Here is a 57,671-nt window from a genome sequence, read left to right on the forward strand (position 1 = left end):
TATTAACTAATTACCATGCTTAACTACCTTATTACTATACATTTCAAAAGAATCATCATCAACCTTAGTTTGTTGCTTATTGATTAATGATTGTGTTTCTAGCTCTACATTAGTTAATTCTTTAGATATCGATTGTAGTATCTGCTTGTTAGATGCTTCTACATTAATGGTAGGTGATGCATATGAATAAGTGGAATATGCTATTAGTAATGTATAGACTAACTTCTTTTGTTTCATATTCTACGCTCCTTATATACTCTTTTTCAAAAGTATCGGCTAAGTATGATTGTTAATTATATATTATTTAATTAGCAAAGGAATATTGTTGATAGAATGCTATGTTATTTCGAGGATTTTGCTAGAGTTTATTAAAATTATTTAGGGAACTTAATTTATGCAAGAATATATTTAGTTGGATTATCTGGACATTCATGTATACCACATTCAATAAATGTTGAAGCGATGTTAGTAAAAATAGCAATTATAAAAATAACAAATACAATATGACTTAATTTACGAATTTTATTATTTTTTGCATCAGCTATCTCATTAGCATCCTTATTGATTTTATATTGATTAGGATAAGACATAACTATAGAAATATATATTATTGCAATCATGCATATTACAAATACCCAAGTATACATATGTAGGCCAAAGACTGTAGAACCAAATCCAACAGGATCTGAAACATGAAGTGCAATTTGTCTTAGGGAAATAAAAGATGTCAACACAGCAGCTAATAACGATAGTGCATAATGACTAGGTCTAATGTGATAGTGCATATTTAATAGAAACCCAAATCCTATTGCTAATAGTCCTAATCTTTGTAAAAGACATAATGGACAAGGTATTTCTCCCATTACAAATTGAAAATAGAATGCTGAAATAATTGTGACTGTTATACCCGCAAGCTCTATAGCACTTAGAAGTTTTATTAAGTCTTCTCTAAAATATTTTTTCATTTACTACTCCTTATCTAACTATAGGTAAATTGATAAGTGATCACTTGCATGATGAAGAAATACTAGTGATGTTACGATTAGAAAAAGACAAAACGTTATAATTCCCCAGCGTCTACTTGACCAAGCGGACATAACCGAAATGAAAAGCAGTATAAAACTTATTAATATACCTGGCATACCGATACTCCTTTAAATTGATAGATCAGATTAATAATAACAGTAATTTAATATATTTTCATATCTTTTTAAATTCAGTTGAAATCATATTTCATACCGCTATCTAAAATCATAATCAAGATATTGTAGTTTTTATCTTTGGGCAATTTTTCAATTAGTTTTTTAGCTATAAAATAATTTGCACCGCTACTATGTCCAGCGTAAATACCTTGCTCAATTGCTAACTCATCACATCCTTGCATAGCTTGGTTATCTGTAAATTGAATTACTTCATCTATATATGATAAATCCATAGATTTACAAAATACTGGATTTCCAGGACCTTCAACTTTATAGCTATGGATATTTTGTTGTATTGGTTTACCATGATAAAAAATATCATAATAAACAGAGCCTTTAGGATCAGGCATAATAACTTTAGTTTCTGGGTATATCTCTTTTATTTTTTTAGCACAACCTGTGATAGTTCCACCAGAGCCACCAACTGTTATAAAATAGTCAACTTTTAGAGAATGAGTTAAAAAGTAATTAACTATCTCTTGACCAGTGGTTTTGTAATGACACTCTGTATTCAGTATGTTATCGTATTGATTAATTAATATGCCATTCAAACTTTTTGCTAATTCTTTAGCTTTATTGACATAAAAACCAGCATCTGTATGATCAGCTGTATTTTTGCAAACGGTTAGGTTTGCTCCAAAACTTTTGACCATATCTCTTTTGATTTTTCCAGTTTTTTCTGGGCATGTAATATATACAGGATGATTATACAATTTTCCAATTGCAGCTAGAGAAGTTCCCATATTGCCAGAACTTGCTTCAACAATAGCTTGTTTAGGATTTATTTTTTTATTTTTGATTAAATTATCTAATATATATTTTGCAACTCGATCTTTTATACTTCCTGTAGGGTTAAGCCATTCGCATTTAGCGTATATGTTATGATTATTATTAGTTTTTAGTTTAATAATAGGAGTCTTACCTATTAGAGATATCATGATATTTTTGGGTATGTTTTAAATTAGACAATTTTAACAAAATGTTTGCTGTAGAACTGTTTTATTAGTTATGATGTGTGTAGTAGTGAGTTGCTTTTTGGACATTATCTGATTGAGTTAACAGTGTGTGATAGCGTTTAACCCCAATAGAATATGATCTTAATTTTGTTGGATTTGCATTAACAATAGATGTAGTACCAACTAAAATCAAAACTAATATGAGTATTTTTTTCATTATTTATTCCTCGTTTTTTACTATATATTCTATTTATTTCTAGTATATATCTGGTAGTAACAATAAGTCTTTACCAAAATTTACATACCAGCTATGCATAAACGAAATATAAAGGTAAATTAGATATTATTGTTAGATAAATTGATATTTAGATGAATTTTTATTTACTTTTGAGGTTCTAGTTTGCTAGTTACATCACCGGTTAAAGTTTTATCCATAACTGACACGCTTCTAATTGGTTGTCCTTCTTTTAAATTAGCTTCGTTTAAGTCTACATAAATTCTATTCCCTACAAGAGTATCCGATATGTAAAGTTTTTTATCTTTCATAGATATTACACTTTTCCATTGTGTCGGCCATTTGTCTTGAATATCAGAAGCTGTAAAATCAACTTCTTTATATCCTTTTACAAAAGGTACCGATACAGAATCAGCCGCGGCGAACATGTAATTAACAGCATCGTTAGCAGTATTTGCACTAGCTATATTTTCACTAATAAAGTTTGCTCTTATAAATCTATTTTCTGATTTGGCACCTCCCGGAATCATATCTATATTATATAAATCAGTTTTTTTGATATCTTTTAGTTTTTTTACCTGTTCATCATAACTTGGCTCATTTGTCATAGCTTTAGTATGTCTATGAATTTTTAACTTACCATCCACATATTCAATCATTGCACTATCTCCACTAGCATCTTCTATTGAGTAATGTATAGGTAAATTTCCTTTTTTGCCTTTAAGTTCAATCTGAGGAGTATAAATTTGATAGTTATTTAAGTTGTCAATAACTTCTTGTACGGATGCGTAATTGCCAAGTACATATCTTACCCATACTAGTCCGTTGACTCCCTTTATGCTAGTGTCTCTTTCTGGTTGTTGCATTGTTCCAAAATATAATAAGTGGACGGCTAATCCTTTTTCATTAATACCTTCAGCAGTCAAATTCTCTAGATTAGTTTCATCAACAGAAACATAGCCGTATTTGTCAGTCCAATCAAGAGAATTTTTTTCAAGAGCACCATTTTCTTTAGTACCTCTTGGGTATACTGTTAAATTTGGTTTTAGATCTATAAATACATCCATGGTTCTAGTAGAGTATTTACCTATATTTCCACCGAAATTATGATTAAGTTCAGAACACGCCATAGCAGGCACTGAAGTAGCTAATACTGTACTAGTTAGTAGAATGTTTGATAATATTTTTTTCATTTTTTACTCTCCTATTGATTATTTTAAAAAGCTAAAGTTAATTTGTTAACTTACACAGCTATTATATTTGTAGTAGTATTAATATGTCTGTAGCAAATAATGCATAAGAGCTATGCATAAATGAGGGTAATGATGAATTTTGATGATATTTTTATTTTTATAAAGCTTATTGATATAGGTACTTTTACAGAGTTAGCAAAGCATTTAAATGTTTCGCAAAGTACTGTTTCTCGTAGAATTCAAAACTTAGAAGAGTCTGTGAATATGAAACTAATAAAGCGGAACTCAAGAGGCCTAATAGAAATGACGGAGGATGGAGAGTCATTTTATATGAGCTTTAAAGATATTGAGAAACAGGCTAATACGACACTCCAGCAGATAGTGAATAAATCAAAAGAAATTAGTGGTACTTTAAAGGTAGGTATACCAAAACTTTTTCTAGATAATATACTTGCTGATAAGCTAGGTATTTTTTATGCGCGTTATCCTAATGTTAAATTAGTATTTAGTTATACGGCGGGAATTGTAGATTTGGTTAAAGATGATATTGATATAGCAATAACTATAAAAAAGCCTATAACTAGCAGTTGTACTATAAAAACTCTCGTAAGAGCAAAAAATAAACTATATGCTAGTCAAGATTATATTCAAACATATGGACAGCCAAGTTTACTAGAAGATCTTGAAAGTCATGATATAGTTGGATTTTTGCATAATGATAAATTTCAGACCACATTGATAGCTTTCTCTGAGAAAGATGATTCTAAAAATGAGGTTAGTATTAATCCGAATATGTTTCTTAATAACTCTATATGTGATATTAATATAGCGACTAAATGTAATAAGATTATTAACACCTTAGATATTTTTGCTAATAGTAAACTAAATGTATTACCAGTACTTGATGATTATTATTTTGGTAGAACTGATTTTTATTTGGTAAGAGCAACAGGAGTTAGAAATAATTTAGAACAAGAGTTTGTTAAATTTATTGATGTATGTTTACAGGAATATTAGATGAAGAAGATATTAATAACTTTTATTATGCTAGCTACTAGTATTAATCTATATGCGATTGTAGCTGGTAATTCGCTCAATGTAACGAGTAGTAGAGTTAAGACGGTCACAATTAATAAACATATTGATAAACCTATTACTAGTGATCAGTTTGAAGATGGTATTACTATGGCTAAGAATAAATAGTATGCGATAAAAAAGTTTATTTGCCAATACAGAAACTTGAGAAGATTTCTCCTAATAAATCATCAGAACTAAATTCTCCTGTAATAGAGTTAAGATGTTCTTGCACTATTAATAACTCTTCAGCTAAGAGTTCACCATTGCCAAGCTCTAATTGCTCCTTAGCAAGCTTGATATGATCAAATGCATTATCTATTGCGGTGACATGTCTTTCACGAGCTGTATAAATACTCTCATTCTGAGTAGTATATCCAACTTTAGCAAGTATGTGATCTTTTAGCTTATCGATACCAATATTACTTTCAGCTGATATGTAGATATGATTATTATGATTTAGAGGTACTTCTTTAAGAAGATCTATTTTATTATGGACATAAGTAATATCTATATCCTTAGGTATTTGATGGTAAAATTCAGGAATTATATCTTTTATATCACTAAATTTAACCTGACTATTTGTATAATCATCAGTTACAAATAATATTTGATCTGCCTCTTGAATTTTTTTGATAGCTCTTTTGATACCTTCGCTTTCGATAATATCATCACTACTACGTAATCCAGCAGTATCGATAATATGCATAGGAACACCATTTATTTGGATATGCTCTTTAACGATATCACGAGTTGTGCCTGCTATGGATGTTACAATTGCAGACTCTTTACCAGCTAGGGCATTTAAAAGACTGGATTTACCAGCATTGGGTTTACCCACTAGTATTAGTGTTATACCTTCAACAAGAATTGCTCCTTGTTTACAGCTATTTTTGACATCGAGAATTGTTTTATATATATCTTGTAAGCTATTGTGGATTTTTTGATCTTCTAAGAAGTTAATTTCTTCTTCTGGAAAATCAATAGATGCTTCTACGTACATTCGTAGATAGATAAGTTTTTCTAGAAGATTATTAATCTCTTTAGAAAAATCTCCCTGAAGAGATTTTGCTGCTGATTTTGCTGCTGTTTCTGAAGATGCATTAATAATATCTGCTACAGCTTCAGCTTGGGTTAAATCAAGCTTACTGTTAAGAAAGGCTCTTTCAGTAAATTCTCCTGCATTGGCCATTCTAGCTCCATATTCTAAGGTAGCTTTAATTATTAAATTAAGTATAAAAGGATTACCATGTGCCTGTATTTCAACGACATCTTCACCTGTATATGAGTTAGGGGAGTTAAAGAATATTACAATACCATGATCTATAATTTCATTAGTGTTATAAATATTGCAAAATGTTGCATACCTGGGTATGAGCCGTTTTTTTGTGAGCTTTTCTGCTATTGATAAAGCATCACTACCTGATATACGTACGATACCTATACCACCATTACCTTGAGGAGTTGCAACTGCAACTATAGTGTCTTTTGTGTACATATTTATTTTAATTTGTGATTTGAATTATTATCGTTATCTTCTTCTTGATCTATTACTCGACCCTTCTTGCTAGTATATTGTCTAAAGAAATCAGGGTTTTCTTTGATTATTTTTCTACGCACAAAAAATGAAAAAATCATCAAGAAAATAATCAGAAAAACAAATAAAGGTGCAAAAATAATAAACGATATAACCGTGATTGCAATAAGACTGAAAGAGGCTAAAATTTGTTTTACATTATTGTTCATTGCTTTGCTTTATAGTATTTAGCTTGTATAATATGAATATAAGTATATCACTTAGGTGGTTATTAAAATAGGGCTCTACAAAATTCTGTGGGCGTGGTATTCAAAATCCGGAGGTTTATATGAATATTCAAATTACTGGTAGACATGTTGAAGTTACTGATGCAATTAAAAATTATGTAAATGAGAAGATTGGTAAGGTAGGGCATTATTTTGACAATATTACTTCAACAAAAGTGATTTTAGATGTTGAAAAAGATCATCAAGTTGCAGAAGCTATAGTTACAGTTCCTGGTAGCGAATTCGTTGCAAAAGCTGAAGATAAAGATTTATATGCAGCTATTGACATGCTTGAAGATAAATTAGCTCGTCAAATTAAGAAGCATAAAAACAAATTAAGAGATAACCACGCTACTGGTCATTCTGAATAAATATTCTATTTAAAATCTTTCCATCTAGTTCATGAATTTAAAAGCTCTAATAAATAAAAAAGATATCGTTCTAAATCTCAATATTGAGTCAAAAAAACGCTTAATTGAGTTTTTTGCAAATAGGATATCTGATTACCCAGATATAGATGAGGATCTCGTATTAAAGAATATTTATAAAAGAGAAAGAATAGGTAATACATATATAGGTAAAAATATTTATATACCTCATTGTCGAGTTGAGAATCTTATAACTACTAGATTAATAATAGTTACGTTAAAAAATAGTTATTATGATGACTCGATAGATGATGATATAAAAATAGCAGTTGGTGTTTTTTTCCCTGATAAAATATCTGCTATTCATATGGAACTTTTAAAGCAATTAGCACTATATTTGAAAGAAGATCGTACGCAACAATATTTCCAACAAGCTGAAAGTTCTGAGGATTTATATAATTTAATTATTAATACTAACAATGAATAATTTATTTGATAATATACGCATAGTTCTAGTTGAGCCATCTCATAGTGGCAATGTAGGTTCTACTGCTAGAGCAATGCTGAATATGGGATTAACAAATTTGTGGCTAGTCAATCCTAAAAAAGGCATAGATGACGAAGCCATAGCGTTATCATGTCATGCTACAGAAGTTGTGAAAAATGCTAGGATTGTGCCTAATCTTCAAGAAGCGCTTGACGATATAGATTATGTAGTAGGGACTAGTGCAAGAGTGCGTAGAGTATCTCTGCCTATAGAGCCTATATCTAAAGTTGCTACAAACATACTTAATAAAATCCAAAAATCTGATGAAAAAATAGCAATATTATTTGGCAGAGAAAGAACGGGGCTATTAAATGAAGAGCTTTTGATGAGTAATGTGCATGCGTATATTCCGTCAAATGAAGGATATACATCTCTTAATCTAGCCCAAGCTGTACAACTAGTGGCTTATGAGATTTATAAGCAAACTGTAGAGATTAGTGACTTAAAAGAAGTTCCTGAATATACTCATTTGCATAAAAAAGCTTCTGTCAAAGAGCTACAGGGGTTATATCAACATTTTGAAGATAGTATGCTTCAATCTGGATTTTTGGATAAAGATAAACCTGGTCATGTAATGGATAAAATGCGTAGACTTTTTCAAAGATCTGAATTAGAGAGTCAAGAGGTTAATATATTGAGAGGCTTTTTGACATCATTAGATAATAAGGGTAAGTTAAAATGATTATCCTTGGTATAGATGAAGCAGGGCGTGGACCATTATCAGGACCTGTAGTTGCTGCTGGAGTAATACTAGATCCTGAAAAAACTATTGATGGTCTTTCAGACTCTAAAAAATTAACAGAAAAAAAACGTCAATCACTATATGAAGTAATAACTGCTCATGCAAAAGCATATACAATAGTTGAAGTTTCACCTCAGCAAATTGATCAATTAAATATCCTTCAAGCAACGCTCAAAGCGATGAATCAAGTTGCAGATAATTTAAAGGGACAATTTGATAAAGTGCTGGTTGATGGTAATAAATTACCAAACTGGGATTATAATTCAGAAGCTATTGTGAAAGGTGATTCAAAAGTTCAAGAAATATCTGCAGCTTCGATATTAGCAAAAGTACACAGAGATAATATTTGTCTTGAGCATGATAGATTATTTCCACAATATGGTTTTGCCAAGCATAAAGGTTATCCGACAAAAGAACATCTTGAAAATATAAGAAAATATGGTGTATTAAATATCCATAGAAAAAGCTATAAACCAATTCAACTATTGTTATAAATGAATAACTCTGAAAACTACTACACAGCAGGAAAGAGTTTAGGACTTTTTGCACTTACAGCTACTCTTGTAATGACAGAGCTAAATATATCAACTCTGATAGGTTTCTCGAGCTTAGGATATTTATATGGATTCTCAGCACTATCTCTAGGAATTGTGTTTTTAGTTGGATTATTATTTTATTCTTTTAGTGTCGCTAAAAAGTGGAAAAACTTTGATGCAATTAGTGTGTCTGAATTTTTTTCTCAACGTTATAATCCAGTATTTGGATTAGTAGTAGCATTATGTTTATTAACTGCGATGGCAGGGTTTGGAGCTAACTTTATATACTCTACTACAATTTATCTACAAGAGATTTTTCCTTCTTATAATCATTGGTTAATAAGTGGGGTGGCATGTAGTTTAATGTTATTATTTACCATAAGAGACGGACTACTAGTGATAGTGAAAATAGATAAGTTGAGCTTTTTATTATCTATAGTTCTATTTATATATTTAGGGTATTTAGCATATAATGCTGATGCTTCTGCACTTGGATATATTAATAATGCACAAATACCAACCTTACCAGTTTCTTTTTCTATATCTCTAGCAATTCTTACAGCATTTACTTACATACTTTCACCATGGTATGGACAAAAAATATTTGCTGCCAAATCTAAGAAAGTGGCTTTTTATGCTGTCCTGATTACATCATTTATTGTGAGTTTGATTTATCTGATAGCTGTCTATACTACGGCTAAATATGCAGGAGTGATTAGCTCCATCAATCCTGATGAAGCATTTGTGTATACTGTGCGAAATCTCTTCAGTAGACCTATGTTAGTTATATTTTATCTTATGATGTTTATGATAGCTTTGACAACTATAGCAGCATTATGGAATACTATGGCCTCGATGTGTTCTGTACATTTTCAAGATAATAAAAGCGAGCAGAAAAATATCATTACAGTAATGATTATTGCAATTTTTAGCTACATACTTGCTAATACTTTTATAGACCAAGTTCTTGATAAAATGTTACTCTTTAATATTCCTATTGCTGCCTTAGCATTTAGTTTGCTATATGGGTTTTATGGTAGTAAGACTAATTTATTAGGAGCTATTCTAAGTACTGTAATGGGTGTGATAAGTGCTTTATGTTGCTATTTGATTTTTAATCAAGATGATTTTGTTTTCTATTGGGCAAGTGTGTGTATACCTTTAAGTTTTATGATTGGGTATTTGCCTGTAGTGTTAGGATATTTTAAAAAATTATAGTCTATTGTTTCTAGGTTTCTTAAGTAATATGAATTCAGCAAATATTCCAAGACCTATGCCAATTAGCGTGTCGAAAATTCGTGCTATAGTAAACCTGATTACCGTCATATCTGATTTGAGAAAATAAAATACTGCAATTAACCAAATCGTTGCAAAAACAATACCAAGTCCATAATTATGATTAATCATAAAATATGTAAGAAAAATGAAGATAAAACAGGAGTATATTGCTAATGGATATTTATCAAAAATAAAGTGTGATAATACAATACTTATAACGGCACCAATAAGAGTGCCAATTAATCGATGCAGAGATGTTTTTATAGATATTACATAATTTCCTGTAGATACTATAACTATAGAATAGCAAATCCAAGCTGGATTAGTTATATGTATAAATCTAGCAGTTATATAAACAGAGACTATAAGGATGGTAATGATAATAGCTTGTTTAAAAACAAATGAGTCATTATTAATAGTCGGAGTTTTGATATCAACACTTGGCATAATTATTGTAAATAATGAAGTTGATATGTAGCCCATTAATAATCCAGTTAGACAGTAATTAAGAGAAGGTAATAGAGTATTCTCAGATAGAATTGGATCAAGATAGAAAAAAAGTAGTACATATACTATCAAGAATATAATTAAAATACGCCCGCCATTGAAATATCGTTGTGAACATAGACAATAAAAAACTAAAATTCCACGAGCTAGTTCTTGCAATATTGGCGAACTTATCAAACTGACAAAAGATGCTAGAAGCATCATTATTAGAACTAGACTTGTATTTGTGGTTAGGCTTTTGATTTGTTCAAGCTTAGTATTTCCAAAGCGATAAAAAGGTAGAAATATCCCAAAAACAAAAGCCCAAATCATAGGTAGCATTTGATGATTGTAAAAGTAGGATGCGCTTAAGCTAGAAAAAAATACAGAAGCTGTAATCGTCGAAGCAAAAATATAATTATTTTTATCTGTGAAAATATTTTTTGTCATATAAATTAAATTTTGATGGCTGCAATTTTTTCTATGAAGTTAGTTATATCAGCTCTAATTCCAGATACTCCGATAATTTTATCCTTATCATAGATAGGTTGTCTTAATATAAAATATGCTCTTGTAACGCCTTTTTTATCAGTAAAAATATCAATAGGATTAATCTCTTTACCAGCAATTATATCTTGATCTTTTTTTCGATATATAGCCCCAATTTCAGCCCCAAAAATTTTTGAGTCATCGAATCCTATAAAATCTTCTGGAGTTAAATCTGCTAATGCTGCTGCTTGATGATTTATATAGATATATTTGCCATCAATATCTTTTATAAAAAAAGGTGATTTTTGTTGCATGATAGCTTTGTCAAGTAAGATTTGTTTTTGATTTAATGTGATCATATTTCAAGACTAGTTAGATAATTACGGATGAGATGTTATCATTAGTTGAAATATAACGCAATGCTTCATATAATTGTAAGTAAAAAATATATATTTTTTATGTTACTAGATAAATTTACAAATTTAAGTCAACAATGGAGAAGAATTAATGCCTTATGGTATAAAATATTCATGAACTATTTGGAGCAAAAAAATTTTACCTACACAGAGTCTATTGTTTTACTAGCTACTTTATCACTTAATAAACCTTCAAAGTCGGATATTTCTAACTATATGAGATGTGAGCCTCAGAGTATTACTAGAGCGATTAATAGCCTGCTATCTAAAAAGTTACTGAAGCGATATGTTGATACAAAAGATAAAAGAGTTGTGCGTTTTGAATTAACAGAACTAGGAAAAGAGTTTTCAGTTAAGACTCAAGATTTTATAAACATAAATTGGCAAAAGTCTTTGGGACATATCGATAATAAAGATTTAAATATCTTTACTAAGCAACTAGATGAGATGATTATTAATCTAGAAAGTTTAACAAATGTTCATAAAACCGAAAAAGAATCTAATTAATCAAAAAAAGGTAATATAAAATGGCTAAGATTATATTAAAAAATGCAAATGTTTTTAATGGTAAAGATAATCAAATTAATCACTATAATTATGTTTATGTAGAAGGTAGTAAGATTTTATCATTAACTGATAATGAAATTTCTAATTTTAGTGCTGAGATAATTATAGATTTAAAAGATAGGTTTTTGATGCCTGGGCTTATAGATGCTCATGTGCATTTATCTTCAGCAGCATCAGTGGATCTAGCAAATGATAATATATCAAGTGATTTCATGGCTATAGAGTCACTACAAGCAGCAGAAGAGTCATTGCTGAGAGGATTTACGACATTACGAGATGCTGGCGGAGCTGGTTATGGAATAGCTCAGGCTTTTGAAAAAAGAAAAGCAACAACACCAAGATTGTTTTATAGTGGTAAGGCTCTAAGTGCTACAGGTGGTCATGGAGATTTTAGAGGAACTACTGAATCAAAAATTTGTTCTTGTCAAGTCAGTGGTTCAAATATTTCTACAATATGTGATGGTGTGCCAGAGGTACTAAAAGCCACAAGAGAGCAGCTAAGAGAGGGTGCTACCCAGATTAAAATTATGGCAGCTGGAGGTATTGCATCCCCAGCAGATAAAATTACTAACTTACAATTTTCTGATGATGAAATACTAGCAATTGTTGATGAAGCTAAACGTAATGGAACTTATGTCATGGCACATGCTTATACTCCAGAAGCTTTAATACGCTGCGTTAAATTAGGTGTAAGATCTTTAGAGCATGCGAATCTCCTTGATGAAAAGGCAGCAAAAATAATTGCTGCAAATAATGCTTTCATTGTACCTACGTTAGCAATTTATGAAGCATTTTATCTTCATGGTAAAGAGTTTAATACCCCAGATCATATCTTAGAGAAGTTAGGTGGAGTTCGATCAAATAGTCTTGAGGCTATTAAAATTGCGCATGATTATAGTATTAATGTTGGTTTTGGTACAGATCTATTGGGAGGTCTAATGAGGTATCAAAATACTGAGTTTAAGATTAGATCTCAAGTTGAAACACCATTCCAAACTCTATACTCAGCTACCTGTAAAAATGCAGAGTTATTAAATATGGTAGATAAACTAGGCATAATAAAATCAGGTGCCTTTGCTGACATCATTGTATTTGAAGGAAACCCTCTAGAGGATATAGGTTTATTGGTAAATCCTGATGAGAGCATAAAACTAATAATTAAAGATGGCTATATTGTTTTAGATAAATTGACTACATAAAGTTTCTAGATAAGATAGGAAGAATTTCTAGAGAATTAATCTAATGAAAGAACATTATCTGAATTTGTTTCGCCTAATTTCTTAGGGTTAACAGCCTCATCATCTTCACCTTCATTAATATTAATTCCATAGCCGAATTCACGAGCATACATTCCTTGTTCAGTTTCTTTAGAGAAGACCTCTAAAACTGATTCTATAGGAATATTAATGGACATTGGTTCACCATCAAAAGTAGCATCGAAGCTAATATGGTTATCATCAATCTCTAAGTTTTGTATAGCTTGAGGAGATAGGTCTAGTAGTATTTTATTATCTTCATCAATATAGTTGTTAGGTACGACTACACCTTCATACTCCGTATCAACTAAAATATATGGTGTAAATCCGTGATCAACTAGCCAGTTGTATGTAGCTTTAACTACATATGCTCTAAGCATAGCCATATCAAGCTCCTTGTGCTTTAATCGTTTTTATAAAATTAGCTTCACTTAATAGCTCTTTAATTTCTTTGATAATATTTTTATCTTTTGTAGGAATTGAAATCTTAAGCTTAATAAAGTAATAAAAAACAAAAGTTATAATAAGAGTTAAAACATTAATGTTTTGTGCATCAGGATTGCTTTCAGCATTTATCTCTCTTTCACTAACGATTGTTTTATAAGTGCTAATAATATCTTTTTGCATTTTCACTTTTATCTCAGATGCTTCTTCTTCTGTCAAATTTGAGTCTTGCAATTTTATGATATTTTGTAGAAATGTTTTATTAACATATTCTAGTAATATTCTTGCATTAGCTCTTTGCTTGGGAAAAACAGGAAACATTGGAGGAAAAGGATACAAATCTTCTATAGCTTCTATAATAACACTTAGTCTGTATACAGCAAAATCATCAGTGCTAAGCGTAGGGATATTGCCATTAGGTGTTATTATATTTAGTTCTTCTAGGTGTTTTGAGTTTTCCTCTTTAGAAACATCTATAATCTTCGCATTAGCTCCTTTGATAAGAAGAATCATGCGAACTATGTCGCTATAGATATCATCCTTTTTTGTATATAATAACAAGATTTTATCCTCCTAGTGATAAAAAAATAAAAAGAATAATAGAAAGGTATATAACGTATATTAACGTTTAGAGAACTGTCTTCTTCTACGAGCTTTTCTAAGACCAAACTTCTTACGCTCAACTTTACGTGAATCACGAGTTACAAAACCTGCTTCACGAAGAGCTGGTTTTAAATCTTCATCAAACTCAATAAGAGCTCTAGTAACACCTAAACGGATAGCACCTGCTTGACCTGTAGTACCACCACCTTTTACTGTTACTTTGAAGTCAAAGTTTTCAGTGTTGTTAGTTAATTCTAAAGGCTGCTTAACAACCATGCAGTCTGTTTCACGACATAAATACTGCTCTAATGGAAGACCATTAACAATAAATTGACCAGTACCTTTTTTCATAAATACACGAGCTACAGAGCTTTTACGACGACCTGTACCATAATTATATTCTGACATTTTTACCATCCTTTATTAAATATTGTGAGCTTGAGGTTGTTGAGCTGTATGTGGGTGATTTTCACCAGCATAAACTTTTAACTTTTTGTACATTGCACGCCCTAGAGGAGATCTAGGAAGCATACCTTTAACAGCTTTTTCAATAGCTCTTTCTGGATGAGTTGCAATTAGCTTCTCAAAAGAGATTGATTTGATACCGCCAATATATCCAGTGTGGTGGTGGTAAATTTTGCCTTTTCTTTTGTTACCAGTTACAGCTACTTTTTCTGCATTGATGATAACAACATAATCACCAGTGTCCATAGAAGGAGTATATTCTGGTTTGTTTTTACCTCTTAGGATCATTGCTACTTCACTAGCTAGACGACCTAAAGTTTTATCTGTAGCATCAATCAAAAGCCATTGTCTTTTGATATCTGATGGTTTTGCAGTAAACGTTTTCATCTTTTTTCCTTTAAATTATTGTTGTCAATTACTCAGTTTTTGCAAAAAATTCTTAATCATGCAAACTGACGCAGTTCGCCGTACTTTAAAAATTTAAGCAGCTTATATGATACAATTTTCATTCTAAATAATCAAATTATTAGAGGTATTATTTTGAATAATTTTACTAGCCTCTTTATTTGATCTTCTAATACAATTCTCTATAGCTAATCTATCAAAAAAATTACCTGTGATATGCAAGTTAGATACTTGAGAAAGCTCTTTTTCTAAATCCTGTAGGAAAGTGCTGTGATTACGATGATAGCACGGTAATGTGTTTTGTTTTGTATATATATGAAGAATATCTTCGTCAGTGATATTCAGAAGTTTTATGATCTTAAGCGTTAACTCTTTTTGATGATCGTTAGTTTTACAATGAAATACCATAGCTCTATAGCTTGGATTATCAACAATATCACGAGACACAGCTGAGTAAAAGAACTGTTCTTTACCAATTAAGCCAGCAATATTTTTAATATGTTTCAAGGATTCTTTACTTGCAACAATTCCTATACTTGTCAGGTTTGACATGACAGGTCTATATTGATGTTTTGCTATATTTGGTAGTATATTTTCTAGCAAAGACTCCGTTACATTCCATGGCGTCGCAATGCATAAGTTATCACAGTGATAACTATTAGCACTGTCTGTTTTAACTATCCATGTATCTTGTTTTGAAATCTTGATAATTTTTTCTTTGATAATTTTTTGTTTTTGATTATTAAATAATTCAGATAAGCCATTTTTGAATGTAAAACTTCGAGGTAAAGAAGTATCTCTATCATATTTTTTAAATAGGTATTCCATTGGGAAGTTTTGGCTATTTTGAGATAATACAGCATCAAAACAAAACTTTAATGTTCGGTTGTAATTCTTTTTGCCAAATAGCTTTATTGCATATTCGCTAACAGTTTTATCTTCTTTTGAGATATTTCTATTCTTTAAGAAACTAACAGCAGCCGTAAAAGGATTTATATTAGTAAAAATACTTTGAATTTTGTTATTAGGTTGTACAAATAGGAATGGGACTTTTCTTCTTGATTGGATGTTTTGCTCGAGACAGTTGTTGCGGATATAGTCTATAGTTTCATTGTAAGAGTTATATATCGTATGTGCACCCATTTCAAACCAAAAATCTTTATATTTCTGGGAGTCTATACATCCTCCGATATTATTAGATTCAAATATACAGTGGTCTATATTCGCTTGAGATAGCTTTTGTGCTAGAGATATGCCAGAAATTCCAGCACCAATAATTATAGTATTAAAATGTTTAAAATTATTCATTTGGTAACAGAATCCATAGTTTACCTTGATTATTCATGTGGCCAGCGTTAAATTCAGCCTGTTGACCATGCCCCCAGAATACATCACCTCGTATAGGACCTCGAATGGCCCCTCCTGTATCTTGAGCTATCATTAATCTATCAAGTGGTTTAGTGTCATGATGATTATCTTCGTAGTAATCTGTTTCTAGCCAAAGAGGAACTCCATACAGATAGTATCTGTCATCAACTGCTAAAGAATAGCCAGGAGTTAGCTCAACATCTTGAGCGCCAACTGCATTTTTGCGATCTACATATCTAAAGAATACAAAAGAGGGATCATAATTTAGAACATCATCTATTTTGTCTTTATTTTTGTTTAACCAAGCTTTAATTGCTTGCATTGACATTTCATCTCTGGTCATATAGCCATTATCAAGTAGGTATCTTCCTATAGGTTTGTACTCATGTCCATTTTGACTATCATAACCAACTAAGATATCACCACTATCAGTTTCGATCCTTCCTGAGCCTTGTATTTGCAAGAATGTTCTATCAACTTTTGATTTAACCCATACCAATACATCTTTTTTTGTTAGTAGGTTACCATTTGATATTTCTGCACGCGTATAGTAAGGAACAAATTTACCATCATTGTATCTTCCAAAAGAAAAATTATCATCACCTCTTGGTTGTTTGATTAAGTCATTAGGAGTTCTATAAATAGGTACGGTATATTGTAGAGTTTTGACTAGACTACCCTTTATAGTGGGTTCGTAGTATCCCGTGAATATTCCAGTATCTTTATTCTTATATAGTATTTGGTAAGGAGTAAAGTTCTGCTCAAAAAAAGCCTTTGCTTGATCTTTTGTTTCTATTTTAGCAGCCATCACTTTATGGCAAATATTTATCCAATTTGTATATTCAGGTTTATTTTCATCAACTATTTTTGCACATGATTTTTTAAATGTATCAAAAGATATAAGTTGATCACTCGTATCCCAGTTATTAAGATCTTTGAAATCAGCTTTTTTGTAATCAACTTTATCTGAATATTTCTTTGATAAATAACGTTGAGCAGTTACATTTGTGCAGCTACTTATAAGAATTAAAAGTGCTATAAAGCTTATTTTTTTTAAATTCTTTTTTATTTTTCTAATATTCATATAAAAAAATGCCAATAATTTCTTGAAAATACAAAAATAATCACTATGTATAAAACATCTAACAAATTGTAGTACTAACAGGATCAAAATAAAAGGTTGTTTTATGGGTAAAGAAGAAAAAAATAATATAGAAGATAAGGCTTTAGACAATGAGCAAGAGATGGATCAAGAGTCTACCAGTAAAGCTGTAGAAGAATTATCTATAGAAGAGCAATTAGAAAGAGCAAGAGATACAATAAAAGAGTTAGAAGAAACATGTGACTCTTTTAAGGATGAAGCCCTAAGAGCTAGAGCTGAGATGGAAAATGTTCGTAAAAGAGCCGAAAGAGATGTCTCTAATGCACGCAAATTTGGTATAGAGAAGTTTGCTAAAGAGCTTTTGCCAGTAATTGATAGTATTGAGCAAGCATTAAAGCATGAAGTTAAGCTTGAAGAGGCTATAGCTATGAAAGAGGGTATAGAATTAACATCTAAGATGCTTGTTGATACGCTCAAAAAAAATGGTCTAGAAGAGCTAGATCCAAAGGGTGAGAAGTTTGACCCTAATCTACATGAGGCGATGGCTATGATACCTAATCCTGAATTTGAAGATAATACTATTTTTGATGTGTTTCAAAAAGGTTATATGCTAAATGGTCGTGTAGTTAGAGCAGCTAAGGTAGTTATAGTAAAAAATTAAAAAAAATACTTGAAAAGCTAATAGATATACCCATCTATAAGTCGAGATTGAAAAAAAGTTTAAAAAATAAAATTAAAATAATACAGGAGAATTTTCATGGGAAAAATTATAGGAATAGATTTAGGAACTACTAACTCTTGTCTTGCTATTATGGATGGTAAGACTGCTAAAGTTATTGAAAATGCTGAAGGACATAGAACAACTCCTTCAGTTGTGGCATATACTGATAATGGTGAAATATTAGTAGGTCAGGCAGCTAAAAGACAAGCTGTAACTAACCCTGATAATACATTCTTTGCTATCAAAAGATTGATTGGTCGTAAATACGATGATAAGGCTGTACAAGAAGATATTAAGAAGAAAGTACCTTATGCGGTAGTTAAAGCTGATAATGGTGACGCTTGGGTTGCTACTAAAGAAGGCAAAAAGATGGCTCCACCACAAGTTTCTGCAGAAGTTCTAAGAAAAATGAAGAAAACAGCAGAAGATTATCTAGGTGAACCAGTTACAGAAGCTGTAATTACAGTGCCAGCATACTTTAACGATAGTCAAAGACAAGCTACAAAAGATGCTGGTAAAATAGCAGGTCTTGAAGTAAAAAGAATTATTAACGAGCCTACAGCTGCTGCGCTAGCGTATGGTGTAGATTCTAAGAAAGGTGAGCAAACTGTAGCGGTATATGACCTAGGTGGTGGTACATTCGATATTTCAATTATTGAGATTGCTGATGTCGATGGTGATAACCAAATTGAAGTATTATCAACAAATGGTGATACTTTCTTGGGTGGTGAAGACTTTGACGTTGCCTTAATGAACTACTTAATTGATGAGTTTAAAAAAGAGCAAGGTATAGATCTTCACAATGATAAGCTTGCTTTACAAAGAGTAAGAGAAGCTGCTGAAAAAGCTAAGGTAGAATTATCTTCAGCTCAACAAACTGATGTTAACTTACCTTACATTACAGCAGATGCTACTGGACCTAAGCACTTAAATATTAAAGTAACTAGAGCTAAGTTTGAGTCTTTAGTTTCTGATCTTGTAATGAGATCTTTAGAGCCTTGTAAAAAAGCTCTTGAAGATGCTGGTTTAAGTAAATCTGATATAACAGAAGTACTACTGGTTGGTGGACAAACTCGTATGCCTCTAGTACAAGAGAAAGTAAAAGAGTTCTTTGGTAAAGAGCCACGTAAAGATGTAAACCCTGATGAGGCAGTTGCAGTTGGTGCTGCTATTCAAGGTGGTGTACTAGCTGGCGATGTAAAAGATGTACTTTTACTTGATGTAACTCCACTTTCTCTAGGTATTGAGACTATGGGTGGTGTTATGACTAAGCTTATTGAGAGAAATACGACTATTCCTACTAAGAAGTCGCAAGTATTCTCTACTGCTGAAGATAACCAACCTGCGGTAACTATACATGTACTTCAAGGTGAGCGTGAAATGGCTTCTGCAAACAAATCTTTAGGTAGATTTGACTTAGCAGATATTCCACCAGCACCACGTGGTATGCCACAGATTGAAGTAACTTTTGATATAGATGCAAATGGTATCTTAAATGTATCAGCTAAAGATAAAGCTACTGGTAAAGAGCAAAATATTGTGATTAAGTCTTCAAGTGGGTTATCTGAAGATGATATCGAAAAAATGGTACAAGATGCTGAAGCTAATGCTGAATCAGATAAAAAGTTCCATGAATTAGTATCTGCGAGAAATACAGCAGATAACCTAATCCATAGTTCTAGAAAGGCTATAGCTGAGTTAGGCGATAAAGTATCTGCAGAAGAGAAAGAGAAAGTAGAGGAAGCTTGTAAAGATTTAGAGTCAGTAGTAAAAGGTGATGATAAAGATGCTATTGATGCTAAGACTAAGGCTTTAGAAGAAGTTTTCTCACCAATCGCACAAAAAGCATATGCTGAACAAGCTCAAGCTGCTGGCGCTCAAGGTGGTGCACAAGCTGAAGAGCCAAAGAAAGATGATGATGTGGTAGATGCTGATTTTGAAGATGTTGAAGACAATAAAAAATAAATAAAATCTAAATAAGTCAACAAAGTGTGGTTTATCCACACTTTCCTTTTTGTTATAATAGTCTGTCCAAAATTTTTAGGTTAGGTAAAATGCAACAGAAATGCTATTATGAAATTTTAAATGTATCTAAAACAGCTTCGGGTGTTGAAATCAAAAGAGCTTACAGAAAGCTTGCTATGAAATACCATCCAGATCGCAATCCCGATGATAAAGAAGCAGAAATAAAATTCAAAGAGATCTCAGAAGCTTATGAAATACTAAGTGATGATGGTAAAAGATCTAGATATGATCAGTTTGGTCATGCTGGAGTTAATCAGCAAGGTGGCGCTGGGAGTGCTGGCGGCTTTGGAGGTTTTGAGGATATTTTTGACACATTCTTTGGCGGCGGGGCCTCACGTGGATCAAATAGATCTAGAGCATCTAGAGGTAGTGATCTAGAATATACTATCGATATTTCTTTAGAAGAGGCTTTTTTTGGCGTTGAAAAAGAGATAAATATACCAAGAATGGAATCTTGTGATAGTTGTGATGGTACAGGCTCTAAGTCAAAAACTAAAACTACATGTCATGCTTGTCATGGACAAGGAACAATTAGAAGACAGCAAGGTTTCTTTGCTTTTGAACAAACTTGCCCTGTATGTAATGGTACAGGTTCAAGTATTGCTGATCCTTGTGATGATTGCTATGGTAGTGGCAAAATTAAGAAACAAAAAACTATCAAAGTTAAGATACCAGAAGGTGTTGATAATGGTGATAGAATTAGGCTACAAGGCGAGGGTGATTCGGGCTCTAATGGAGCTATGAATGGTGACTTATATATCCAAATTCTGGTTAAAGAGCATAAAATCTTTGAAAGAAGAGATATGAACCTATATTGTGAAATGCCTATAAGTTTTACTAAGGCTTGCTTAGGTGGAGAGATAAAAGTTCCAACTCTTGATGGCGAGGTTGTGCTCAAAGTTGTACCAGAAACTCAGACTGGTAAAGTATTTCGCTTAAGAGAAAGAGGAATGAAGTCTCTTAGAGGGCAAAGAAGAGGGGATCTCCTTTGTAAAGTAGTCGTTGAAACTCCTATTAATCTAAACTCTGAACAGAAAGAACTATTAGAAAAGTTTGCAGATAGTTTAGGTGAAGATTATCAAAGTAAACATTCACCTAAGAGTAAAACTTGGTTTGATAATGTCAAAGATTATGCCAAGAAATTTTTTGAGTAAATATTTCTATTAGCTAAACAAATCTATTTCTACTATAGTGGCAGCCAATTATGAAAGTTAACTTGTTTTAGTCATCTACAGGTAATTAGCCAAAATCGATTGATTAAAAGATTTTAGAGAAAATTATTTGAAAATACTAAGCATGTACAATTTCTGTTGAAGCATAGTATGTAGTACCATCTGCAAGTACTTTAATTTCTAGGTTATATTTTTCGCCAGCTTTACCTTTACCATGATTTTTGCGACAATCAATTCTAACAATGTCCCAATCGCGTGCATCACCTATAAATATTTGATTTTTTCCTGGTTCATCGATTGTTTTGCTACCATAGTCAATGACACTACAGTTAGTTATTGCAGAACCTGAGATTATAACGTTGTAATAACTTTGATGTTCTATATTCGTTGGAAGGGTGCCTGATTTATTGAAGTTTATATCTTGGATATCTGGAGCTTTTTTGTCAATATAGAGCTCTGTCGTTTTATCATTACTACCAAAGTGGGTACAAGCAACAAGCGATATTAAAAAAGGAGATATTATAAATAGTTTTTTCATTATGATTTTAGGTTAATTCTTTTTAGTTATGATATATTAGATTTTTGATTATAGTCAAATATAATTTTGAGAGTTTTATTAAAAGTTTGGAGTAAAAGCCATAGATCTTTTGTGATGACTACGATTATGCCAAAAGTTTATTCTCTCAAGAGCTTTGGCTGAGACTTCTTTACCATCTAAAAAGTTATCAATTTCTTGATATGTGACACCCATTTCATCTTCATCAGTTTGACCTTGCCATAGACCAGCAGATGGAGCTTTATCTATAATATTTTGCGGCACTTTGAGATACTTGCCCATTTCAAAGACTTGTGATTTCTTTAGATTAACAAGGGGTAGTATATCTGCTGCACCATCGCCAAATTTTGTGAAATAACCCATATACCATTCGCAGGCATTATCTGTGCCTATTACAATTCTGTTATTTTGTTGAGCATAGGCATATAGATACATCATCCTAAGACGAGCTTGAGCATTACCTTTGATGACATGTTGGCGGTCATTTTGTGAGTTTGTAAAATTAAGAGTTGACTCTATAAATGTATCATAAGCAGGTTGTATTGGAACAATATGATGCTCTATATCAAGATTTTTAATGAGCTCTAGTCCATCTTTCATATCTTGATCTTGATTATTTTTTGATGGTAGTATTAGTGCTGTTGTAGGTAATCCAGTTTTAACCGCTAAAGATGCAGCTACTGCTGAATCTATGCCACCACTAATACCAATAACAAAACCTTCTGCAGGATAGTTTATACAAATTTTTTTTAACCATTCTATTAATTTTTTAGAATACTCTTCTGCAATAAAATTTTTTATTATTTTCATATTAGATTGCCTTTAACTAAGATTTTAATTTTGAGAGATTTTATCATAACAACAAATTATTACTAAGATAATCTGTCTAGGCTATTGAAAGATGACTACTTATCAAAAGCAGGATGATCGTAGTGAGGATCTATATAGTTATCAACATTATAGCCAGCACCTAGTGCTTGATATAGATTGACAATACTTATCAAAGATTTTAGCTTTGCTTGATTTGCCTGCATTTGTTGATAAAGAACATTAAGAGTAATACCTGTATACTGTGCTTTGCTAATAGCACCGGAACTATACTTTTTAGAAAATATACTTTCTTGCTTTTCTGTTGATTTCAGAGATATTGTTTGTTTTATATAATTTTTTTCATTTGCTGATCTTTCTGATAAGGTATCATCAACATCTTGAAAGACTTGTTGTAGTGTATTTATATAATCATAGTAAGCTTGGTAGAACTGTGCTTTTGCTTTGTCACTATCTGCAAGAATGCTCATATTAAATATTGGTACTGCAGCTACAGCTTGAGCAGCCCATGCCCAAGCATTCATTGTAGCAAGCTCTCCAAGAGCAAGGGTTGCGTTTCCAAAAGCGCCTGTCAAATCGATACTTGGGAAGAATTGAGATCGGGCTAAGCCTATATTTGCATTAGCAGTTTGTAGTTTATATTCAGCAATAGCTACATCAGGTCTATTCTCTAATACTTGAGAAGGCATATTTACAGGTACTTTAATATCAGCATTTATCTCATTAAGTGTTCTTGTTGTTACTATCTTGCCAGGATTTCTACCCATTAGTATTTTGAGAGTATTTTGGAAATGAACTATATCATTCTTGATCATAGCTACTTTTCCTTTTTGAGCTTCAAGCTGTTGTCTGATAACCTCTTCTAACATTGGAGATGTTGCTCCAAGTTTATGCTGATTTTCAGCATAATAGAAAAGTAACTGAAGTTGATTAACCATTTGAGTTTGTAACTTTAATTGTTCTTGAGCAGTAATTAGCGAGAAATATGCAGCACTAACCTGACTTATGATTGATAGTCTAGTAGTATTTTTAAGGTTGACCTGCATTTTTTTACTTAATCTAGAAATTTCCCCTAACTTAAATTGCCTAGCAATATTTATTGTATAACTAGGGATGATACCTACTAAAGAACCACTTGCAGTTTGGGTACCAACATTATTAAGTTGAGGTATGCTTGAATTTGAATTAATATCAAAAGCTTGAGCTACGAACCCACCACCTCCAACGCTTGCTGTAGGTAACCAACCATAGTTGGCTTTATTTATTTCAGCATTAGCTTGGAGGATATTTCCTATAGAGACTTGTAACTTATTGTTATCTTTTAATGCTGTGGTTATAAGGTTATTTAATACTGGATCGTGAAATTCTCTCCACCATGCAATCTTTGTAAGATTCCAGTTTTTCGTTATTCCAGTATTTTTATCTTGGCTATTCCAAAGAGCTGGTGTTTTAACTTCAGGTTTCTCATATTTTGGATCGAAAAAACTACAACTAGATATTAAGAATGTCGTTGTAATCAATACTGATGAAATAATTTTATTTTTAATCATAGTAGTCACCCTATAAAGTATCTACTTTTACTGTTGCACTGGCGCCAACCCTCAAAGGATACTTAGGGTCATTTTTTAGTACTATTTTCACTGGAAAGCGTTGTGTAACTTTAACCCAGTTACCAGTAGCATTTTCAGGTGGCAGCAGAGAAAATACCGAACCAGTTGCATAGCTAATACTATTTACTGTACCTGTATATGTATGGCTATACATATCTAGCTCAATTTTTACTGATTGTCCTGGTTTGATTCTATCAAGATCAGTTTCTTTAAAGTTGGCATCTATCCACCACGTTTTGTTATCAATGAAACCGAATAATGGTTGTCCAGTAGAAACGAGTTGCCCTTTATATATTTTTAGGTTTGAAACATAACCATCGTCAGGAGCAATAAGAGTTGTATAACTTAGATTTAGGCTAGCATTATCGTATCCGACTTTTGTAGCACCAACTTGAGCTTTTGCTATTTCAACTTGTACAAGAGCTTGTTTAAGAGATGAATATGCCTCATCCTTAGCTTTTTCTGCTTGTATTTTCTGATTTATGTATTTTTGAGCATCTTGTAGAGAGCCGGCATCTTCTTTATATAGTTTTATATATCTATCAGCCATGCTTGTAGCTGTATCAAGAGATGATTGAGCTTTAGTAAGATTAGATTTTGCAACACTTACTTGCTCTTGGGCTACAGCTAATTGGCCTTTAGCTTGAATAATTTTCGCATTTGCATTTGCAACTTGTAATTGATAGTCTTTAGGATCTATTTGTACTAGCTTATCACCTTTATGTACGTACTGGTTGTTTTGTACATAAACCTTTTCAATATAGCCACCAACTTTAGGTGATATGTTAATTACGTCAGCATTTACATATGCATTATCGGTATTCGGAAAAACTTTATTATATTTATAGTATCCATAGATACTAAGTGCTGTTAAAGTAATTATACCTAGTCCAATAGCTATCTTCTTAGTTGAAAATTTAGACTCTTTTTTCACATTTTGTTCTTGCTTTTCTTCTGGTATTTGAGTATTGAGTGTTTTTTCTTCTGACATCTTAAATTATTCCTATAATAAAATTAATGCATTGCTGGAACAGCAGCGTCTTTAGGAGGTTCTTTTAATAAAAATGGTACTATAGCTAATAAGAGGCTAAGAATACCTACAACATAAAAAGAGTTAATGTAGCTTAATAAACTGCTTTGATGCAGTACTTGTTGTTTTGCTATAGCTATGGCTTCAGTATTATTTGCGATCGGTAATGTATTAGTCCAAGCTTGAAAGCTATTATTCATATATGAAATATTTTGTGATAATTCTTGATATGTAGTTTGTTGATTTCTTGAGATAAAAGTTGCCACAAATGCAGTACCTACAGAGCTACCAAAATTCCTGAAAAAATTAAAAGAACCTGACATATCTCCCATATCTTCATCAGCTACTCCAACGACAAGTACACTCATAAAAGGAACAAAAAACATCATCATTCCAAGTCCCTGAATAGCAGTCGTTAAGACTATGTCAAACTCACTTGCTGTTGGTGAGAAGCTTGCTTGCATTAGACAAGAAGCTCCAAATGTAAGCATTCCTAAGCTGATAGTAGTTCTAACACCTAGTTTTTTTACTAAGAAGTTTTGAGTTATTACAGCACCAAAAATTGCGGCAACTCCTCTAGGAGCAGTAATATAACCTGCTAAATCAACAGGATAACCATATACTTGTTGTAGCATTGTTGGTAAGTATGCCATAGCAGCAGAAAACAATAACACAAACATAAAACATAAAAAACATGCTAGGATAAAATTGAAATTTTTAAATATTCTAAACTTTACTACAGAAGAATATATTAAACCTCTCCAGATAAAAAATCCTAGCGAAACAATAGATATACTCAAAAGTATAATCATTTCTATAGAAGAGAACCAGCCATTAGTATTTCCATTATCAATAAAAAGTTCTAGACATCCAACACCAATAGCCATAAAGCCAAAACTGATATAGTCTATTTTGATTTTTTTAATTTTAGTTGCATCCATCATGAAGAAAATGATCACAAAAGCAACTATACAAAGAGGTACGTTTACATAGAAGATCCATTCCCATGACATATTTTCACAAATAGCACCACCGAGTACAGGTCCAATAATAGGACCCATAACGATAACCATGCTATATACAGTCATCATTTTATTGTATTCTTCATTTCTGAAATTTGTAGAGATATATGTTTGAGCTACTGATGGCAAAAATGCTCCACCCATACCTTGAAAAGCTCTAAATACAATCATTTCTGCTAGAGATGTCGATAAACCACACATTACAGATGATATACCAAAAATTACGGATGAGACTAAAGCAACCCTTTTTATACCATACTTTTCTATAATCAATCCTGATAGTAGTATGAAAATTGCAGCCGTGACAATATATACTGTAGTTACATCGGCAATAGTTTCAACATTCGCACCAATAGCACCCATAATTTGAGGAATAGCAACTGCTACGATTGTTAAATCAACAATTTCAGCTAATGCTAGCAAACTTATTGCTAATGCAACTATTGTTCTTTTTTGACTCCAAAAGCCAATTTTTGTTGTACTATTAGATTGCATAATTTATATATTTTATAATCAAACCACAGCTAATATACTATAGTTTTTAGCTATGGTATTAAGAAATTTAATTCTAGAGTTTATTTAATTGTAGAATTATTGCACAATTATACTAATGTATTGTAGCATTATATGGACAATAAATATTGAAAAACGGCCAAAATGTTGTTGATGTTGAAATATTAAATTATAGTCAGTGGCTTGATGGCCCATCAATAATTGCTGTAAAAGGTGGAAATACCCCTGATAGCGAAAATAAGATAAGCAATCAAGAAACTGACTGGCATTATCATTCTCGAGGTAAAATATTTTGTATTGAGTCGGGACTTGTACATGTGAGTACTCCTGATGGGTCATGGGTACTTCCATCTAACAGGGCTGGATGGATTCCCCCAAATACATCTCATAAAATTCGTATAAGTGGATTAGTAACTGGTTGGGTTATTTTTATATTGCCAAGTTTATGTGAAGAAATGCCTAAAAGTTCGAGAGTAATTCCGATGAGTGAGGTACTTAGAGCACTTGCTCTTAGAGCGACAGAATGGGATAAACAACAAAAGCTAACATCAGATCAAGAAAATATCGCGAAAATTATATGTAATGAAATTAGCTCTGCTCCAGAAGAGGCTCTTCATTTACCAATGCCAAAAACTGATAGAGTTATAAAAGTTGCTAATGCAATTATTGATAATCCATCAATAACAACAAGTCTCGAGCAATGGGCCTCATTTGGAGCGATGTCAGCTAGAACTCTAAGAAGAATTTTCTTGTCTGAAACAGGTCTTAGTTTTTCGCGTTGGCGTCAGCAAGCTCAGTTAGCACGCGGGCTTGACATGTTGTCTAAAGATATATCTGTTACTAAAGTCTCTGATTCGCTTGGGTATGCATCTCCAAGTAATTTTATAGCGATGTTTCGCAAAGCTTTTGGTAAAACACCAAAACAATATTTTTCTAGCGAGAATTAATGAGAGTTTTATAAAAAATCTTTTTTTAACTTTTTAATATCTATTTTACCAGTATTGTTTTTAGGTAAAGTTTCAACAAAAATACAAGATTTTGGAACTTTGTAACTAACTAATTTTTCTTTACAATACTGAATAATATCATCTTCAGTGGCTTTAAATCCTTTTTCTAAGGAAATAAACGCAATAGCTCTTTCACCAGAAGCTTTAGAATTAACTCCTGTAACAGCTACTTCTTTTACATAGTCTAGTTTAAGTATACATATTTCAACTTCACGAGGGTAAACATTAAATCCTGACACAATAATCATATTTTTTAGTCTATCAGATATAGTTAGGCGTCCTTTTTTATCTATGTATCCTATATCACCTGTTTTTAACCAACCATCATCAGTAAAGTATAGTTCATTATTTTGTTTATCATTCCAGAAACCATGGCATCTTTGAGGACCCTTAAGCCAAATTTCTCCCTCTTTATAACATTCATTAATTTCCTGTTGAGTTTCAATATCTCGAATACTAAGATCTGTGCCAGGGATGGGATAGCCACAAGTGCCAAAATAGTCATCTTCTGATTCATTAAATTTATTTAAAGCAATAGCAGGGGACATTTCTGTCATACCGTATCCTTCTTTAAGTTCTACACCTGTCCTATCTAACCAGTGTAAATATATTTTACGAGAAATAGGCATACCACCACTTAAAGAGTATTGATATCTGGTTTTATTTATCTTTTCAAAATCAGGATGCTCTAGCATTGCCATATAAAGAGTATTAAGACCATTAAAAATAGTAAATTCATTTTTTGACATTGTTTTTATTAGATCTTTTATGTCTCTAGCATTAGGAATCAAAACGTTTTTTGCTCCAGCAAAGAAAAAACATAATAAGTTCGCACTCAAAGAGAATATATGATAAAGAGGTAAGGCTGTTATTATGACCTGATCAGACATGTCCATATCATGCCTTACCCATGCCCATACTTGTTGAATGTTTGAGGCAAGATTATTGTGCGTTAATATAGCTCCTTTGGGTTTGCCAGTAGTACCACTTGAGTATTGTAAACATAATATATCTTCTTTATCTATTTCAGGTTTTTTGTATAGTTTTTTATCAGCTTTAATAACTTTGCTAAATGATATAAAAATATTTTTATTGTATTTAGGTTTATCTTTTATTAAATTTTTGGTTACAAAGCCGATAATCTGTTTCTTTGGAAATGGATATAAATCAGCAATATTTGTAACAATAACATTTTCTAGCGAGTTAATATTTACTTTGGCTTTTTGTATATGATGAGCAAACATATCTAATACAATTGCTGCTTTAATATCACAGTTATTAAAGATTGATTCAAGTTCATCAGCAGTATATAAAGGGTTGGTATTGACAAAAATAGCACCAATCTTAATGCAGGCGAATAAGCAAACAGTAAATTGTAAGCAATTAGGTAGGATAATGGCTACTCTATCGCCTTTTTTAATATTCAAATCATTTTGTAAGAAACTCGCTACTTTTGTAGCTAAATCATCAAGTTCACAAAATGTTAAATTTACATCGTGGCACGAAACTGCATCTCTATATGGAAATTGTATAATTGATTTTTCGTAGAGATCTAAAATTGTATATTGATTTTCTTGAATATCAGCAGGAGTATATTCTGGATAGTTTGATATCCAAGTTTTGTTAGAAAATGTACTCATAGTAAATAAAATTTCTCATGACTAATAGTTATTCTAGCAAAAAAACAACGTATTGAAATAATTTTAAGATATTAAATTCATTAAGGAGTATAGGTTTAGAGTATTTATAGTTATTTAGATTTGATTACTACACTAGGGGCATCTGCTCTATGATCATCAATAACTTCTATTCTTTTTATGTATCTGTTAAGAATAGGTGTCAAAATAACCATTATGATAGTGACTATCAATATAGATATTGCAACATAACCAAATACTGATGTGTAAGTATCTAAACTTTGTTGACTTGTTATAGTATCATCAAATAAAGGTAGTGCTATAAATGAACCTATATATGATGCTAGATAAGAAGCAACCATTGTCGCAAGGAACCAGAATCCCATCACAAAACCTGATATAGCTGCTGGACACAGTTCAGCAACCATAGCCAATCCTAATCCAGATATTAATAATTCTCCTAAAGATGAGCTAGCATATGTCAGAACTAACCAATATCCAGAGATAATCCCATCCGTAGCAAAATATTTTGTGCAATATAGTATTGCATATGACACAAACATAAGAGCAATGCCTATACTAAATTTAGTTGCATGTGTCATTTTGCTCTTTTTGTACAAAATCGCAAGTACAGGAGATAGTATCATCAACCATAGAGGGTTTAAAAGTTGGTATTGCGCTGCAGGAATATGCCATCCAAATAGAGATAAATCCACATTATGCAGTGCAAAAAATGTTAGAGTTGTTGGCATTTGGAAATACAATGCATAGAAGAAAATTGCTTCAATAATTAGTACCAAAGCGACTAGCATTCTATTTCTTTCGTAAGGCTTAAGTTTTAGAGCTATTTCTAAAAAATAAATTGTAGCTAATACAACTACAATAGCAGTAATTGAAATACATAGTCCAGTATTAGGAAGTATATTTGCTATAAGTAATATTAAAATAATGCTTGCGACTATTACGTATGATAATTTTGTGATACTTAAAGGTTTTTTACTTGCTTCTGAACCTAAATTCTCAAGCTGTCTGTAAAACATTACAAAGCCAACTATGCCAATAAGTAAGCCGATGCCACAAATCACAAATGCTTCAACGTATCCATAAGTTTGAGATATTACAGGGGTTAAAGCCATGCATAAAAGACCACCCATGTTGATAGCTAGGTAGTAAAGAGTCATTGCACTATTTAGACGGCCATCTCCTTTATCAAACATCTTAGATATTAAAGAAGAAGGATTTGCTTTGAATAGTGAATTACCGACAATGATACCAGCAAATATGTAATATATAGATTTTTCATTGGCAAAAATAAAACTTAGATATGATATACAAAGAATTATTGCTCCAATTAATATTGTACGCTTGGTTCCGAGAACTTTATCGCCAATAATACCACCTACCCATATAAAGCCATAGGTAAAAGCAAAGAAAGAACCCATTAGATAAATAGTTTCTAGTTCACTAAGATGTAATTGCTGTGTGAAATACAAAGCAATAATTGCTTGGAAGCCATAAAATCCAAATCTTTCCCAGAATTCAATGGCCCAAACTATCCAAAAAGGACGAGATAGGGTATGATAATTTTTGTCCATGAATATTCTTCCTGAAAATTAACAGTATTAAGATACTTAATTAAAGCATTACAATAGGCGTTTTGCAATAATTATATGTTGAGTAAATTTACTATTTGACAAAGTTAATTATTGCAAGGATATTTATAGGAGCAGTCTCTGCTTTGAGTATTCTTTTGCCTAAATTTATAGTATTGAAATCTTTGGTTTTAAATAGTTCCATTTCCTTATTACTAAAACCACCTTCTGGACCTATAAAAATATTAAATTTGTCATGAGTTTTTATAAGATTTTCAAAATTTTCAGGTGTATTTGAATATGGGCAAAGAGCTATATTTATATGGCTATTTGATAGATGTATACTATTGATTTCAATGGGATAATGAATTTTAGGTATAAATACTCTTCCACATTGCTCTGCAGCAGCGATAGCTATTTTATTCCAGCGTTCTAATTTTTTATCAAATCCTTTTTTGTCAAATTTGTGGTTTGTGTATTCTGTTATGATAGGATAAATATTATTTACACCAAGTTCTGTAGCTTTTTGTACAATAAATTCAAAATTTTCATTTTTTATAATTGCTTGATAGATATTTACAATATATTTATTTTCATTATGTATTTCTTTTTTTTCTATTACTTCTAACAATATGCTTTTATTGTTTATATCAATTATTTGTGTTTTATATTGAAAGCCGTCATTATTATTAAATAATTCTATAAAATCAGATTTTTTAAGTCTAAGTACATTTTTGAAGTAGTTATAATATTCACCACTTATCGATAGTTCTGTTGTCTTGACTGAAATATCTGCAAAAAAACCTCGAATAGTTCTCATAAAATTAAAATTTGATAAAATACTGTTTCTTATTATAAATTTATAATCATTTAAAAAGTAGGGTATATTTATGAGTATTTTAAATAAAAGTTTTTTGACTAATCTTGTTGCTGCAATATTAGCGATATTAGGATGGTATTTTGCTGAGCAGCATATTAAAAATATTGGGTTTTACGCGCTATCAGGGGCATTGACAAACTGGATAGCGATATATATGCTTTTTGAGAAAATTCCTTTTCTCTATGGCTCCGGAATAATTCCCAATAAATTTGAAAGCTTTAAAAAAGCGATAAAAAAGATGATTATGGAGCAGTTTTTCTCTCAAGAAAATCTTAATAAGTTTCTCAGTAATGATGATATAAAGAGATATATTGCAAATAATATAGCTACAAAAATAGATTACAATAAAATTTTTGATAGTTTTGTTGAGATGCTAATGAGTAGTAAGTATGGCTCAATGATTGAAATGTTTTTGGGTGGTAAAGAGGGATTAGAAGGGCTACGTAAGCCATTTATTAGTAAACTTGATGCTAAAGTTATTGAGCTTTTGGATAATCTAAATATAGATACTAATAATATTTCTGAAAAAGCATCAGAAAAAATAGAAAGTCTTATAGATAGTAGACTAGATGAACTAACGCCTATGATGGTAAAAGAAATAATACAACGAATAATTCGTGAGCATTTAGGATGGCTAGTTGTATGGGGCGGGGTTTTTGGAGGACTAATTGGATTAGTTGCTAGTTTTATTGCTTAGCAACCAATAGTGATTGAATACTACTTGTTGGCATAGTTTTTTCTTTTTTCTCTATTTGTTTATTTTTATGTTTCTCTTTTTGGAGATTTTCTAATAACCACGGTTTTAATTGAGAAAATATATGCACTAAAGCATCATTTGTCATTTTAGCATATTCATCAGGGGTTATATTTTCAGTATCAAATTTGTGATGATACTTTATAGTTTTTATTTTTGTATATCCGGTTTTTTCATTTTTTAAGTAAAAAGTAATATAAAAAAAGAATTGTTTGTTATCTAAGTCAAGTATAGGACCATAAGTAGTAGTACCAGACAATGTAAACTCTTGTCTAATATTAATATCTTGGAATGCAAGGTTATTAACAATGTTATTATCTAGAATATATTCAAATGTAGCAACAGTTAGCATTTTTGATACTGGTAAAGCCCATTCACTATTTTTGAAAGTATACAAACGATTACCTTTAACATAAAACATTTGTGTAGATTTAGAAGCTTGAGTTTGGATATTGTATATAAGTAAGGTTGTACTAATATCCGCATTTTTAGTATCAGGAAGCTTATTAGCTTCTATCTGTTGATTGTATATTACATACTGTTTTTTAGTGGGTACCTCTAAAGGATCTCCAAATATAGAAAAAGCAAATAATTGAAAAGGTAGAAGTATTACAGTAAATAAAATTATATATTTTTTCATTATTCTAGTCCTCGTCGTTATGAGTCACGCCTCTAACAATTGTTGATGGATCATAATCAAGTATGCTTATCACTCTGTTAAGTCGACTAAATGTTTCCTGACCCTCTAACATAGTGTCATTAAAATTCATAAGAGTTCTGTTAAAGTATATTGATGAGTTACTTAAATTATACAATAGAATATTTAAGCTATCAGCAAACTCATTAAATCTTTGAATGTTTTCTTGAGACATCATTTTATTAAATTTACCAGAAATTTCTTCGAGAGAGCCTGCAATCCCATTTACTTTATTCAAAATAGTTTCAAGTTGTGAAGGTTTTGATCTTATTTCTGCTATTTTGCCTTTTCTTAAATCTATTAAGTCTAAGCTAGTATTTTTTTCTGAAATATCTAAAGAGAGCTCAACTTTAGATTGACCTGTAATACCTACGCTTTGTAAAGTTGCTACTGTCTGCTTATATATTGGAATTTGACTATTTATTTTCATATAAACACTAACAAGTTTGGGATTTTCCTTATTTATTGAAATATCAGATACTTTACCAATATTAAAACCTTTGTATGAGACATCAGAGCCTACATTTAGACCAGAAATGCTCTTAAAATTCGTAACGAATGTAGTGGTATCTTGGTTTTTGAATCCTCCTGATAGGAAAAAACCTATAAATACCATTACAAATACCATAAAAATTACGAATAGTCCTGCAATTAGGTTTTTTATACTATTTTCATTCATTATAAGCTCCTAATACTTACTATCATTATGTGAATCAAAAAACTTTCTAATACTTTCATACTGAGTTTGTTGTGATACAAATTCGACAGTATCATGTAGCATTATTTTTTTTTCATCCATGTATATAATATCATCAACAATATGCCAAATAGTGCTTAAATCGTGAGTAATCATAACTACAGACATTTTAAGCTCTTCTTTTAGATATAAAATAAGGTCATCCATAGCTCTAGCAGAGTAAGGGTCTAATCCAGCGTTTGGTTCATCTAAAAATACAACTTTAGGATCTAGAACAATAGTTCTGGCTAGAGCAACTCTTTTGAGCATACCACCACTTATTTCTGAAGGATATTTGTTAAATGCTTCTTCTTTTAATCCTACCATTTTTAGTTTGATAATAGCTATATCAGTCAAAACATCTAAAGGAAGGTTTGTGTGTTGTTTTAGTGGAAATATTACATTTTGTAAGTTTGTTAAAGATGAAAAGAGGGCGCAATGTTGAAACATCATACTCATTGTGCTAGATATCTCTTTACGCTTAATTGGATTGTCTGCTAGTTTTGAAATCTCTTGACCTAACAAAAAAATCTTACCAGAATATATTGGTTGCAACATTAAAATTTCTCGCATTAAAGTCGTTTTACCACAACCACTAGCGCCGATAATACAGCTAATTTTTTCGAAGTGGATATCTAAGTTTAGATCTTTATGAATCCATTCTTTACCAAATTTTGTACTTAAATCTCTTACTTGAATTAGGCTTTCACTCATCTTTTTCTCCTAAGATCCGTTTAGACCTACTGCGAAGATAGCATCAACCAGTATTATCAAAAATATTGAGTAAACAACACTTGTAGTAGTTGCTTTACCAACACTTTGGGAGTCTCTTTTAACAGATAATCCTTGATGACAACCTATTCCAGCAATTACCAATGCAAAAAAAGGAGTCTTTAGAAGACCTATATAGAAGTGATTTACATTTACATTGGAAAATAGTCTTTCTATAAACTGTAATGGTGTTATTCCTGCGATTAGGTCAGCAATAATAATACCTCCAGCGATATTAGCAATCATAGCTATAACCGTGAGTACAGGTAAGCTAATGACCAATGCCGTTATTCTTGGCAAAACAAGACGCTGCATGGGATCTTCACCTATTGTCTGTAGAGCATCGATTTCTTCATTGACTTTCATAATGCCTATTTCAGAGGTAAATGCAGAACCACTTCTACCAGCAATGATTATGGCAGTGAACAACGGAGCAAATTCTCTAAATGATGAAATTCCAAGCATATCAACTACAAATATTTGAGTTCCATACTGCATTAGTAAATTAAGAGGAAGGTATGTCAATACTAAGCCTATAATTAATGACAATAGTATTACTATACTCAATGCTCTGATTGTAGAGTCGTAGCAAATATTTAGAACAATTGAGAAAAAAGCTTTATAAGGTCTACGAATTAACGTTATGTAACCTAAAAAGATAGCACCAAGAAAGCTTATGCTTGTTTTAACTTCTGATAATAAGTTATTTGTGTTTTTACCAAGAGTATAGATACTATTAAAAACAACGTTTGATTTATTTGATAACTCTTCCTCAGCAGTGGATGGGAAGTTTTTAAATACAATATCTACAAGATTTTTATCTTTCTCATTAGCAAAAATAATATTTTCTTTTGATAGTCTTAGATTCTTTGCTGTTTTGATAATTATATAAGCACCGGCAGTGTCTAATAATGTGACTTTAGTTAAATCAATTTGTTTTATATCGTCTTTGCTACGACTTATTTTTTTATCAATAAGCTTAGAGTCTATTTGTTTTAGAGTTAATATACCTTCAAAATAAATAGTATCTTGTTTAATTATTACTTCCATTTATTTTCTGTATAGCGTCATCCTGTTATTCAAATATACTAGAAAATGATACTAATACCAACCAGAAGCTAACTATTTACAGTATTTAATAGAGTCATATTGAGTTAAATTGTTATGCTCAATAACTGAAATAAGTCTGTTTTTATAATCATCTCCATCAAGAGCAGAGTAATTTTCTAAGGTGTTTAGTAAATCTTGTTCAGGGAGTTGATTATTATTTATTTTATTCCTAATTATTCTAAAGTCTTTGAATTTAGAGCCTGTATTTAGTCTATAGTAATAGCCAAGAACGCTTTCTGCAGCACTATTGAATGTTTCAAGATAGACATTTGCTGATTCAGCCTTTACACCACAACCTTCATAAAAACAGTGTAGTCCAAAGTAATTGTTATAATCTTTTGAGAATCTGGAAGTTCCCCAGCCACTTTCAAGAGCGGCTTGAGCTAATACAAAGCTCGTTGGAATTCTCTCAGCTTTGACATCAAGATAATTTATTTCATCTGTAATGTCATCTGAAGAATCAATTTTATAATATTTTAAATATAAATCTAGTTTATTAAGCTGTCTGCTACTAAGAGCAGCATTATTCTTAGCTAAATCTTTTTGCAATTTATGTATTTGCTCTCTTTGTAAGCATATTTCATTATTAGCTTTTTGGATAGCTGAAAGCATGTATTCAATGAATATTTTTTTTCTTTCTTTAAAGTCTTTAATTTCAGAGAAATTAGGTTTTTTGACTATAAAAGGAGCTCGGGATTCCAAGAAATAAATCATTTTCTCATGTTTAGAGTTACCAATAGGTGATAATATTGCCGCAGATATGAGTACAATAAAAATACCAACAAAATACTTTAAGCTTAACTTTTTATCAACTTTATTTATAATCGTAATAATCTTCTTCATAGTCATCGTAGAATTCGATAGTTTGTTGTAGCTCTAGTTTTAAATTTAACATATCTTCAGGAAGTTTGCTTTTAAATCGCACAATCTTCTGAGAAGTAGGATGTATGAAAGAAAGCTTATAAGCGTGCAGAGCCTGTCTGTTTATATTTTCTATTCCCACTTTATCTAACTTAGTTGATGACTTGTTATAAGTTTGATCGCCAACTAAAGGATGCTTGATACTCTTCATATGAACTCTTATTTGATGAGTCCTTCCTGTTTCTAGTTGACACTCAATTAGAGTAAAACCATCATATACCTCTATAGGCTTATAATGTGTAATAGCCTCTTTTCCTTTATGATTGATGGTCATTTTTGTGCGATTATTAATATCTCTTCCTATCGGTTGATTAATAGTACCTTCTTCATAAATCTCACCCTCAACTATTGCAAGATATTTTCGAGATACCTTTCTTTCAGAGAGTTGTTGTACCAAATTATGATAGGCAATACTACTCTTGGCTGCAACCATCAAACCAGATGTATCTTTATCTAGGCGATGAACGATACCAGCTCTTGGTAACTTGTCTTGATTAGGGTATTTGTGGAGTAAAGCATTTGAGATAGTACCTGTCATATTCCCAGCACCAGGGTGTACAACCATATCAATTGGTTTGTCAATAACTATAATATCATTATCTTCAAACACGATGTTTAAATCAATATCTTCAGCTAACCATTCGTTTGTAGGCAAAAGCTCTATATTAATTTCAACTTCCTCATCTCCTAGAAGAATATGTTTTGATTTAGTAGTCTTACCATTGACTGTAATTAAACCATCTTTTATCCATTTTTGTATTTGAGAGCGAGAAAACTGTTCAAATAATTCATTTATTGTTGAGTCGATTCTTTTGCCTGCATGATCAGGATGCATCATAATTTTTTGATGAAACTTGTTAGATAGTGTATTATTTGCCATGTGTGTGCTTAATATAAGTATTTTTTACTAAATAAAATAAATTTTACATAGAATTATATAAGAAAATTCTAAGGATAGTTAATTAAATGAAAAGGTTTTTATATTTAATAGCAGCTGCATTTATGTTGATGTTATTAGCATCTTGTGGACCTAAGAAAGACAGTGAGCTTCCGCAAGTTTATACTGGTTTTACGGCAAGTTTTATTTATGCGAAAGCCCATGAGCAAATGCAAAATGAAAAGTATTTTGATGCAATTCGATCATACAAGTCATTAGTCGCACAGTATCCGTTTACTCCACTAGCTGAGAAAGGTATGGTTGATTTGATTTATGTTTACTATATGGATGATGAATCAACTATGGCTCTAGCATTAGGTCAACAGTTTATTAAAATGTACCCATATAGTTCATATAAGGGCTATGTCTACTATATGATTGGTGTTGTTGGGTTTGAAGATGGTAGGGGTATTTTACAAACATATGCTCCTTATGATATGAACTATCATGACCCAACTGGCTATCAAGATGCTTACGTTAACTTTGAAAAAGCTATTAAGCTTGACCCTAAGGGTAGTTTTGTTCCTGATGCAAAACGTAGAATGATATATATAAATAATATTATTGCGGAGCACTATTATGATATTGCAAAATTTTATTATAAACGTGGAGCATATAATGCAGCTTTGGATAGAGCTTCTCAAATCATAAGAAATTATCCACAGAGTACAGTAACTCAAGATGCTTTGGTGTTGACAATTAGAGCATATAATAAGCTGGGTCTTTATGATCAAGCTAAGGACAATATACGAGTGCTTAAGAAAAACTATCCTAAAAATAAGTTTGTAAATAACTTACGTCCAGATGGTACGGAAAATCCTACTTGGTTTGATAGATGGTTTGGATGGTTGTAGAAATTTCTATTTAAAATATCATTTTTGAAATACATAACGACTTTTTTTAAAATATTAATACTTTAGTATATTTATTATCACAGAGTAATTTCTTGGTAAAATGTACAAAAAAATTATTACAAGCTGTATTTTAACTTCGATATTCGGTTTGACGTATAGTCAAACGCTTTCAAATATTTCAAATGAAACTTCAAAGTCTAGTTGTCGTTGCTTACCTTCAGAGGTATGCTGGCCTGATTCCAAACAATGGGATGCATTGGCAAAATCGCTCAAAGGCAAGCTTATAAAACCAACTTCTATTTTTTCTACATGTGAAAAAAATTCAGAAAATGATAGTTGTAAATCAGTTTTACAAAATATGAAAAATCCTTTTTATATGCAGTCAGATTCTAGTAGAAATGAATCTCAAGGGTGGTATGGGGCATGGCATATTCAGCCAAGTAGCTATGCTGTTGAAGCTGCGGATACTCAAGACGTGGTAAATGCTATTAATTTTGCTAGAAAACATAATATTCGTATTGTTATCAAAGGTGCTGGACATGACTATTTAGGGCGTTCTAGCTCTCCTAATTCTCTGTTAATATGGACTCATAATATGCGTGATATTAAATATGATAAGCATTTTAACCCTCAGAGTTGTCCAAAGGATAAAGAATATTCAGCCGTTACAGTTGGAGCTGGTACAAGATGGCTTGAGGCTTATGATGTTGTAACTAACAAACACCATGAATATGTCCAAGGAGGAGGCTGTACAACTGTTGGGGCAGCTGGTGGTTTTCCTCAAGGAGGAGGATTTGGTAGCTGGTCTAAAGAGTATGGTACAGGTGCAGGAGGAATAGTACAGGCTGAGGTTGTTACTGCAGATGGTAAGACAGTTATTGCTAATGAGTGTCAAAATCAAGATTTATTTTGGGCAATCAAAGGTGGTGGTGGCGGAACTTATGGAGTTGTTACAAATCTAACGTTAAGAACACATCAGCTGCCTAGTCACTTTGGTCTAATTAGTGGCGAGATAACAGCTAGCTCCAGTAAGGCTTATAAAGCTTTGATAAAAGAGTTTCTTTCATTTTATTATTCAAACCTGAATAATGAGAATTGGGGCGAGCAGTTTGCATTCCGTCCAAATAATAGAATGACAATAGCAATGGTTACCCAAGGTTTAAGTCAGAAAAAGGCTTTAGAAATTTGGCAACCATTTAAAAAGTGGGTACAAAGTCAACCTGATCTTCATTATCAAGCTAAATATATAGATATTCCACCAACACAGATTTGGAATTATGACTATTGGCATAAAAACTATCCTGATATGGTTGTCAAAAATACTAGTTTAGATGCTCGAGATGGTGAGTTTTGGTGGGCTTCTAATACAGGGGAAGTTTCTGCATATTGGTATACATATCAATCTTGGTATTTACCTGAGAAATTATTTAATTCTGAAAATATTGATAAAACAACAGAAACTTTTTATAAAGTTTCTCAACTTGCACCAATATCTATTCAAATTAACAAAGGTTTAGCAGGAGCTTCTGAACAAGCTCTGAGACTAACCAAAAGCACATCCATGAACCCTAGTGTTTATAATGCTGGGGCTTTGGCAATTATGAGTTATAGTACAGACAAAGTTCAGCTTGGCAAACCAAAAATAACTCCACAAATACAACAAAAAGTAGATAATATTTATAAGGCTATGGGAATGATAATGGCATTAGCTCCCGATGCTGGTACTTATGCAAATGAGGCAGATTATTTCCAAAAAAACTGGCAACAAGTGTTTTGGGGTGATAACTATAATAAGCTTCTAAAAATTAAAAATAAATACGATCCGAATGGTTTGTTCTATTGTCATCACTGTGTAGGTAGTGAATATTGGCAAGAAGGTGGTATGTGTAAATTATAATAATCAATCTTCTATCTTGAATAACTTGATATTGTCTATGAGAATTTAATATATACTTTGTCACCCGAAAATTCATAGTTACTAGTTATTAGGTGGGGTCCACTTAATCGTATCTATTGAAAGTTGATTTTATACTGAAGAATTAGAAGAAAAATCAAGTTAATGGTTTTATAAGACAGCTAGTAATAAATATTTACTAGCTATTTAGGTATTATGAAATCAAGTTTCTTGCATATGTAGCTAGCTTATCAGACTCTATTCCTGTATTTACTTGGCTACAGTATACAGAGTCATCTTTTAGAGGCGTTTGGTTGATTGCCCAGTATAATGATCCACCAAAATCATTGCTATAAACATAGTCTAAGGCTTGCTTGTCAACTTCAGGACCTTCCCACTTTCCAGCACTAGCTTGTCCACCCGGTTCAAATCCTAACATTACAAGGCTAGGATTTACATGTTTTGTAAATGAGTCTAATACTGTGATATACATAGGCATATTCCATGTAGGTAGTAGGTTAGAGCCTTTGATAGTCTCATCGCCCATACATACATAAGAAGGTCCACTGTGAGCCATTGTCTCAGGCCCCATATCATAAGACATGATATTTACCCATGAAGCAACTTGGTTCAGACAACTATTATGCTCTTTTAACCAATTATCTATATCTAGATCTTCAGCATCTGAAGCAAAATCTTCAAAGAATCCTACCGTTTTTGCTGATTTCACAAAGCCATTAGCTCTAGTGGTATAACCAATAACTTTGTCGGACATACCATTTTTGTCTAAAGCTTCTCTTAGCTTCATCATAGTTTCAGCAATAACAGCAATTTGCTGGTCTCTGTTAGGGTTAGGTATAGAGCCTTCTCTTGTATATGTTGCACCTAAGTGTTCCCAATCGAAGTCGATACCGTCTGCATATAGAGGATCTTTGTCAGTGCCTACATTTATTTTTAACAGCTCAACAACTTGATTTACAAAGTTATCAATTTGATCTGTTTTTAAAGTTTGTTGTATATCTGACCAACCACCTATTGTGCCCAAATAAATTTACCGCCAGTATTATGTATAGCTTTTATTAGAGCAACAATTTTAGCTCTTTGCCAGTTGTTACCATTCTCATAGCATTTAGGATAGTTACCATATCCACATGGAGACATTAGAGTAAGTACATTTTCAGCTGTCATACTTTCATATAAGGCTTTACCATTCCAGCTTTTATTGTGTGGTGGCTCCTCACCTTGAGCAGGGTGTGGATCTAATGTCAAAAATGAATACATTACATGAGTATATGGCTTAATACTTGGCTCATAGTACGATGCATCATGTTCTTTACCTTCTCCTTCACTACCAGGTATAGGACCTTTCCAGTTTTCCCAGTATCCAATTACTTTTTGTGATAAGTCTCTAGTATCCTTGTAGACAATAGTACTCGAGGATAGTTTGCCATCTGTTAATGTTATTGGAGTAGCTATATATTTACCATTATCATCTGTGTATGCTTGGGCAGATATTTTATAAGTACCCAAAGCTGGTAGGATGAATTTATTTTGTCCCTCAGTATTAAGAGTAATATCTCTAGAGTATCCTGAATTATTTGTTACTACGGCTTTTACTTCTTGGATATGAGTTCCTTCAGCTGGAGTTACATTCAATATGATAGCTGATTGAGGAGCTTCTTTTTCTGTGAAGTTTACTTCAATATTCATATCAGCAGATTTTGTAACGCTAATTTCAGCCGGAGATACAGAAGGAGTATATATATTTGCCATCTAAAGAGATAACCTTTTCAGCAGTTATTTTATAATGGCCTTTGCCAAGTGTTATAGTTGTTGATTTAGTTGTATCAACCGTATAACTATTATCATTTATATTTATGTTATAAGTAGTGATTTTTGATGGTAGATTAGTTGTATTTACAGCTAGTTTACCGACTACAGCAGGACCACAATTTGTCCATGGTGACCAACCTTGTGTTGTTGGTGCTTGACCAACATTTACCCAACCAGTATTTGTCCATACAAAATTATCATATTCAACAAATGTTTTCGTGCTACCATAATTTTCAGAGTTGCTCCAATCAGGTACTGAAGATGGTATATCTTTACACGCAGGATTTATAGGAGTAACATCAGCTTTGTATGTAAGATCTACTGATTTAGTAGTTGAATTAACTGTGATAGTTGATTGTGCAAATGTACCAACTTTATCACCAACAGCTTTTACTTCAAATGTCACAGCACCTGTGTTTGTATAGTATAGCTTAGCTTGATTATTAACTGATTTAATAATATCTCCATTAGGAGCAACAAACTCTACACTAGCTCCTTTAGGGAAAGCATCTCCTGTGATATTAATAGGAAGAGTTACTTCTATTTTCTTAGAAGCTATTTGATAAGTTAGATTTATAGTAGTAGTTCCTTGTGAGTTTGCTGGTAGAGTGTATGTAGTTTCTTTTATAGAGCCTTCAGCACCTGTCAATTGAACTTTGTAAGTCGCTGATTTATTCTCTGGATGAACAAGAGTTACTTTACCATTATTAACTTGTAAACTTCTTACCATTTGAGTCTACAAAGTTGATTACTGCTTGAGAAGGTAGGTTGCCAGATACATTAACTGTAGCGTCTACTTTAACATCTTTAGCTGGAGTAGGAGTATCGCCGCCGACATGGAAGTTAGTGATTGTAGAATTTCCTGTCAAACTATATGAAAAGCTATAAGGCCCGCAGGTATTACAGTGTCTTCAAATTTAACTTCAGGCTACCAAGAAGTTTGTTTAGAAGGCATAGTGATACTTACAGTATTACCAGATGTAGTTACTTTCCAGCCTATGAGTCTGGAAGTGTTCCACCCCAAATTGACGCACCAAAAGTAGCTCCATCAGCAATATCTAATGTAATAGCATCTTTTGTTAGATCTGTCTGACTATCGCATGTGAAAGTCATTTGGCTATTTGTAGCATTATCTAATGTACATGCTGAATAACCAGCAGATACCGATAGTGCCATCACAATAGATGTTGCAAGTATCTTCCTCTTCATTAAGTTTTGATATTTATTAAGAAGGCTTTATTAATATATGTTTTTAAGAAAAATTAGACTGTGAGTATTGTTGATTTCAAAAAAAATCGGATTATTTATAAACAGGAAATCTATCACAAAGTTCTGAAACTTTTGTAGCAGTTTCATTTTCAACTTTTTCATTTCCACAATTATATACCACATCCGCCAACCAGTTTGCGATTTGCTCACACTCAGCTTCTTTGAATCCTCTAGTTGTGATGGCAGGACTTCCTATTCTTAAGCCACTTGTAACAAATGGAGAGCGAGGATCATTTGGTATAGAGTTTTTGTTAACAGTAATATTTGCTCTGCCTAGAGCCGCCTCAGCTTCTTTACCTGAGAATCCTGTATTTGTTATATCTAGTAACAATAAGTGGTTATTTGTACCACCTGAAATAATATTAATGTTACGTTCTTTTAGGACTTTTTCCATAGCCTTAGCATTTCTCAATACCTGCTTTTGGTAGTCAATAAAGCTAGGTTCTAATGCTTCTTTAAAGGCAACTGCTTTAGCTGCAATTACATGCATCAAAGGCCCGCCTTGAATACCTGGAAAAATAGCTGACTGGAGTTTTTTAGCTAGTTCGGGATTATCATTACAAAGTATTAACCCACCTCTTGGACCTCTTAGAGTTTTGTGGGTGGTTGTAGTTGCAACATCAACATAAGGAAATGGATTTGGGTATAAGCCAGCCGCAACAAGTCCTGCAACGTGAGCAATATCAGCCATTAGTACAGCATCTACTGAAGCTGCAATTTCTCTGAACTTTTTCCAATCAATAATCCCAGAAAAAGCTGAGAATCCAGCAATTATCATTTTTGGCTTATGTTCTTTAGCCAGTTCAGTTACTTGTTTGTAGTCAATGTCACCACTTTCATTTAGACCATATTGAATAGAATTATAAATTTTACCCGAGAAATTTACTTTACTACCATGGGTTAAATGCCCACCAGCACCAAGATCCATGCCAAGCACTGTATCGCCTGGCTTAAGTACAGCATTATATACAGCAGCATTTGCTTGTGATCCTGAATGAGGTTGAACATTTGCATAATCAACACCAAATAGTTTTTGAGCTCTTTCGATAGCTAGTTTTTCTGCTATATCTACAAATTCGCAGCCACCATAATATCTTTTGCCATGATACCCTTCAGCATATTTATTAGTGAGTTGAGAGCCCTGAGCTTCCATTACAGCAGGGCTTGCATAGTTCTCTGATGCAATAAGCTCAACATGTTCATGTTGTCTTTTAACCTCAAGTTCTATAGCATCAAAAATTTCTTTATCAGTATTTTTTAGGCTATTTTTTTCAAAGCTAAACATATTTGGTAGTCTCCTGATATTTTTTAGGTGGATAAAATAAATTAAACGTTTAAAATTATAGCTTATATTATATATATATATAAGCAAATTAAAATAATAGCTATGAGCAAAGTAATAGACCTAGATGAAATAGAGCGTTTGCAACGTGAAGAAGAAAACTCGCAATACAAAGCTGTAAAGAGTAAGACTACTATAAAAAAAGATGCATTAGAGATAACTGATTTTGGCAGATCCTTAACTGAACTAAGTAAGGAGCAGCTAGGTAAACTACCAATAGATGAAAATCTTAAAAATAATATTCTTAGTGCTAAAAATTTGCAAAAGATAGCTCTAAAAAGACAAGCACAGTTTATAGGTAAGCTACTACGAAAAACCGATAATTTAGAGGATATTCATAAGGCGTATGACGTTCTTGTTAATAAAGATAAAGATGCAAATCTTATGATTCAGCGCTTAGAGAATCTTAGAAGTAACCTTTTAGATCCTATAAAGGCTAATGAGACATTGGAAAAACTAATACAAGAGCATCCTGATATGGATGTGCAAAAATTGCGCCAGCTAATTAGAAATCATCATAAAGAGGTCGAGAAAAAAAAGCCAAATAAGTCATTTAAAGAAATATTCCAACTTTTAAAAAGTTTAGTTTAATTGATCGAATCATTTTATTAATGAAAACAAGAGCTGGTATACTATAAGGTGTAGTGTATAAGAATTTTATTTTATGTTAGGAGAAAAGTTTTGAGATCTGAAATATATACCAAGATAGTATTTGTACTTATGTTGGTAATGTTTGTAAGTATATTTTTTTTTGCTAGATTTTTTATCTCTGTAGGGTTTATATTAATTATTTTTTTCTTCTTTTTTTAATAAAGAGGTTTTTAAAGTCCTCAAAAACAATAAGTCACTTCAGTTTCTATTGTTATCTGCGATAATGATAAATATTGGTATGATTTATGCATCTTTTGCTAGTGGCAGTTTAGATGTTAAGTCAATATTGGGTTTTTCAAATCCTATATTTATATTTCTATATATATGTTCAGCTAGTTACTTTCTGTCTAAAAATACTAAGTATGCTAATTATCTTTTGAATTTTTATATAGCTATTATAGTTATATTTTCTTTGTATGCGTTATTTAGATATGTACTACATGCAAATTTTGTAGTTAGTCAGATATATTTTGGGATATATGGAGGTAGTGTTATCCAATCAATAGTTGCATTGACATTTCCTTTTTCTGCTGTGGTAATTATTGGAAAAGCTATTAGAATGTCAAATTTACTATTAAAAATATTGATGTTTGCTGCTGGATTATTAGTAATTTTTATTGATCTTTTTGTAAATCGTAGTAAGGCTGGTTATGTTATTGAATTTGTAGTATTTATTTATTACTCATTCATAGCTTTAAAGTATTTTAGTTTTAAAAACAATAAGTTATGTATAAAGCGACTTGTAACGATTTTAACTTGCTGTATTGTTATAATTAGTATTATCTTTGGAACTGTCTATAAATTCTCAAGTGTTTTTAATTATAGATTACAAACCTCTGTGGAAGAATCGCAGGTATTCTTTAATCAAGATTATGATAATACAGATGCTAGGAAACAGTATGAGACATCGACTGGACTTAGATTGTTATACTATAGTTCTTCATTCAAAGTTTTAAGAGAATATCCTAAACTTTATATACTGGGATGTCCTTATCTTACAAGTACTACTGATGTTATTGAATGTACTAAGGTTTTAATAAATAAGAATCAAAGATTGAGAGATGACCCTCGTGTAGTTAATGACGGTATTATGGCTCATGATGAGTTTATTAATTATGTTTTTAGAGCAGGTATAGTTGCTGGAGTTTCTCTTTTATTGTGTTTTGTGGCATTTTTTGTTGAGGCGCGGTGGTTAGACTATCGTAATCGTGTGTATTTTAGAATATTAATATTGGCTATGTTCATAGGTTGCTTATTTGATTATTTCTTTACTACACAGATAATGGTTATTTTATTTGCTAACTTAACAGCAATATTCTTAGCTCAAAGAAAGTGTGAAGAAAGTAAAGATTCTAATACTATAACTTCTTAATAGTTTAAATCTTATTGCTATATTTGCAAAAAACGTATTTTGAGTTAGTATATTTTCATAGTATTTGTTAGAGTTTTATACTTGAATAACTTAGCATATAAACATTTAAACCTATTTGGACTTTTATTTATGTCAACTTCGATTAAAAAAATTCCGGCTTTTATTCCCTCAAGAGCTAAATCATCAAATTCAATAGAATATCAGTATGTTCCCAAAAAGATTTTTAAAACTTGGAGAACAAGTGAGGTAAGTCAAGAGATGTATAATGCAGTTTATACATGGATTGATAAAAACCCTGATTGGGAGTTTCATTTCTTTGATGATGAAGCGTGTCGCGAGTTTCTCAAAGAGAACTTTGAAAAAGATGTTCTTGAAGCTTATGATAATATAATACCCGGGGCTTATAAATGTGATTTGTGGCGCTATTGTGTGCTATACATACATGGTGGCGTGTATAGCGATATTAAGCAAGAGTTATTAGTTAGTCTTGGTGATGTTTTATCCAATGATATTGAGTTTGCTTCAGTTAAAGATAAATATAAATCAGACTATGAGTTTGATGGCTATATTTATCAGGCATTTATTTGTTCGAAGCCAAAGCATCCATTCCTAAAAAAAGCTATTGATATGATAGTAGAGAATTCAAAGAAGGGTTTTTATGGTAATGATCCTTTAAGCATCACAGGTCCAGGTTTGTTGGGCAAAGCAATTAATCTAACAGTTAATCAGCAAGAAAAGACTCCATTATACTCAGGTGTTAATAATATAAATAATTTTAGATTTGAACTTTTTCCATATATAAAAGACTCGATATATACACATCAAAACTCTATGTTTATAAAACCCGAGTATAATCGTTCATATAAAAAAGAACTTCATGTAAATCTAAAGAAAAGTTTTGCCGGTAACTATTCGTTATGCTGGTTTACTGGTAAATGTTTTGCTTCTGGAAAAATTGATAGAATTAAGTCAAAATTCTTTAACAAGAGAAAAGGGCGCTATATTATCGATTCACTCTATCTTGAAGGTAAGCTTAGTAAGGCCAGATTGACAGGTATCAAGTATATCCTATTACAACCAACTCGTAGTTTATTTCTTATTAGAAAAATAATTAAGAACGAAAAGCAATTCAAGAATTAATGTCTATTTTTAATTTCGCATTGTAAATTTTTCAGCGATTGGCAATATAGTTGGTCTGAGTATTCTTTGAGGTTTTCGCGCATTTGCAAATAATCGTGCTGAGATAACTCTATTGCTTTAGTCATAGCTTCTGCATAATTATCATCTTGTTTGTATAGTATGGCATTATCATTATTAAAACCATTTATTGGAGCAAAACTTTCTCTGATAATAATTGGCTTTAGAAAACCATAGACAAGTTGAAATGTACCACTAGTCTTACAAGTAATATATTTGATATGGTCAGGATTATCTTCGTATGCTGATAGGATAAAGTCAGCTTTTTCAATTTCAGTGTACATTTCTTTGAAATCAAGACGTCCTTTGATATCAAAATACTTTTGCAGGTGTGTAGGTAAATCTTTGATATTTCCTTTACCAATAACAACAACTTTAAAGTTAGTAACAGCTATATTTACTAGTTCTTCTACAGCATTTACAAGCAGTTTAGTGCTTTTTCTTTTTTCTGAAATTGCACCAATAGTAACAAAAGTTGTTAAAGAGTTTTTATTATTTGGCTTGAATTGTCCAAAATAGTGAGGATTAACAGCGATAGTAGTCGCATTTTTGTAGTCCATTGTTCTAAGTGTGATAATATCCTTACGTGTTTCAGAGTTATTATCAAAGTAGCTATCAATTTCATGTTCAACAAAGAAAAGTTTATTTCTATCTATTTGTTTATTAAACGAGTTATATACTTGGTTTATATCTTTACCATCATATAATTTGCCAAGTGTTGTGATTAGTACCCCTTGTACATTAGCTAAACTATTTTTTTTGAAAAACTTGCGAATTTGCCTTTTAGACATTTTATTATACGAGATATTTTCATTATCAAATCTACAGAATAATCCTTCTTTGTATCTTTTAGGATTAATTAGGATAGAAACATGATAACCTAAATCAAGTAAATACTTCGCAAATCCAGGAACTATTTCAGCATGGCTATGTGTACAAGGTTCCCATAGCAAAAATGTATTGTCTTTTATGATGGGTTTTTTGTAAGAAAAAATATTACAAATTTTTTTAAAAAAGAACATCTATTACTTCAAACAACTAACTAATATATGAAAACATTATAACACTTTAAGCCAGTAATTCTTACATTACAATTATTAGATATCAGTAAATATTAATAATTACATTTCTTGGATTTTGTGACTCTTGTAAATAATCAGATATTGCTTTAGTATGTCTGATATAACCTATTATTATAATTAAATCAGTGGAAACTAAAGATATAAAAGATATTGAAGTTATTGCCTTGTCATTAGGTCGTAGATTTTCTGGGATTAATGCTAGTATGTTAGCTGTGATGCCAGAGCAGGCTAAGCTAGTAAATATTGTAGGTATGGGTTTTAATATTGATTCAAACGGTATTAAAACCATTAGATTTAGAGACTTTTTATTTAAGTGTTGGCGTGATAAATGGCGTATTTGGCATGCACGTAGAAACATTGATATGCTTGTGGGGATTATCTTAAAATACGTTTTTAGATATAAAATAATACTAGTTTTTACTTCTGTAGCACAAAGGCATCATAAAAAACTGACAAAATTTTATATAAACAGAATGGAAGCTGTTATATGTCCATCTGAAATATCTGCAAAATATCTTGAGAGATCACCCTATATAGTACCGCATGGAGTTAATACTGAAGTTTTTTATCCAGCTGGCAATAAGGCTCAAGAGTGGCAAAATAGAAAATTACCAGGTAAATATGGTATAGGAATATTTGGTAGAATCAGAAAGTCTAAAGGAACTTATGAGTTTATTGAAGCAGTAATAGCTATGCTAATAAAATATCCTGATTGGACAGCAGTAGTTATTGGTGAAGCAACACCTAAAGATTTAGAGTTCAAAAAACAACTAGAACAAATGGTTCAGCAAGCAGGTTTGTCAGAACGGATAATATTTACAGGATTTATCAAGAATAGCAAAGAGATCCCAAGTTGGTATAGAGCTTTAGATATCGTAGTTTGTGCTAGTCATAAAGAAGGCTTTGGCTTGCCAGCTCTTGAAGCTATGGCATCCAAATGTGCTGTGATTGCTACTAAAGCTGGTGCTTGGCCTGAGATTATTTCTGATGCTCAAAATGCCTATTTAATTGAACCAAAATCAAGTCAACAGATTGCTGAAAAGTTAGATATCTTAATGTCTAATGATGAATTAAGATATGAAATAGCTCAAAATGGCTATGATTTGGTGTCATCAAAATATAAAATCCAAAATGAAGCTGAAGGAATTCAGCAGGTTTATAATCAACTTTTGAAAAGAAAGTGATTAGATATACTGTTTAGTTTTTATTCATAGTAACTAATTTATTTGTAATATCATTATTTGGGAATGGTAGTTTTTCTAAGATAACATCAAAACTTTTTGTATTATCTTTATCTAGAGTATTTAAGTCTACAATAACAGGATTATTAGGTTTGTTATATGTTGTTATGTATAGTTTATTATTATTTAAATCTTTGATTACTACGTATGCTGTATGATCAAACATTTTCTTATTCTGTATTTCATCGGCTACAACACCTTTTGGAATATCAACATTATGTAATATATGCGTTACTTTTGATACAAGGTTATCATCATCTTTAGGACTTTTATTGTTTGCATAATAAGCAATTGCAGCTGTTCTAACAAATCTTGATGGAGGAGAATAATCTCCAGGAATTCCAAGTAATCCACCACCTAAGAAACCACTGATATCTTGAACAGTTCTTTCATGTTTTTCAGTATTAATGACATCACTGATTTTAAGATTCGTAGGTGTTCTATTATCTAATGATAAATAATTTTTTAAGTTAAGTAGCTGCCAATCATAAGTTGGCGCATTAGTCATTACTTTAATATTTGAGTTTACATTGTAGAATTTAACTTTACCATCTATGTATTCAACAACTAAACCAGCTCCATTTTTATCTGTTATTAAAAAATGAACTTCTGGAGATATTCCATCAATTTCTATATTCTTATCAGACCAGACTTTATATTTTTTTAAAGCCTGCTTGACTTCATTAACATTAGTAAATTGACTCAAAATAAATGTTGTAGATTCGATTATTGATGCGTATTTAGTATCATCTTTATCTACAGTTTGATATTTTGTAAAACCTGGTAAATAATTTGCACTTAGACTTAATCCTTGACTATTTTGTCCGTCAATTACAAGAGTTTGTCCATCTTTTGACAAACCAGTAGCTAGTACTGAATATTTAGATTTGTATTCCTGTTTCGGTAAATTAGTATTGCTAGGAGCTGTTAAATAATGAGGAGTATTTTTAGGAATATAGAGAAATTGCCAGTTCCAATCAAGGGCCCATTCCATAGTTCTTCCCGATACTACATCACCTTTTTTATCTACTAGGGTTACAGCTGTGCATGCTATAGATTGCGAAAATAACAAAAGTAATAGAGAAATATAGGTAAAAGTTTTTCTGATTAGAGATTTCATTGATAACTATCCTTTATTTATAATTAACTGTTTCGATATTAGCATAACTTTAATAGATTGGTACCATTCATATTTTGATGTCAATATATAATTTTTAACAGGTGAAATTAAACTTTCACTGACTAATTTGTTTATTTATAATCTATTTATATATGAATAAATCTTGTTAATTAATGGTAGAAATAACTCATCAGTCAGATAAACACCCTAAAGCATTATGGTATATTATAGCAATATATATGTGGGAATATTTTAGCTTCTATGGTATGAGAGCTCTTTTAATCTTATATTTAGTAGAGCATCTTAAATTTAATGATACAACCTCTTATGCAATTGCTGGAGCATATGTGACCTTAGTATATCTTTCACCGATTGTTGGTGGAGTTGTTGCAGATAGAGTGTTAGGGTATAAGAAAGCTGTCATTTATGGAGCAGCACTTATGTCTATTGGACATGTTATTTTAGGTTTTGGCGGAGATGCTAAACTATATCTAGGAATGGCCTTTATAGTTTGTGGTTATGGGTTTTTCAAGAGTAACATTTCATGCTTATTAGGGCAGCAGTATAGTTCTCATGATCCTAAAAAAGATTCAGCCTTTACATTACTATATTTAGGAGGGAATTTCGGAGGTATATTCGCTCCTATGATATGTGGCTTGATAGCTCATTACTATGGTTGGCATTATGGTTTTGGAGTTGCTGGTATTGGTATGATATTTGGCTTAATTGTATTTATATTAGGTTCTAAATATATTCCGGATATTCTTCCTGAGAAGCCCTTACCTAAATATTTTAGTAGCTTTATAATTGCTTTAAGTATAATTATCATGGTTGTATTTGCTTATTTTGCTTTAGAGTATCTTTTTGATGGTTATCTTTTAGCCGTGGTTGCTTGTATAACAACGTTATTTTTTATAATTATTTTTATTAAAACAGATTTCTCTACGCGTAAATCATTAGTTACTTTATTACCTTTTTATATATTTGGTATAGTTTTCTGGGTTTTTGATGAGCAGTTATATACTTCTGTGGAAATATTTATACATAGAAATGTCGATACTTATTTATTTGGAATTGATATACCGGCTAGTACATTCACTTCTATGAATTCTCTGTCAATATTATTTGGAGGCTTAATTCTTGCTTGGATTTGGAAAAGAGTAAAGTCTTTAGATGATGATTTCGGTAGGATGATAAAATTTTCATTTGGGTTTATTTTCCAACTAATGTGTTTTGTTTTATTCTTTATAGCTGCCAAAAATGCTAGTTTGGATGGTACAACATCAGCATTATTAGTAATTATTGCTTTGGCATCTTTAGGAGTATCTGAATTATTTATAGATCCTATTGCTCTTTCTGAGATTACCTCTATTGAAGATAAAAAATATACAGGTTTTTTAGCAGCATCATACATGCTTTTTACAGGAAGTGTTGCAGGATTTATAGGGGCAAAAGTTGCTGACTTAGCAGCATTTAAAGGAGTGAGTGAGGATATTGATTTAGTTAAGCAGGCTCATTTGTTTGAAGGATTGTTTACTCATATTATGATTATCTTAGGCGTGACTATTTTGCTATGGTTTATAGTAGCATTTCTTATAAAAAAACTAAGATAATAACTTTAGTTACAGATAAAAAAAGGATAAACGGCGATTATTTTATCATTTAGTAATATAACTTTTGCTTTAGAGCGTTCTGATGTTGGTATTTTCAGCTCTTGGAATAATACTTTTAACTTATTTACTTTGTCTCTGCCTTGATATCTACATTTATCAGAAGCTTGTCTTTGTCGGACTATAAGTTCCCTAGTATCAAAGTCTTTATTAAATCTCTCTTTGAGCCACTCAATTATATCTTTATTATCCAAGATTAAATCTACTTGGTTATTATTCTTGATTATTAGTTGATTATATTCTACAGATATTTGATATTGTTGATTGATATCAAACTGCCAGCCAGTGTGTATATCACTATTAAGAGCTTTATGTATTTCTTCGGTTTGCTTATTTTTTAGACTTTGGTTTGTTGTTTCTTTAAACCAGTGATGAATTAAACTCTTTTGTATATCTTTATCTAAGGTAAGTAACTCAGAGATAATCAGACTATTATCTTTAGAAATCTTCTGTAATTTTTCATTAAGTAACTTTTGTAATATGTTATTACTTTCTGCGCAGATTTTAGCACTTCGAGAAAGAGTTCTGCTAATATTTGGATTAATTTGCTCTAATATTGGCATTATCTGATTACGAATAAGATTCCGACGATATTTTATATTCTCATTACTATCATCATAGATGTGATTAATCTTATTCTGGCTTGCATAGTTTTGAATATCTTTCTTTGTATAATCTAAAAGAGGGCGAAGTACAGCTCCATGATTTAATTGTTTATAGTATGGCATACTAGCTAGTCCAGCTAATCCTGATCCTCTTATCGCTTGAATTAGGAATGTTTCAGCTTGATCATCTAGATGATGACCTAGTAGAAGAGTCGGACTAGAATACTGACTCATGATCTCAATAAAGAAATCCATCCTTTGCTTACTTGCCCAAGCTTCAAAACTTTCTCCTTTAGGAGCTTGATCTAGAGAGTGAGCTATAAAATCAATATTTGCATTATTGCATATTGTTTGGCAATGTAATTGCCATTTTAGTGCATCAGGATGGATGTTGTGGTTAATATAAATAGCAATAGTTGGAATGTCTAAATCTTTTGTTATGTCTAATAAAACACTAGAATCTACACCACCACTATAACCGATAATTATGTGAGAAGGAGAGTGCTTTAAAATTTGAGAGATAATTTGGGTTTTATCTAAAGACATCTATACAAGAAAACGAGCTTTTATTGTAGTTTTGATTTTTTTGAATTCATCAACAAGATCTTTTGCTTCATCAGAAGTTGATTTAATATCCATCACAACATAACCAATATTCTCTAGAGTTCTAAGATATTGCCCTTCAACGTTAATGTTTTTTGCAGCTAATATCTTGTTTAGCTCATTCATAGTGCCCGGTATATTTTGGTGTATATGTAATATTCTATGAGTTTCAGTATGGCTAGGTAGTGATAATTCTGGGAAATTTACGGCATTTAGAGTCGAACCATTATCAGAATATTTAATAAGCTTAGCAGCGACTTCATTGGCAATATTTTCCTGCGCTTCGATAGTGCTACCACCAATATGAGGCGTTAAGAAAACATTATCAAAGCCTCTTAGTGGGCTTTCAAATATTTCACCTTTAGCAGAGGGCTCTTTAGGGAAAACATCTATAGCTGCGCCTTTGAGTTTACCATTTTTCAAAACCTCAACTAAAGCATTAATATCAACAACATTTCCTCTAGAAGCATTAATTAGTACTGAGTTTTCTTTCATGAAGCTAAGCTCTTTAGCAGAAATCATATTTGCAGTTGTAGGCAATTGAGGTACATGTAGTGAAACAACATCGGAATTTTTAAGTAGAGTCTCTAAACTTTCTACAGCACTAGCATTTCCTAATGGAAGCTTTTCTTCTATATCGTAAAATATGACATTTAAGCCTATACTCTCTGCTAAAATACCAAGCTGCATACCAATATGGCCATAGCCAATGATTCCAAGAGTTTTACCTCTCACTTCATTAGCATTATCAGCAGATTTATGCCATTCACCACGATGAGTTTTAGCATTTTTATCAATTACATTACGTATCAACAAAATTGCTTCAGCTAATACAAGTTCAGCAACACTACGAGTATTTGAAAACGGAGCATTAAATACAGGTATTCCTAGATTTTGAGCAGTCTTAAGGTCAACTTGGTTTGTACCAATACAGAAACAGCCTATGGCAGTCAAATGAGAAGACTGTTCTAGTACTTCTTTAGTAAGCTGTGTACGTGAGCGTAAGCCAACGATTTTAAAATCTTTAAGCTTATCTACAAGCTCTTGACCTTCTAGTGCTGTATTCAATAGTTCAATATTTTCGTATCCAGCAGCTTTAAATGATTCAAGAGCATTTAAATGAATACCTTCTAAAAGTAGAATGGGAATTTTCTTTTTGTTAAGAGATAATTGATTCATTTTTATAATATCCTTATACAGAAATTTTTGCTTTTATAGCTGGATGATGTTTATAATTCTGAAATTCAAAGTCTTCATATTTGTAATCAAATATAGAACTTGGTTTTCTTAAAATTTTAAGCGTTGGTAAGTCTAAAGGCTCTCTACTAAGTTGCTCATTTACTTGCTCTATATGATTGTTATAAATATGACAATCGCCACCAGACCAAATAAATTCACCAACATCAAGGTCACATTGCTGAGCAATCATGTGTGTTAGTAAAGAGTAGCTCGCAATATTAAATGGAACTCCCAAAAAGGCATCAGCACTTCTTTGTGTAAGCATACAAGATAACTTATTATCAGCAACATAAAACTGGAACATTGCATGACAAGGTGGTAGGGCAGAATTACCTTTAGCGACATTCTCTTGAGGAGAGATTTTTTCTGAAGGAACAACACAAGGATTCCATGCTGAGACAAGAATTCTACGTGAATTTGGATTGGTTTTTAGCATTTCAATTACTTCAGCAATTTGATCTATACCTTCGCCATTGAAGTCACGCCATTGTTTACCATATATCGGTCCAAGTTCACCTTCTTCAGTTGCCCATTCGTTCCAAATTCTAACTTTATTATCATTTAGATATTTTACATTTGTGCTACCACTTAAAAACCATAACAGTTCATGAACAACACTTGGGATATGAATTTTTTTTGTAGTTACTAATGGGAAACCTTGTTGTAAATCAAAGCGCATTTGGTATCCAAAAATACTTGTTGTACCAGTACCTGTTCTATCGCCTTTATTAGTTCCATTGTCTTTTATATATTTTAGAAAGTTTAGATATTCTCGCATTTATTCTTCCTTGTTCTTATGAAAACTATGATAAGAATTATTGCTCCTAACACTATCATAGGAATAGATAATATCTGTCCCATAGTCATCCAGTTAAAGAATATATAACCATATTGTGGATCTGGCTGTCTGAAGAATTCACAAATAAATCTAGCGCTACCATATAGGAACATAAATAATCCTAATATTAAATAACGTGGTCTTTTTTTGATACTAACTAGCCATAATACTGTAAATAGTACAACACCTTCTAAAAAGAACTCAAATAGTTGAGAAGGGTATCTAGGTAAAGGTCCACCAGTAGGAAAAATCATTCCTATTGGAGAATCTGTAACTTTTCCCCATAACTCGCCATTTATGAAATTACCAATTCTACCAGCACCTAGACCTATAGGTACAACTGGAGCTACAAATTCGCCAAGGTCAAAGAAGTTAACTCCAAGTTTGCGTGCATATAGTGCAAATGCTATTAATACACCTATAAACCCTCCATGGAATGACATACCACCATCCCAGAGGAAAAACATTTGGAGAGGGTTATGAAAATAGTAGGGTAGATTGTAAAAGATTATATAGCCAATTCTACCGCCCAATATAACACCTAAAGCAATATAAAATGTTAAATCACCTGCTTGTTCAGGTTTGATAGGTGCCCATGATTTAACTTTTGCTCTGTATCTCAATAAATACCAGCCAGCAAAAATACCGAATAAGTACATTAAACCATACCAGTGGACTTTTATAGGACCTAGATGTAAAGCAACTGGATCAATTTGAGGATAGTGTAACATTAGATATAGCCTTGCTATTTAGATTATTGATTGAGATTCAAAATCAAGAGCTGGAGAATAATTTATGTGTTCTGGC

64 protein-coding genes (1 of these 64 running past the window's edge) are annotated in these 57,671 nt (G+C 31.7%); 21 read left to right on the forward strand and 43 right to left on the reverse strand.

Annotated features, from left to right (window positions below; genetic code table 11):
- Positions 1–6: 6 nt before the first annotated feature.
- From FTPG_RS05330 to FTPG_RS05345, 6 genes are all read right to left on the reverse strand, one after another.
- The gene (locus FTPG_RS05330; protein WP_004287401.1) at positions 7–237 is read right to left on the reverse strand and encodes a hypothetical protein; all 231 of its coding nucleotides are present in this window, start codon (positions 235–237) and stop codon (positions 7–9) included.
- A gap of 155 nt (positions 238–392) precedes the next feature.
- Positions 393–965, reverse strand: a complete 573-nt coding sequence (locus FTPG_RS05335; protein ID WP_004287402.1) for a disulfide bond formation protein B — start codon at positions 963–965, stop codon at positions 393–395.
- An 18-nt stretch (positions 966–983) separates the two neighbouring features.
- Complete coding sequence (locus FTPG_RS09865) at positions 984–1,142, reverse strand: DUF5993 family protein (RefSeq protein ID WP_267906019.1); 159 nt, start codon at positions 1,140–1,142, stop codon at positions 984–986.
- Between the two features lie 74 nt (positions 1,143–1,216).
- On the reverse strand, positions 1,217–2,140 hold the full coding sequence (locus tag FTPG_RS05340) for a PLP-dependent cysteine synthase family protein (protein ID WP_004287403.1): 924 nt from the start codon (positions 2,138–2,140) through the stop codon (positions 1,217–1,219).
- A gap of 64 nt (positions 2,141–2,204) precedes the next feature.
- Entirely contained in the window at positions 2,205–2,375 is a 171-nt protein-coding gene (locus FTPG_RS09795) for a hypothetical protein (RefSeq protein WP_004287404.1), read from the reverse strand.
- 164 nt (positions 2,376–2,539) lie between these two features.
- Positions 2,540–3,586: a linear amide C-N hydrolase gene (locus FTPG_RS05345; RefSeq protein WP_004287405.1), complete on the reverse strand. Its 1,047-nt coding sequence runs from the start codon at positions 3,584–3,586 to the stop codon at positions 2,540–2,542.
- Between the two features lie 132 nt (positions 3,587–3,718).
- Here FTPG_RS05345 and FTPG_RS05350 point away from each other — a divergent pair, with 132 nt between their 5' ends.
- Positions 3,719–4,603, forward strand: a complete 885-nt coding sequence (locus tag FTPG_RS05350) for a LysR family transcriptional regulator (protein WP_035722474.1) — start codon at positions 3,719–3,721, stop codon at positions 4,601–4,603.
- Positions 4,604–4,789, forward strand: coding sequence for a hypothetical protein (locus tag FTPG_RS05355; RefSeq protein ID WP_004287407.1), 186 nt, complete (start codon positions 4,604–4,606; stop codon positions 4,787–4,789).
- Between the two features lie 16 nt (positions 4,790–4,805).
- Here FTPG_RS05355 and mnmE read toward each other — a convergent pair whose 3' ends face one another.
- Both mnmE and FTPG_RS05365 read right to left on the reverse strand, forming a co-directional pair.
- Positions 4,806–6,158, reverse strand: a complete 1,353-nt coding sequence (gene mnmE, locus FTPG_RS05360; RefSeq protein ID WP_004287408.1) for a tRNA uridine-5-carboxymethylaminomethyl(34) synthesis GTPase MnmE — start codon at positions 6,156–6,158, stop codon at positions 4,806–4,808.
- A 2-nt stretch (positions 6,159–6,160) separates the two neighbouring features.
- A complete protein-coding gene (locus FTPG_RS05365) occupies positions 6,161–6,406 on the reverse strand; it encodes a hypothetical protein (protein WP_004287409.1) in 246 nt (81 codons plus the stop codon).
- A 119-nt stretch (positions 6,407–6,525) separates the two neighbouring features.
- Here FTPG_RS05365 and hpf point away from each other — a divergent pair, with 119 nt between their 5' ends.
- Genes hpf through FTPG_RS05390 form a run of 5 tightly spaced genes read left to right on the forward strand, consistent with a single transcriptional unit; the run spans position 6,526 to position 9,874 of the window.
- A complete protein-coding gene (gene hpf, locus FTPG_RS05370; RefSeq protein WP_004287410.1) occupies positions 6,526–6,834 on the forward strand; it encodes a ribosome hibernation-promoting factor, HPF/YfiA family in 309 nt (102 codons plus the stop codon).
- A gap of 31 nt (positions 6,835–6,865) precedes the next feature.
- Positions 6,866–7,318 carry a PTS sugar transporter subunit IIA gene (locus FTPG_RS05375; protein WP_004287411.1) on the forward strand — a complete coding sequence of 151 codons (453 nt, stop codon included), beginning with the start codon at positions 6,866–6,868 and terminating at the stop codon, positions 7,316–7,318.
- The gene (locus tag FTPG_RS05380; RefSeq protein WP_004287412.1) at positions 7,311–8,060 is read left to right on the forward strand and encodes an RNA methyltransferase; all 750 of its coding nucleotides are present in this window, start codon (positions 7,311–7,313) and stop codon (positions 8,058–8,060) included. The genes FTPG_RS05375 and FTPG_RS05380 overlap by 8 nt, the downstream gene beginning before the upstream one ends.
- On the forward strand, positions 8,057–8,614 hold the full coding sequence (rnhB, locus tag FTPG_RS05385; protein ID WP_004287413.1) for a ribonuclease HII: 558 nt from the start codon (positions 8,057–8,059) through the stop codon (positions 8,612–8,614). The genes FTPG_RS05380 and rnhB overlap by 4 nt, the downstream gene beginning before the upstream one ends.
- A complete protein-coding gene (locus FTPG_RS05390) occupies positions 8,615–9,874 on the forward strand; it encodes a sodium:solute symporter family transporter (protein ID WP_004287414.1) in 1,260 nt (419 codons plus the stop codon).
- Here the strand turns inward: FTPG_RS05390 and FTPG_RS05395 are convergent.
- Together FTPG_RS05395 and FTPG_RS05400 are read right to left on the reverse strand one after the other, a co-directional pair.
- A complete protein-coding gene (locus tag FTPG_RS05395) occupies positions 9,869–10,870 on the reverse strand; it encodes an FUSC family protein (RefSeq protein ID WP_004287415.1) in 1,002 nt (333 codons plus the stop codon). The two genes, FTPG_RS05390 and FTPG_RS05395, sit on opposite strands and share 6 nt — an antisense overlap.
- A 5-nt stretch (positions 10,871–10,875) precedes the next feature.
- Positions 10,876–11,268, reverse strand: coding sequence for a PAS domain-containing protein (locus FTPG_RS05400; RefSeq protein ID WP_004287416.1), 393 nt, complete (start codon positions 11,266–11,268; stop codon positions 10,876–10,878).
- A 99-nt stretch (positions 11,269–11,367) separates the two neighbouring features.
- Here FTPG_RS05400 and FTPG_RS05405 point away from each other — a divergent pair, with 99 nt between their 5' ends.
- Both FTPG_RS05405 and FTPG_RS05410 read left to right on the forward strand, forming a co-directional pair.
- On the forward strand, positions 11,368–11,832 hold the full coding sequence (locus tag FTPG_RS05405) for a MarR family winged helix-turn-helix transcriptional regulator (RefSeq protein WP_234367162.1): 465 nt from the start codon (positions 11,368–11,370) through the stop codon (positions 11,830–11,832).
- 20 nt (positions 11,833–11,852) lie between these two features.
- Positions 11,853–13,091: a metal-dependent hydrolase family protein gene (locus FTPG_RS05410; RefSeq protein WP_004287418.1), complete on the forward strand. Its 1,239-nt coding sequence runs from the start codon at positions 11,853–11,855 to the stop codon at positions 13,089–13,091.
- Between the two features lie 35 nt (positions 13,092–13,126).
- Here FTPG_RS05410 and mglB read toward each other — a convergent pair whose 3' ends face one another.
- The 6 genes from mglB to mltA all read right to left on the reverse strand — a co-directional run bounded on the left by mglB (position 13,127) and on the right by mltA (position 17,517).
- Entirely contained in the window at positions 13,127–13,534 is a 408-nt protein-coding gene (mglB, locus tag FTPG_RS05415) for a transcriptional regulator MglB (RefSeq protein ID WP_004287419.1), read from the reverse strand.
- A 1-nt stretch (position 13,535) separates the two neighbouring features.
- On the reverse strand, positions 13,536–14,153 hold the full coding sequence (gene mglA / locus FTPG_RS05420) for a transcriptional regulator MglA (protein ID WP_004287420.1): 618 nt from the start codon (positions 14,151–14,153) through the stop codon (positions 13,536–13,538).
- A 60-nt stretch (positions 14,154–14,213) separates the two neighbouring features.
- The gene (gene rpsI, locus FTPG_RS05425; RefSeq protein WP_012280747.1) at positions 14,214–14,603 is read right to left on the reverse strand and encodes a 30S ribosomal protein S9; all 390 of its coding nucleotides are present in this window, start codon (positions 14,601–14,603) and stop codon (positions 14,214–14,216) included.
- 15 nt (positions 14,604–14,618) lie between these two features.
- The gene (gene rplM / locus FTPG_RS05430; RefSeq protein ID WP_004287422.1) at positions 14,619–15,047 is read right to left on the reverse strand and encodes a 50S ribosomal protein L13; all 429 of its coding nucleotides are present in this window, start codon (positions 15,045–15,047) and stop codon (positions 14,619–14,621) included.
- Between the two features lie 123 nt (positions 15,048–15,170).
- Positions 15,171–16,373: an NAD(P)-binding protein gene (locus FTPG_RS05435; protein WP_004287423.1), complete on the reverse strand. Its 1,203-nt coding sequence runs from the start codon at positions 16,371–16,373 to the stop codon at positions 15,171–15,173.
- Positions 16,366–17,517 carry a murein transglycosylase A gene (mltA, locus tag FTPG_RS05440; RefSeq protein WP_035722479.1) on the reverse strand — a complete coding sequence of 384 codons (1,152 nt, stop codon included), beginning with the start codon at positions 17,515–17,517 and terminating at the stop codon, positions 16,366–16,368. The genes FTPG_RS05435 and mltA overlap by 8 nt, the downstream gene beginning before the upstream one ends.
- A gap of 103 nt (positions 17,518–17,620) precedes the next feature.
- Here mltA and grpE point away from each other — a divergent pair, with 103 nt between their 5' ends.
- The 3 genes from grpE (at position 17,621) to dnaJ (ending at position 21,435) form a co-directional block, all read left to right on the forward strand.
- Complete coding sequence (grpE, locus tag FTPG_RS05445; RefSeq protein ID WP_004287425.1) at positions 17,621–18,196, forward strand: nucleotide exchange factor GrpE; 576 nt, start codon at positions 17,621–17,623, stop codon at positions 18,194–18,196.
- Positions 18,197–18,292: 96 nt separating this feature from the next.
- On the forward strand, positions 18,293–20,221 hold the full coding sequence (dnaK, locus tag FTPG_RS05450) for a molecular chaperone DnaK (protein ID WP_004287426.1): 1,929 nt from the start codon (positions 18,293–18,295) through the stop codon (positions 20,219–20,221).
- An 89-nt stretch (positions 20,222–20,310) separates the two neighbouring features.
- Complete coding sequence (gene dnaJ, locus FTPG_RS05455) at positions 20,311–21,435, forward strand: molecular chaperone DnaJ (protein WP_035722482.1); 1,125 nt, start codon at positions 20,311–20,313, stop codon at positions 21,433–21,435.
- A 136-nt stretch (positions 21,436–21,571) separates the two neighbouring features.
- Here dnaJ and FTPG_RS05460 read toward each other — a convergent pair whose 3' ends face one another.
- The 5 genes from FTPG_RS05460 to FTPG_RS05480 form a co-directional block, all read right to left on the reverse strand.
- Entirely contained in the window at positions 21,572–21,991 is a 420-nt protein-coding gene (locus FTPG_RS05460; protein ID WP_004287428.1) for a hypothetical protein, read from the reverse strand.
- 78 nt (positions 21,992–22,069) lie between these two features.
- Positions 22,070–22,819 (reverse strand): NAD(+) synthase, encoded by a 750-nt coding sequence (gene nadE, locus FTPG_RS05465; protein WP_004287429.1) that lies wholly within the window; start codon positions 22,817–22,819, stop codon positions 22,070–22,072.
- Between the two features lie 95 nt (positions 22,820–22,914).
- Positions 22,915–24,387, reverse strand: a complete 1,473-nt coding sequence (locus tag FTPG_RS05470) for a TolC family protein (protein ID WP_004287430.1) — start codon at positions 24,385–24,387, stop codon at positions 22,915–22,917.
- Positions 24,388–24,397: 10 nt separating this feature from the next.
- Positions 24,398–25,438 carry an HlyD family secretion protein gene (locus FTPG_RS05475; RefSeq protein ID WP_004287431.1) on the reverse strand — a complete coding sequence of 347 codons (1,041 nt, stop codon included), beginning with the start codon at positions 25,436–25,438 and terminating at the stop codon, positions 24,398–24,400.
- 23 nt (positions 25,439–25,461) lie between these two features.
- On the reverse strand, positions 25,462–26,994 hold the full coding sequence (locus FTPG_RS05480; RefSeq protein WP_004287432.1) for an MDR family MFS transporter: 1,533 nt from the start codon (positions 26,992–26,994) through the stop codon (positions 25,462–25,464).
- A 146-nt stretch (positions 26,995–27,140) separates the two neighbouring features.
- Between FTPG_RS05480 and FTPG_RS05485 the strand changes: the two genes are divergently transcribed.
- On the forward strand, positions 27,141–27,959 hold the full coding sequence (locus FTPG_RS05485; protein WP_004287433.1) for an AraC family transcriptional regulator: 819 nt from the start codon (positions 27,141–27,143) through the stop codon (positions 27,957–27,959).
- A gap of 8 nt (positions 27,960–27,967) precedes the next feature.
- Here the strand turns inward: FTPG_RS05485 and FTPG_RS05490 are convergent, their stop codons facing one another.
- From FTPG_RS05490 to FTPG_RS05500, 3 genes are all read right to left on the reverse strand, one after another.
- Positions 27,968–29,659 (reverse strand): long-chain-fatty-acid--CoA ligase, encoded by a 1,692-nt coding sequence (locus FTPG_RS05490; protein ID WP_004287434.1) that lies wholly within the window; start codon positions 29,657–29,659, stop codon positions 27,968–27,970.
- Between the two features lie 110 nt (positions 29,660–29,769).
- Positions 29,770–31,251: an oligopeptide:H+ symporter gene (locus tag FTPG_RS05495; protein WP_004287435.1), complete on the reverse strand. Its 1,482-nt coding sequence runs from the start codon at positions 31,249–31,251 to the stop codon at positions 29,770–29,772.
- Between the two features lie 91 nt (positions 31,252–31,342).
- A complete protein-coding gene (locus tag FTPG_RS05500) occupies positions 31,343–32,068 on the reverse strand; it encodes a 16S rRNA (uracil(1498)-N(3))-methyltransferase (protein ID WP_004287436.1) in 726 nt (241 codons plus the stop codon).
- Positions 32,069–32,138: 70 nt separating this feature from the next.
- Between FTPG_RS05500 and FTPG_RS05505 the strand changes: the two genes are divergently transcribed.
- Positions 32,139–32,825 carry a DUF445 domain-containing protein gene (locus FTPG_RS05505; protein ID WP_004287437.1) on the forward strand — a complete coding sequence of 229 codons (687 nt, stop codon included), beginning with the start codon at positions 32,139–32,141 and terminating at the stop codon, positions 32,823–32,825.
- Here FTPG_RS05505 and FTPG_RS05510 read toward each other — a convergent pair.
- The 6 genes from FTPG_RS05510 to FTPG_RS05535 all read right to left on the reverse strand — a co-directional run bounded on the left by FTPG_RS05510 (position 32,815) and on the right by FTPG_RS05535 (position 37,997).
- Positions 32,815–33,522 (reverse strand): hypothetical protein, encoded by a 708-nt coding sequence (locus FTPG_RS05510; protein ID WP_004287438.1) that lies wholly within the window; start codon positions 33,520–33,522, stop codon positions 32,815–32,817. The two genes, FTPG_RS05505 and FTPG_RS05510, sit on opposite strands and share 11 nt — an antisense overlap.
- A 4-nt stretch (positions 33,523–33,526) precedes the next feature.
- Positions 33,527–34,258, reverse strand: coding sequence for an MlaD family protein (locus FTPG_RS05515; protein WP_004287439.1), 732 nt, complete (start codon positions 34,256–34,258; stop codon positions 33,527–33,529).
- 9 nt (positions 34,259–34,267) lie between these two features.
- Complete coding sequence (locus FTPG_RS05520) at positions 34,268–35,029, reverse strand: ABC transporter ATP-binding protein (RefSeq protein ID WP_004287440.1); 762 nt, start codon at positions 35,027–35,029, stop codon at positions 34,268–34,270.
- 9 nt (positions 35,030–35,038) lie between these two features.
- The gene (locus FTPG_RS05525) at positions 35,039–36,136 is read right to left on the reverse strand and encodes an MlaE family ABC transporter permease (RefSeq protein ID WP_004287441.1); all 1,098 of its coding nucleotides are present in this window, start codon (positions 36,134–36,136) and stop codon (positions 35,039–35,041) included.
- 72 nt (positions 36,137–36,208) lie between these two features.
- Positions 36,209–37,039 (reverse strand): glucosaminidase domain-containing protein, encoded by an 831-nt coding sequence (locus tag FTPG_RS05530; RefSeq protein WP_004287442.1) that lies wholly within the window; start codon positions 37,037–37,039, stop codon positions 36,209–36,211.
- A complete protein-coding gene (locus FTPG_RS05535) occupies positions 37,011–37,997 on the reverse strand; it encodes an RluA family pseudouridine synthase (RefSeq protein WP_004287443.1) in 987 nt (328 codons plus the stop codon). The genes FTPG_RS05530 and FTPG_RS05535 overlap by 29 nt, the downstream gene beginning before the upstream one ends.
- Before the next feature lie 86 nt (positions 37,998–38,083).
- Between FTPG_RS05535 and FTPG_RS05540 the strand changes: the two genes are divergently transcribed.
- Complete coding sequence (locus FTPG_RS05540; RefSeq protein ID WP_004287444.1) at positions 38,084–38,908, forward strand: outer membrane protein assembly factor BamD; 825 nt, start codon at positions 38,084–38,086, stop codon at positions 38,906–38,908.
- A gap of 100 nt (positions 38,909–39,008) precedes the next feature.
- A complete protein-coding gene (locus FTPG_RS05545) occupies positions 39,009–40,805 on the forward strand; it encodes an FAD-dependent oxidoreductase (RefSeq protein WP_004287445.1) in 1,797 nt (598 codons plus the stop codon).
- Positions 40,806–41,016: 211 nt separating this feature from the next.
- Here the strand turns inward: FTPG_RS05545 and FTPG_RS09555 are convergent, their stop codons facing one another.
- The 6 genes from FTPG_RS09555 to glyA form a co-directional block, all read right to left on the reverse strand.
- Positions 41,017–41,847, reverse strand: a complete 831-nt coding sequence (locus tag FTPG_RS09555; RefSeq protein ID WP_050754313.1) for a glycosyl hydrolase family 18 protein — start codon at positions 41,845–41,847, stop codon at positions 41,017–41,019.
- A complete protein-coding gene (locus FTPG_RS09560; RefSeq protein ID WP_004287446.1) occupies positions 41,835–42,575 on the reverse strand; it encodes a hypothetical protein in 741 nt (246 codons plus the stop codon). Before FTPG_RS09560 ends, FTPG_RS09555 begins: the two co-directional genes overlap by 13 nt.
- Complete coding sequence (locus FTPG_RS09565; protein WP_004287447.1) at positions 42,538–43,365, reverse strand: hypothetical protein; 828 nt, start codon at positions 43,363–43,365, stop codon at positions 42,538–42,540. Before FTPG_RS09565 ends, FTPG_RS09560 begins: the two co-directional genes overlap by 38 nt.
- Positions 43,343–43,504: a hypothetical protein gene (locus tag FTPG_RS09735; RefSeq protein WP_154657791.1), complete on the reverse strand. Its 162-nt coding sequence runs from the start codon at positions 43,502–43,504 to the stop codon at positions 43,343–43,345. Before FTPG_RS09735 ends, FTPG_RS09565 begins: the two co-directional genes overlap by 23 nt.
- Positions 43,505–43,631: 127 nt before the next feature.
- Complete coding sequence (locus FTPG_RS05555; RefSeq protein WP_004287448.1) at positions 43,632–43,844, reverse strand: hypothetical protein; 213 nt, start codon at positions 43,842–43,844, stop codon at positions 43,632–43,634.
- Between the two features lie 91 nt (positions 43,845–43,935).
- Positions 43,936–45,189, reverse strand: a complete 1,254-nt coding sequence (glyA, locus tag FTPG_RS05560; RefSeq protein ID WP_004287449.1) for a serine hydroxymethyltransferase — start codon at positions 45,187–45,189, stop codon at positions 43,936–43,938.
- 102 nt (positions 45,190–45,291) lie between these two features.
- Here glyA and yjgA point away from each other — a divergent pair, with 102 nt between their 5' ends.
- From yjgA to FTPG_RS05575, 3 genes are all read left to right on the forward strand, one after another.
- Entirely contained in the window at positions 45,292–45,837 is a 546-nt protein-coding gene (gene yjgA / locus FTPG_RS05565; RefSeq protein ID WP_004287450.1) for a ribosome biogenesis factor YjgA, read from the forward strand.
- Positions 45,838–46,120: 283 nt separating this feature from the next.
- Entirely contained in the window at positions 46,121–47,269 is a 1,149-nt protein-coding gene (locus FTPG_RS05570) for a hypothetical protein (RefSeq protein WP_004287451.1), read from the forward strand.
- A 129-nt stretch (positions 47,270–47,398) separates the two neighbouring features.
- Positions 47,399–48,409, forward strand: a complete 1,011-nt coding sequence (locus tag FTPG_RS05575) for a glycosyltransferase family 32 protein (protein WP_035722487.1) — start codon at positions 47,399–47,401, stop codon at positions 48,407–48,409.
- Here FTPG_RS05575 and FTPG_RS05580 read toward each other — a convergent pair.
- Positions 48,406–49,488: a hypothetical protein gene (locus FTPG_RS05580; RefSeq protein WP_004287453.1), complete on the reverse strand. Its 1,083-nt coding sequence runs from the start codon at positions 49,486–49,488 to the stop codon at positions 48,406–48,408. The genes FTPG_RS05575 and FTPG_RS05580 overlap by 4 nt on opposite strands.
- A gap of 185 nt (positions 49,489–49,673) precedes the next feature.
- On the opposite strand from FTPG_RS05580, the gene FTPG_RS05585 reads away from it, so the two are divergent.
- Positions 49,674–50,732: a glycosyltransferase family 4 protein gene (locus FTPG_RS05585; protein WP_004287454.1), complete on the forward strand. Its 1,059-nt coding sequence runs from the start codon at positions 49,674–49,676 to the stop codon at positions 50,730–50,732.
- A 13-nt stretch (positions 50,733–50,745) separates the two neighbouring features.
- Here FTPG_RS05585 and FTPG_RS05590 read toward each other — a convergent pair whose 3' ends face one another.
- On the reverse strand, positions 50,746–51,909 hold the full coding sequence (locus FTPG_RS05590) for a linear amide C-N hydrolase (RefSeq protein ID WP_004287455.1): 1,164 nt from the start codon (positions 51,907–51,909) through the stop codon (positions 50,746–50,748).
- A gap of 173 nt (positions 51,910–52,082) precedes the next feature.
- Between FTPG_RS05590 and FTPG_RS05595 the strand changes: the two genes are divergently transcribed.
- Positions 52,083–53,522, forward strand: coding sequence for a peptide MFS transporter (locus tag FTPG_RS05595; protein WP_004287456.1), 1,440 nt, complete (start codon positions 52,083–52,085; stop codon positions 53,520–53,522).
- A 5-nt stretch (positions 53,523–53,527) separates the two neighbouring features.
- Here the strand turns inward: FTPG_RS05595 and tilS are convergent, their stop codons facing one another.
- The 5 genes in view from tilS to FTPG_RS05620 are tightly spaced (at most 18 nt apart) and all read right to left on the reverse strand, a layout consistent with a single transcriptional unit that may run on beyond the window.
- On the reverse strand, positions 53,528–54,730 hold the full coding sequence (gene tilS / locus FTPG_RS05600; protein WP_004287457.1) for a tRNA lysidine(34) synthetase TilS: 1,203 nt from the start codon (positions 54,728–54,730) through the stop codon (positions 53,528–53,530).
- Entirely contained in the window at positions 54,731–55,966 is a 1,236-nt protein-coding gene (serA, locus tag FTPG_RS05605) for a phosphoglycerate dehydrogenase (protein WP_004287458.1), read from the reverse strand.
- A gap of 13 nt (positions 55,967–55,979) precedes the next feature.
- Positions 55,980–56,804, reverse strand: a complete 825-nt coding sequence (locus tag FTPG_RS05610) for a thymidylate synthase (protein ID WP_004287459.1) — start codon at positions 56,802–56,804, stop codon at positions 55,980–55,982.
- The gene (lgt, locus tag FTPG_RS05615; protein WP_004287460.1) at positions 56,789–57,595 is read right to left on the reverse strand and encodes a prolipoprotein diacylglyceryl transferase; all 807 of its coding nucleotides are present in this window, start codon (positions 57,593–57,595) and stop codon (positions 56,789–56,791) included. Before lgt ends, FTPG_RS05610 begins: the two co-directional genes overlap by 16 nt.
- Before the next feature lie 18 nt (positions 57,596–57,613).
- Positions 57,614–57,671, reverse strand: partial view of an Rne/Rng family ribonuclease gene (locus FTPG_RS05620; RefSeq protein ID WP_004287461.1) — the 3' portion only. The gene runs 2,615 nt beyond the window's last position; 58 of the gene's 2,673 nt are visible here — the last part of the coding sequence; the start codon falls outside the window, past its right edge — the gene reads right to left on this strand; the stop codon is at positions 57,614–57,616.

The organism is Francisella philomiragia subsp. philomiragia ATCC 25015, from assembly GCF_000156715.1.
Classification (GTDB): domain Bacteria; phylum Pseudomonadota; class Gammaproteobacteria; order Francisellales; family Francisellaceae; genus Francisella; species Francisella philomiragia.

Coding starts and splice junctions, on each gene's coding strand:
- FTPG_RS05435 (WP_004287423.1), bottom strand. CDS start 16,373: ATGAATAATTTTAAACATTTTAATACTATAATTATTGGTGCTGGAATT.
- FTPG_RS05350 (WP_035722474.1), top strand. CDS start 3,719: ATGAATTTTGATGATATTTTTATTTTTATAAAGCTTATTGATATAGGT.
- FTPG_RS05495 (WP_004287435.1), bottom strand. CDS start 31,251: ATGGACAAAAATTATCATACCCTATCTCGTCCTTTTTGGATAGTTTGG.
- FTPG_RS05375 (WP_004287411.1), top strand. CDS start 6,866: ATGAATTTAAAAGCTCTAATAAATAAAAAAGATATCGTTCTAAATCTC.
- FTPG_RS05570 (WP_004287451.1), top strand. CDS start 46,121: ATGATAAATATTGGTATGATTTATGCATCTTTTGCTAGTGGCAGTTTA.
- nadE (WP_004287429.1), bottom strand. CDS start 22,819: ATGAAAATAATAAAAAATTTTATTGCAGAAGAGTATTCTAAAAAATTA.
- FTPG_RS05355 (WP_004287407.1), top strand. CDS start 4,604: ATGAAGAAGATATTAATAACTTTTATTATGCTAGCTACTAGTATTAAT.
- FTPG_RS05365 (WP_004287409.1), bottom strand. CDS start 6,406: ATGAACAATAATGTAAAACAAATTTTAGCCTCTTTCAGTCTTATTGCA.
- FTPG_RS05390 (WP_004287414.1), top strand. CDS start 8,615: ATGAATAACTCTGAAAACTACTACACAGCAGGAAAGAGTTTAGGACTT.
- FTPG_RS05535 (WP_004287443.1), bottom strand. CDS start 37,997: ATGGCAAATAATACACTATCTAACAAGTTTCATCAAAAAATTATGATG.
- FTPG_RS09865 (WP_267906019.1), bottom strand. CDS start 1,142: ATGCCAGGTATATTAATAAGTTTTATACTGCTTTTCATTTCGGTTATG.
- FTPG_RS05505 (WP_004287437.1), top strand. CDS start 32,139: ATGAGTATTTTAAATAAAAGTTTTTTGACTAATCTTGTTGCTGCAATA.
- FTPG_RS05330 (WP_004287401.1), bottom strand. CDS start 237: ATGAAACAAAAGAAGTTAGTCTATACATTACTAATAGCATATTCCACT.
- mltA (WP_035722479.1), bottom strand. CDS start 17,517: ATGAATATTAGAAAAATAAAAAAGAATTTAAAAAAAATAAGCTTTATA.
- FTPG_RS05460 (WP_004287428.1), bottom strand. CDS start 21,991: ATGAAAAAACTATTTATAATATCTCCTTTTTTAATATCGCTTGTTGCT.
- FTPG_RS05490 (WP_004287434.1), bottom strand. CDS start 29,659: ATGAGTACATTTTCTAACAAAACTTGGATATCAAACTATCCAGAATAT.
- mnmE (WP_004287408.1), bottom strand. CDS start 6,158: ATGTACACAAAAGACACTATAGTTGCAGTTGCAACTCCTCAAGGTAAT.
- FTPG_RS05595 (WP_004287456.1), top strand. CDS start 52,083: ATGGTAGAAATAACTCATCAGTCAGATAAACACCCTAAAGCATTATGG.
- dnaJ (WP_035722482.1), top strand. CDS start 20,311: ATGCAACAGAAATGCTATTATGAAATTTTAAATGTATCTAAAACAGCT.
- mglB (WP_004287419.1), bottom strand. CDS start 13,534: ATGGCTATGCTTAGAGCATATGTAGTTAAAGCTACATACAACTGGCTA.
- FTPG_RS05405 (WP_234367162.1), top strand. CDS start 11,368: ATGTTACTAGATAAATTTACAAATTTAAGTCAACAATGGAGAAGAATT.
- FTPG_RS05400 (WP_004287416.1), bottom strand. CDS start 11,268: ATGATCACATTAAATCAAAAACAAATCTTACTTGACAAAGCTATCATG.
- FTPG_RS05520 (WP_004287440.1), bottom strand. CDS start 35,029: ATGAGTGAAAGCCTAATTCAAGTAAGAGATTTAAGTACAAAATTTGGT.
- FTPG_RS05525 (WP_004287441.1), bottom strand. CDS start 36,136: ATGGAAGTAATAATTAAACAAGATACTATTTATTTTGAAGGTATATTA.
- rplM (WP_004287422.1), bottom strand. CDS start 15,047: ATGAAAACGTTTACTGCAAAACCATCAGATATCAAAAGACAATGGCTT.
- hpf (WP_004287410.1), top strand. CDS start 6,526: ATGAATATTCAAATTACTGGTAGACATGTTGAAGTTACTGATGCAATT.
- FTPG_RS05480 (WP_004287432.1), bottom strand. CDS start 26,994: ATGCAATCTAATAGTACAACAAAAATTGGCTTTTGGAGTCAAAAAAGA.
- FTPG_RS05580 (WP_004287453.1), bottom strand. CDS start 49,488: ATGTTCTTTTTTAAAAAAATTTGTAATATTTTTTCTTACAAAAAACCC.
- FTPG_RS05510 (WP_004287438.1), bottom strand. CDS start 33,522: ATGAAAAAATATATAATTTTATTTACTGTAATACTTCTACCTTTTCAA.
- FTPG_RS09565 (WP_004287447.1), bottom strand. CDS start 43,365: ATGGTAAGAAGTTTACAAGTTAATAATGGTAAAGTAACTCTTGTTCAT.
- FTPG_RS05540 (WP_004287444.1), top strand. CDS start 38,084: ATGAAAAGGTTTTTATATTTAATAGCAGCTGCATTTATGTTGATGTTA.
- FTPG_RS09560 (WP_004287446.1), bottom strand. CDS start 42,575: ATGGCAAATATATATACTCCTTCTGTATCTCCGGCTGAAATTAGCGTT.
- FTPG_RS09795 (WP_004287404.1), bottom strand. CDS start 2,375: ATGAAAAAAATACTCATATTAGTTTTGATTTTAGTTGGTACTACATCT.
- rnhB (WP_004287413.1), top strand. CDS start 8,057: ATGATTATCCTTGGTATAGATGAAGCAGGGCGTGGACCATTATCAGGA.
- FTPG_RS05575 (WP_035722487.1), top strand. CDS start 47,399: ATGTCAACTTCGATTAAAAAAATTCCGGCTTTTATTCCCTCAAGAGCT.
- grpE (WP_004287425.1), top strand. CDS start 17,621: ATGGGTAAAGAAGAAAAAAATAATATAGAAGATAAGGCTTTAGACAAT.
- serA (WP_004287458.1), bottom strand. CDS start 55,966: ATGAATCAATTATCTCTTAACAAAAAGAAAATTCCCATTCTACTTTTA.
- FTPG_RS05475 (WP_004287431.1), bottom strand. CDS start 25,438: ATGTCAGAAGAAAAAACACTCAATACTCAAATACCAGAAGAAAAGCAA.
- tilS (WP_004287457.1), bottom strand. CDS start 54,730: ATGTCTTTAGATAAAACCCAAATTATCTCTCAAATTTTAAAGCACTCT.
- FTPG_RS05515 (WP_004287439.1), bottom strand. CDS start 34,258: ATGAATGAAAATAGTATAAAAAACCTAATTGCAGGACTATTCGTAATT.
- FTPG_RS05610 (WP_004287459.1), bottom strand. CDS start 56,804: ATGCGAGAATATCTAAACTTTCTAAAATATATAAAAGACAATGGAACT.
- FTPG_RS05380 (WP_004287412.1), top strand. CDS start 7,311: ATGAATAATTTATTTGATAATATACGCATAGTTCTAGTTGAGCCATCT.
- FTPG_RS05590 (WP_004287455.1), bottom strand. CDS start 51,909: ATGAAATCTCTAATCAGAAAAACTTTTACCTATATTTCTCTATTACTT.
- glyA (WP_004287449.1), bottom strand. CDS start 45,189: ATGTTTAGCTTTGAAAAAAATAGCCTAAAAAATACTGATAAAGAAATT.
- FTPG_RS05410 (WP_004287418.1), top strand. CDS start 11,853: ATGGCTAAGATTATATTAAAAAATGCAAATGTTTTTAATGGTAAAGAT.
- dnaK (WP_004287426.1), top strand. CDS start 18,293: ATGGGAAAAATTATAGGAATAGATTTAGGAACTACTAACTCTTGTCTT.
- FTPG_RS05395 (WP_004287415.1), bottom strand. CDS start 10,870: ATGACAAAAAATATTTTCACAGATAAAAATAATTATATTTTTGCTTCG.
- FTPG_RS05545 (WP_004287445.1), top strand. CDS start 39,009: ATGTACAAAAAAATTATTACAAGCTGTATTTTAACTTCGATATTCGGT.
- FTPG_RS05500 (WP_004287436.1), bottom strand. CDS start 32,068: ATGAGAACTATTCGAGGTTTTTTTGCAGATATTTCAGTCAAGACAACA.
- FTPG_RS05555 (WP_004287448.1), bottom strand. CDS start 43,844: ATGAAGAGGAAGATACTTGCAACATCTATTGTGATGGCACTATCGGTA.
- FTPG_RS05345 (WP_004287405.1), bottom strand. CDS start 3,586: ATGAAAAAAATATTATCAAACATTCTACTAACTAGTACAGTATTAGCT.
- FTPG_RS05340 (WP_004287403.1), bottom strand. CDS start 2,140: ATGATATCTCTAATAGGTAAGACTCCTATTATTAAACTAAAAACTAAT.
- lgt (WP_004287460.1), bottom strand. CDS start 57,595: ATGTTACACTATCCTCAAATTGATCCAGTTGCTTTACATCTAGGTCCT.
- FTPG_RS05335 (WP_004287402.1), bottom strand. CDS start 965: ATGAAAAAATATTTTAGAGAAGACTTAATAAAACTTCTAAGTGCTATA.
- rpsI (WP_012280747.1), bottom strand. CDS start 14,603: ATGTCAGAATATAATTATGGTACAGGTCGTCGTAAAAGCTCTGTAGCT.
- FTPG_RS05530 (WP_004287442.1), bottom strand. CDS start 37,039: ATGAAGAAGATTATTACGATTATAAATAAAGTTGATAAAAAGTTAAGC.
- FTPG_RS05470 (WP_004287430.1), bottom strand. CDS start 24,387: ATGATTAAAAATAAAATTATTTCATCAGTATTGATTACAACGACATTC.
- yjgA (WP_004287450.1), top strand. CDS start 45,292: ATGAGCAAAGTAATAGACCTAGATGAAATAGAGCGTTTGCAACGTGAA.